Below are 57,671 nucleotides of genomic sequence, written 5' to 3'. Positions count from 1 at the left end.
GCGGAGTGAACTGAAAATCAGTCAACTCTCCCGAATTTTTATCACCCACATGCACGGCGACCACATCTTTGGCTTGATGGGACTTCTTGCTACTTGCGGCTTGGCTGGCAATGTGGAACGAATTGATATCTATGGGCCACCTGGATTAAATGATTACATTCAATCCGCCTCACGCTACTCCTACACACACTTTTCTTACCCGATCAAAGTTCACGCCATCCGTCCAGGGGTAATTTATGAAGACGATGACTTCACCGTTAGCTGTGGTAATTTGCATCACCGCATTACAGCTTTTGGCTACCGCGTAGCCGAAAAAGACCGCACAGGACGCTTTGATGTGGAAAAAGCCAAGGAGTTGCAAATTCCTCCTGGTCGGATTTATGGTCAACTCAAGCGCGGTGAAACTGTTACCCTTGCTGACGGACGGGTAATTGATGGCGCTCAATTGTGCGGCCCTACAGAAATTGGTCGAAAGATTGCCTATTGTACAGATACAATTTATTGTGATGGTGCAGTGGAATTAGCTCATGATGCTGATGTATTAATTCACGAAGCAACCTTTGCTCATCAAGATGCAGACATGGCTTTTCAACGATTGCACTCCACAACCACAATGGCAGCGCAAACAGCTTTAGCTGCTGGGGCACATCGGCTGATTATGAGTCATTTTAGCCCCCGCTATGCTCCCGGAAATACCTTGGAGTTGAAGGATCTCCTCAAGGAAGCCCGTGCTATTTTTCCCCGTACTGAGATGGCTTACGATTTTATGATTCATGAAGTACCCAGACGACGGGAAGTAGAGTTAACTAAGGTAGACGTTTAGATTTTAGATTTTAGATTTTAGATTGAAATTTTCTAATCTAAAATCTAGAATTAACCAGGCCTTGTCTTGGAGTTTAGTAGCCAAACTCATAATGTCTAGCAAATAGACAGCAGTTTAGTTTTACTAAAATAAGTCAACTAGTTAACCAACAATTTAGGTTAACTAAGTGTATCAATCATATACAAGTACTATGGTTGAAATATTTCTCTTAATGTGTTCTTTAGATTACAAGTTATCAAAATAACTTTAATATATAGTAATGTTTTAAATTAGATAATTTTCTACTTAAATTTTTATGAAAAATAATTAATTTTTCGTCAAGATTTTTCTTCCTTAAATAAAATATTTATTAAAAATTTATTCTTCCCACACTGATTAAAAGTTTATATGCGTGAATTGATGAACATGAAAGCCCCAGTTGGCATAAGATTGTGCCAAGTGAGCTTGTCGTCGTTGGAAGAAGAATTTAAGTATACTATCGCGGCTATTAGGTGTAAAAAAATCATTTCACATTTTTCATAAATCTTCCAAATAAATATATTGTTTCGATATTAGAGGAGTTTGATAGTGGCTAAGACTAGTCTGAATCCAGAGCAACAGGTTACTACTTCAGCACAAAGCGCATTTGACATCAGACAACTATCTACTATTTTGCTTCGCCGCCGCTTTCTGATCTTGGGCGTTTCCTGTGTAGTTATGTCAGCTGCTAGTCTTTTGGCTATCATTACCAAACCGACTTACCAGAGCAGTATGCAGATATTGGTGAATTCCAATTTATCTGAAGGGGCACAGGCAAATAATATCCCAGTAGAGGAAAATACTCAGATTACTGATTCTAATTCTCAAGTTGTTGATTCCAGTACTCAGATGAAACTTATGCTGAGTTCTAAGTTACTTCAGAAAGCCGTCGATTTACTTCATTCTGATTATCCTAAGATTACCTTACAAGATATAAATGGTCAAAAAGAACATAACAAAAAACCACCTCTAGAAGTAACTCCAGAAGAGGGAGGTATAGCAGCGAATAAAGTTTTTCATCAAGTATTTAAAGTTTCTTTCAATGATAACGATCCAGTCAAAGCACAAAGAGTACTTCAAGCTCTACAAAAAGTATATCAAGACTATAACAAACAACAACAAAAAGAGCGTCTAAATCAGGGATTAGCTTTTGTAAATGCTCGCCTGCCTGAGGTAAAAAAAGAGGTGGGTAAAGCTGATAAAAATTTAGAACAGTTTCGCAAGAAACATCAATTAGTTGATCCTGAAATCCAAAGTAAAATACTGCTAGAGTCTCTAGCTGATATTCAACAACAGCTACAAACCACTCGTGCCAACCTTCAAGATGTAAATGCTCGCTACGATAATCTAGAGCAACAAATAGCATCTTCATCCCAGCAAAATACACTAATTTCTTCTCGTTTAAATCAGTCAAGCCGTTACCAAACACTATTGAGTGAAATTCAAAAGACTGAGTTAACTTTAGCTAAAGAGAGGCTCCGCTATACAGACGATTATCCATCTGTACAAAAACTAAAGCAGCAACGGCAAAGTCAACTCTTGCTATTACGAGAAGAAGTGAAAGCTATTACTACTAGCAGTAAGGGAGAACCGTTCTTAAAAGGGCAAATTTTAGGGGTTGATCCAAGGCTAGTAGATGAGTTTATGCTGGTACAGACAACTGTTTTAGGGCTAACTGCCAATGAAAAGAATTTAGCCGAGTCAGAACAGCGACTTCGATCTGAGGTAAATAAATATCCAAGCATAATAGCAGAGTATAACCGTCTGCTACCAAAGGTACAAAGTAGTCACAAAACCCTTGAACAACTGCTGCAAGCACAACAGTCTTTGGGACTTAAAATTGCTCAGGAAGGATATAACTGGCAAGTTTTAGCAGAACCTTCTCCGGGTACTTATATGGGGAATGGCAGATTATTTCTTTTGGTTGGGGGAGCAGTAATTGGCCCAATTTTAGGTATCTTAGCAGCCCTAATTTTGGAAAAGTTTAATGACGCTATTTATTGTGCGGGAGATTTAAAGAAACTGACGAATCTACGTGTATTGGGGTCAGTACCAAAGCTACCATCTTATGGTGTCAAAAAGCGGCGGCTGGGACTATCTTGGAATGGGCGGCGAAGTTCAGAGTCTTCTGCAATAGAAGCTACTACTAAATTGCCCGTCCATGAAACTTTGGACATGATCTACCAAAATATTCAAATATTAAAATATCCCTTACCTTTCAAGTCGCTGATGTTTACTTCAGCATTACCAGGGGAAGGGAAGACAACCTTAGTCTTAGGGCTTGTGGCTAGCGCTATACGGATGCATCGACGGGTATTAGTTATTGATGCTAATTTGCAGAATCCTAGCTTGCACAAAATCTTGGAAATATCTAATGACTGGGGATTATCTCTGTTATTAGTTGATGAGACAACTACAGATTTTCAAGATTATATTCAGCCCATTCACCCCTCGATTGATATTTTGACTGCTGGGCCGGAACCAGAAGACACGGTAAAATTGCTCAGTTCTCAACGGATGAAAGAATTAATAGAGTTATTTGAGCAAAATTATGACTTAGTACTGATAGATGCTCCACCTATTTTAGGGACGGTTGATGCCAGAATTGTGGCATCTTTTTGCAATGGGATTGTGATGGTAGAGCGCATGGGTAAAGTGACTCGAACTGAACTGACTCAAGCTACAGAAATTTTGAGTAAGTTGAATTTAATTGGAATTATTGCTAATGAAGTGAGCAATTCTCAAAAGGTATTGGCATCGTAGATTGGTAGGGGCATTGGAAAGAGGTATAGAAGAACTATTCTTTTCTTGCCTTCTTCACCTGATTTCTACCTTATAGCTTCAAGCAAAATGCATAATTAGTAGGAGGTGGCAACTTCCGGCGTTGGAAAAGTGTCCCATCTTAAAGTGGTAGACACCATAATCCAGAGCGTTAATTAGATACTAGTGTGATTAGATGATCGGTATGAAATTCCAACTTTACTTAGGCTCTTTATTTTCCCAGATTAAAGTACGTCATTGGTGGGTAAGTATCCTTTTGTGGATAGCTTTGGTTGCCCCAGCCCAAGCGTCTGTAATCTTGCGCGTGGCAATTGAAAGGGGCGTTAATCAGGTAAAAGTGGGCAGTTCCACTACTGGGATCGTCAAGGATAGTACTGGCCGGACTCTGGGACAGTTGCCAGCGATGAGTGCATATTATGCCCAAGCCGTTCCTGGCGGAGTGGCTTTAGATAAGTGGCAGTCTGGTTTATTTTGGATTGAGCCAACTGGTAAAGGATTTGTTTATATTGGCGATCGCTGGTATCGTGGCAGAACTCTAGTTGTACCCACAGAAAAAGGCTTAACGGCTGTTAATTGGGTTGATGACCAAGAATATCTCTACAGCGTTCTCGGTGGCGAAATGGATGCTAGCTGGCCCCAAGAGGCGCTGAAAGCCCAGGCGATCGCAGCCCGTACCTATGCCCTCTACGAACGAGAAAAACAACGAAATAATCCCGTTTACGATTTAGGCAATACTCCCGATCGCTGGCAAATTTATAAAGGTGTCATCAGTGAATCTCCTGCTACTTACGCCGCAGTAGATTCCACACTAGGGCAGGTACTAACTTACAAAAACCGGATTATTCTCTCAGTTTTCCACGCTTGTTCTGGGGGACACACCGAAAACGTGGAAGATGTTTGGGGAAGTAAGGAGCCTTATCTACGTGCTGTTGAAGACTACGATCAAAATATCCGCGAGTGTAATTGGGTGAAAACCTTCTCACCTAGTGAAATTAGCGCTAAATTTCCTGAGGTAGGTAGTGTGACAGCGATGATTCCAGAGACATTCTCACCTTTTCGCAGTGTTAAAGTTTTAAAAATTGTCGGTAACAAGGGCACAAAGGTGCTACAGGGCGAAGAAGTGCGAACAGCCCTCAAGTTAAAAAGTACCAAATTTAGCGTCACTAAGGGGGCCGACGGTAGTTTTGTACTACAAGGGCTTGGCTACGGTCATGCTTTAGGTATGAGTCAATGGGGCGCATATAATCTGGCTCGGCAAGGAGTGAACCACCTGCAAATTTTGGGACATTATTATCAAGGTGTAGCCCTGACGCCAATTCAGGCGAAGTAATCAGGGATTGGGCATTGGGCATGGGACACAAGGGGCAGAGGGGCAGAGGGGCAGAGGGGAAAGACTTACTGCTACTTCTCCCCTGCTCCCCTGCTCCCCTGCTCCCTATTCCCCACTCCCTATTCCCCACTCCCTCTTTCCAAGCGTTTCTGCCATTCAGCATCAGTTTTTGCAGAACGCTCAACTTCTTGGTCTAGTAAATCAGTTTCGCTAGAATACACTAAATCTTCGTTGCCGATGACTTTTTCTGCTGCAAATTGTTGGGCATAGTTGATTTTTTGTTGCAAAGGTGCATCAGGACTTGTTAATAAGCTTGCTCTAGAAAGGCGATCGCGGTTGCGATCGCCTATTTTGCGATTACGCCACCCAATCCAGAAATAACGCAATAACGGTATGCCTAAAAAACCTGCTCCGTAAGCCAATAGCAGCCAATAAATTCCTTGCACAAAAGCTACCAGTCCACCTAATTGGGCGGCAACAATGCCACCTTTCAACAAATTTCCCAGTACTAAAGCACCAACAAAATTTAGTACACCCAATCCAGCACTTAGCATAATTTGCCCAGAACTTGCGGCACTAAAACGCCAGGGAAATTCCTCTAAGTGATCTGATATTGCATAACGGCGCTTTTTAACTGCACTCACCTGCAACTCTGGAAAGTAATAAACAATTTGCCCTTCTGGACTTACGCCCGGTTGCCCATTAAATCGCGTTAGAACGGGCAGCATAAAATCTTCGTATTCTCTTGTATATCCCTCGCCAATATCATCTAAATATGGGGTAATTTGTTCTGCTACCACTGCACCACGATTAATCCGAATCACCGTAGCAATTTCTTGCCAGCGACGTTCTTCTAAGTTGGCATTAGGATTACCATCGCCAAACAAAAACGAAAATACAGCTTCAAAGAAATTTAGATTGCTTTCTTCTCGGCTTTCACGTCGCCGTTCCTGGTAGTGGGTGTCATAATTTGGGCTAAGATACCAAAATAAATTTGGAAAATAGAAAAATCCCCCACCACCAGAATTACTGCCTCGATTGTCGCCGTTACGGTCTGAATTAGCAGCAGTAATGATAATGAAGATGGTGATAGTTATCAGGGCGATGGAAACAGTTAAGAAAATTCCAAAAGAAATGCGAATCAGGTAAAACAGAACACTCCAGACCTTTTTCCACCATTCTTGCAATCGTAGTCGGAAGTATTTATTACGTAAAATTGCTCGAAAATTTCGTGGAAAAAGGTAAACTATATCGCCTGAATCCGCTACCTGTAAATGTCCGCCAGCATCAGATGCCAGGGCTAACAAGCTTTGATTAGCTTCAGCGACGTTCAATCCTGCCTGAGTTGCCACATCACCAACGGTGACACGGTAGCCCAGTTGTTCCACAGCCTGCATGATGGTGGGACTGGGAGCCATTGCTCTCCTCTCCTATTGAAAATATTCCCTTTTCTTAAGTATAAAGTTTTATTTTGAGGGACTTGGTAAAGGTAAAAATAAAGAAGGAAATCATATTTCCATATATTTGGCAAACCGATACTAAAGTTGATGAGCCAGCAAATAACCTGAGACGCATCATGTTATAATTGTTTGCCTCAGCTTGGTTAACCAGCAAACTTTCTGCTCAAATATGGTTCAATATACTCTCGTGCAAAGCCCAGAAATTATCCTTACTGTTTCTGGAAAAGATTCAGCCAAAGCCCGTGATAAAGCAATGGATCAACTGATGGAACTGATGGATGCAGGTAAGCTACCCACAGAACTGGAAGAAGGATTTGGCCCTCAACAATTGATTGAGGTTAAGGAGTCAACTATTGATACTGCTAGTGGTGAGGATACCATTACACAAGCTGTCCAGGTTTTGAGTAACCTAGCTACGCTCAAGTTGAAAGTTCAGGAGTCACGATCGGAAGCGTTGGAAATTCGCAAAGCTGTTGATATTCTGTTCAGCGATGATTTAGTGACTGAAGAGGAAATTACTCGACTCAAGGAAGGTTTTAAAGTTCTCAAAAATTTTGCTCAAGCTAATGTGCGTTACCAGGAAGCACGGTCTAAAGCGGAAGTAGCTCGGCAGACTCTAGATCAAGCTCTCAAATCTCCTGACAAATAACTTTTACAGAACTAGATGCCTTGAGACTTATCTTAAAAATTCAATTAAATACTCTAAAAGACAAGCTGTAAAGCCTGTCTTTTAGAATTACTGGGGCGCTAGGATTCGAACCTAGGGATGGCGGGACCAAAACCCGCTGCCTTACCACTTGGCTACGCCCCAACAACATTACTCTAGTTAATATAGCAGTAACTCCTGGGTTAATGTCAAGTACTTTAACAATTGATTTCAGATAATGGGTTTTGATGGCAGGATATTGACTGGTCAGAATGCTTACACATCACGCTGTTTCATCAATTTGGTTGAACGATTGAATTTTCTATTGGCTCACCTGCTACGCCCCTTGATTGGATGAGATACCGTCTCTAAATAAATGTCGAGAGAGCAAAGTCAGGCGATCTGAAGATGATTCCAAATATCGTGAAATTGTAGTAACATAGCACGGGCATTAACTATCTTCAGCTACATCTGATTGTTAGCGCCGTTAAATTTACCATTGATGAGAATATACCGTGAGCCTAACTCTTTATTTCCTCCGTCACGGACAGACCGAATGCAGTCGCAATAATTCCTTTTGCGGTTCCATAGACTCAGAACTTACCCCAGAAGGCTTGGAGATGGCAAAGGCTTTTGCATCTGCATATAGTTCTATGGATTGGACGGCAATATTTTGTAGTCCAATGCGGCGAACTGTATTGACAGCAAAACCCTTATCTGAAGCAATCGGGATTGAGCCACAACTTAGGGATGGTTTGAAGGAAATTAACTATGGCAAGTGGGAAGGAAAAACCCCAGAAGTAATTAGCCGTGAATATCACGATGATTATATTCGCTGGTCAGCAGATCCGGCTTGGAATGGGCCAACTGGTGGAGAAATGGGTGTGACAATTGCTTCTCGCGCCATACAGGTAATTGAAGAAATCAAGCGTCTTTACAGCAGTGGCAATGTGTTAGTGGTTTCTCACAAGGCAACTATCAGAATTATTTTGTCTAGTTTACTAGGGATTGATGTGGGACGCTTCCGTTTTCGTTTGGGATGCCCTGTTGCTTCGGTCAGTATTGTAGAATTTACCTCACATGGGCCGCTGTTAAAGGTTTTGGCAGAGCGTAGTCATTTAGATGAGCGTTTGCGAAATTTGCCGGGGACATGAAGGGAGTTAGGAGTTATTATTTTTCCCTTACTCCCTCTCACTTGCTAGCTCAGTATATTTACAGGAAATATTTATTCTAATTTTCAAAATATATAACACGCTAATTATAGCGATCGCTCTGGAAATACTTTAGATAAATCCAGAACTAAATCAGGAAAATATGGCAAATTAACTGACTCATTAGGCAAAAAAATCAACTTACGTCGATAACCAAATTTACCTTGTAAATCTTTATAAGGTTCGCTGTAAGATTCTAGGTAGTTATCTACTAAATTAAATATCCAATAGTCGGAAATACTAGCTTCTGCATAAACAGATAATTTTATATCTTGGTCATATTTCAAAGTGGAATTAGAAATTTCAATTACCAACAATACATCAGATGGGCTTGGATGAGCTTCTAAATAGTCATCAGGACGATTTCGCACAATGACTAGATCGGGTTTTGGTTCGCTATCATCAGGTATAATAATTGGTTCTTGTCCTCGAAGAATCGCCTCTTCTAGAACCAGCTTGAACAACTCCCGATATAAGCGGGTGCTACAAACAGAGTGCGGTGTACCTTTTGCTGCCATCTGGATTATTTCACCCTTAATTAGCTCAACTCGGTCATTCTCCTCAAAGAAGCCGAGTTCAGTTAGACGGTGATATTCAGCTATAGTAAAGCGTTTAGCAGTGGTAAGGCTCATAACAACTACGAGAATGCTGAGTTATTTTTATCTTAATATAGCTGTAGCTGATTAAGGTTATGCGATGGAGGATGGTGAGGTGTCTAGGTCTTCTTTATCAGCTTCTATACTTACACCCTTCCAAGGAAAATCAAAATATTGTTCTTGAACCGTTTTTAATTCTTTTATTGACTCTTGGAAAAATAATTTAATAGCAGATAACTGGTCTTTTTCAGATAAAAACTCTTGTAGGCTTTTTTGATAAAAAATAGCTGACCATGCTGGCAAAATTGTTAAATTAACAGGAGTCCATATATTAGGCTTACCGTTAATGACTTTCTGCATTGATTCAATAATTTTTGGGCGTTGTGCAAACTTATGAGAAACCTGCAAAAATATACCTAAATATGGATAATCAGTTAAATTACTTGGATTTAAACCGAAGTATCCAACACCACAACATAAGTCCCATTTTAAGGGAGAAAGGTGAGTGTAGATAATGTATCTCTCGTCCCATTTCCATTGAGTCCTACTTGCTGCACCGTTGATAACACCTCCAAAAGCTAGCTTGAATTCCTGCTGTACTTCATCATTGAGAGTTGATTCCATGAGATTGAGAGTTTTGTTGTAATTCACCATTGTCAATAAGTCAACTGATGAAAATTGATTAGTGTGAGACATTCCATTTTTCCTCATGAAAATTAATATTTCTTGGGCTAAGATATCAGTCGCGTGTTGTTGTAAGCGAGCATAAAATTGATGCCACCTCAATTGATGAAAACTTACTTTTGGCTCTAAATTAAATGCTGGAGTTTTGATTTCTTCTTTTGGGTCATAATCACGGGTGATGTAAATTAAAATTCGATGTCTGACATTTGGTAAATTACTCAAAATCTCAGCATATTTTTTTAAAGCATTATTTCCATCCTTCGTGCCAATTTTTGATTCAATAAATATTACATCTGTGCTTAAACCATTTGATAATTCAACCACAATATCAAATCTACTATCATCATGATGGCTCGGTAGTGCTTGATGTTTTTGTTGAGTTGAAATCTTGATGCTGGAATAATTATCATCACTAATGATTGAGTGATGTTTTAGCCAATCAAGCAAAATATCATTATTGAGGGATAAAAAATAAGCAACAATCTCGGTAAAAAAATCTTCACGCGGTTTGTTTCCTGAATGTAGATTGAGTAAATTGCTAAACAAAGACATTAATTTTTAGCTATTTCAAATATTTGCGGAAAATTTATACACAATAACTAGGGTGAGCATCTCAACATTTACAAATATACCCGGCGATTAGAAATCACGGCTACACAAACAAAGTCCGCCTACGCGGACTCTAAGAATTTGAAACCTACGGAGGTGGGTTTTGTCTGTATAGCCGTGAATTCCATTCGCCAGGAACCTAGCGTTGCAGTAGTTATAACTTAGCCGATCGCAGTTTGACAAGAGTGCTACACAGATGATACTTACAACAAATAGAGGTAAAATTTTACCTCTACAAAGTTATGTATTATTTTAAGAATAGCTAGATAAGCTTGGTATTCTTAGGTTAAATGACTTTCTAGCAAAGATGCGATCGCTTCAGGATGAATATTCTTGTATTTCTTTTTACCGAGGTGTAAAACACAGTTGGGAGCGCTACCACAGCATTTTTGGCAACTGGTATGTTCTATGGTAACTTTGTCTAACAAACCGCGATCGCACAAAGTTTTTTCTAATTCTGATAATAACCCTTTACCACCACGTTTCAGGCAACCGCCCTTTTGACATACCATAATCCTCGCTTTGGTTTGAGGTGGTAAATCTTGCTTTGGACACGCATCAATTGGTGTCACCCGATAGGCTTTAATTTTTATTTTACTTGTGCGTGAGTCTATCTCACTATGACCACAAATGCGAAGTTGCTGACCAGGAACTAAGGATGAACTTAGTAAACGACGCAACTCTTTAGGCAGTTTAATTTCCACATCTCCAGATGGAACTGCTAATTGCAAGTATTTATATTTTCCTGGTTCACCACCAACAAAACCTAGTAACTGTCCCTCAAGGTTCAATTCTGATAACGTCAAATATTTGTTACCCATGATTGATAAAAAGTTATTGGGAATTGGGGATTGGGAATTGGGGATTGGGTATTGGGTATTGGGTATTGGGTATTGAGAAAATATTCCTAAATATTTATTTCCTAGTCCCTAGTCCCTATTTCCTAGTCCCCAGTCCCCAGTCATTTTAAGCGAGGCGTTTAGCTTCTACTGTTTGAGGTAAATTTGCTGTGTCTGGCAAATCACGAAATTCTAATTCCCAACCATTTGCTAGGGTGAGAATTTTGCCATCACTTCCATCGGTTTGTTTGACGACTTCTTCTTCCAGGTCTTTTTTAGCAACGTAAACTACTAAAGTACCGGCGTCATTCATGCGTAGCATTACTTTCATGAGATTCCTCAACAGATTCTAGTTCTTTTTTCATACAGCCGACGACGAACCCTGTTTCTAAGAAATGCACAGCATAGATATAGGAAGTCTGCAAATATGTGCCTATACTCGCTATGTAACCGATGTCTCCCTTGTTGACTAAAACTTGGCCGACTTCCTTACCAGGAAAGGTACCATCGTTTTTTAGCAGTTTCCGAACTCTGACTTTTTCACCAATTTCAAAAGCAGGTGGCAAGTTTAGTTCTAATTCATCGCGTTGCATGAGAGTACCTCTGTTCTCTGACCAAATTCAACAGTTCTTCTGTCGTCAAACTGCGTTTTTTCTGTACCGATTGATGGCGTACTGCGTCTAAAACAGATTGGGTTTCTTGGGAATTCAAGAAAATTCCATGCTGTTCTAGCAAGTTAGCAACTAAATGCCGTCCAGAATGTTTACCTACTACTAAACGCCGTTCCCAACCGACTTCTTCGGGTGCAAATGGTTCGTAGGTGATGGGATTTTGCAATACCCCGTGAGCATGGATGCCAGATTCGTGAGCAAAGGTGTTTTCGCCAACGATCGCTTTCCAAGGTGGTACATCGGCTCCTGATGCGGCTGCAACTAGCTGAGACAGTTCCAGCAAACTGGGTGTGTCAATGCCCAAATCAACGCCATAGATGCGTTTGATTGCCATGACAACTTCTTCTAATGCTGCATTTCCCGCCCTTTCACCCAATCCGTTGACTGTGGTATTCACTGATGATGCTCCGGCTTTGATACCCGCAAGAGCGTTGGCAGTTGCTAGACCAAAATCATTATGCGTGTGGATTTCTAGGGGAATCGTCAACGCTGAAACCAGCCTTTGGACTTTGGTGTAGGTGCTGAAGGGGTCGAGAACTCCTACGGTATCGCAGAAACGGAAACGGGATGCACCCCATTCTTGAGCATAAAGTGCTACATCTAAGAGGAAGTTTTCATCAGCCCTGGAAGAATCTTCTCCGCCGACTGCTACCCAAAGACCTTGATCGAGGGCGAAGCTAATTGAGTCTTTAAGTTTTTGCAAACTTACTCGCCACTGACCATGAAATTTAGTGGCAATGTGGATACCAGAGACGGGAATAGCAATATGCACCCGATTCAGACCGCAGGCGATGGAAGCCTTGATATCTGAGATGACAGCACGGTTCCAGCCCAAGAGTTTTGCTTGTAAACCTAAGTTAGAAATTGCGGCGATCGCACGTGTTTCTTCGTCACCCATTGCCGGTATCCCGACTTCTAATTCTGGAATACCAATGGCATCGAGAAATTTAGCGATCGCTACTTTTTCTTCTAGGGTAAAAGCAACACCTGCTGCTTGTTCACCATCACGTAGTGTAGTGTCATTAATTATGATTTGATTCATTGCAAATATCCCTCTCTTGGAAGTATTCTTAATATCCTTTCTCTCTACAATCCCTAGTGATGGTAAATGCTAAAAATATCACAATTCATAATGTAGGATACATGATCCTTAATTATTGCCCGATTATTAGCATCACATCTGTATGACAGAGAACTAAATCAATGTATAATTTACTAATCGTTTTTACCGATGTCAGTTGAAATATCTTTGAGTAGCAATGAGCTAATATAGCTATTAGCAAATCCTGAACAAAGTAATACACAGAATCCAGCAATTAAGGATGTAATCATTTTCGTGACCTCGGTTTTTGTAGTGCATTTTGGTGTAATTTAGGCAGGTAATGGTACTCAAAGCTAAAGGGTGCAAATTAGCTAACTGTGGTCTGCTAGCCAATCAAAAATCTTTCCTAGCTGCTCCAAGTCAACTAAACCATACTGCCAGAGGAGCATCGGTAGTGGGCCATTTTCTAATTCACGGTGTCGCAGAGCTACAGCAATATCAGCATTTGAAAGTTCAAGTTCATTGTGCAAAAAATTGAGGAGTTTTATATCTCTGTTGCGAGTCGCCATAATTGAACTTTCAATTTCTTAATTGGGGAAAAACTTAAAAATCAGAAATTCCAATTTTTATTTAGGAATTTCATCTTTTTAATTGTTGCTATATGTCAGGGGAATTTCAGATTTAACAGATTCAATAAAATATCAAACCCATTTGTTCCATTTCAGTCTGCAACAAATTCTGCTAGCGTACAGTAGCTTCAAACTCTAAACCTATTTGAGCTTTGTGCATCTATGAACAAAAAGGATAAAGTGCAGTCTTTACGTCATGAATTCAAGATTAATAGTCTCTGAATTAGGTCTGACGAAAAAACTCAAGATTCATTACTGTAATGCCAGCAACGCTCTAGCCACTCTAATAATTCGTGACGAGAAGCAAGAAATTGCATAACTATACTGCGAATCAAAATGACTTCGAGCAAATTGTTCACTTGCACTCGCAAAGAACCATCGGGGGGACAAGAGCAATTAATTTTTAACTCTTGCAATCGGTGATAGATTCGCCAGCGATCGCTCAAAGGAATCTGCAAAACGTGATTTGTCATTTGTCATGTGTCCTTTGTCCTTTGTCAGTTGTCCTTTGTCATTTGCTAATGACTAATGACCAATGACTAATGACTCTTAACGGTTAAAGTTTGCAGTTGTTTTTCGAGTTCTTCAATGCGCGAGAGCAAAGAACGAATCACGTCTGCTTCCACATCGGGTAGCTTGCCATGTTCTAAAGGAGAAAGGCTGGCGCTTTCGTTGCGAGAAATAATTCGACCGGGAATTCCCACAACAGTGCGATCGCTAGGGACATTCTGCAAGACAACGGAACCTGCACCAATACGGACGCGATCGCCAATTTGGAGATTACCTAAAACTTTCGCACCCGCCCCAATCACGGCATTTTTGCCCACTGTGGGATGACGCTTACCAGTTTCTTTACCAGTTCCGCCAAGAGTGACGCCCTGATAAATCAGTGTATAGTCGCCGACGATCGCAGTTTCGCCAATCACAACCCCCATTCCGTGGTCGATGAACACGCCCTGACCAATCTCTGCACCTGGATGAATTTCAATTCCCGTCAAAAATCGCCCCAAATGAGAAATTAAGCGGGGGATAAAACTCACTCCTCGACCATGTAACCAGTGAGCAAGACGATGCAAACATAGTGCGTGCAATCCAGGATAGCAAAATACCACTTCTAGCCAATTACGTGCTGCTGGGTCGCGCTCAAAAATAATGCGAAAATCACTCAATAATGGCTCAAAGAAAACACCAGAGAGTAAATTTTTCAACATGGATGTATGGGCGGAATCCTGCGTTTTGGTTGTCTGGCGGTCGCTAATACTGTCTAAAGACTGTTGCATCGGTAATGTTTATCTGGTAAAAGAGCCATCTGCTATTTTTATGCTTATATCAGGTGACATCCAACTCGATACAAAACCTAATGCTGATTGGATTTATTGGATTGATTAAGGTTGTACTCAAACGCCAAAACCCCTACCGCAGATAAATCTAAAATTTGTCTGGGGATAGGGGTGCTAGTATTTAACGATGGGGGTACTAGTATTTTTGGGGCAGGGGTTAAGAATTTCTGTACTCGCTACAAGAAACTTTACCTATAAGCTTTTGCAAACATTTCATCAAGATATTTTGCAATATATTAAGCTGTACTCAGATGCACTCAAACATAAGTTAAATGAGGCTATAAATCAATATTCTGTATCTCCTATTACTATTATTATCTTATTATTTGGATAGGCGAAAGACAGTTTTCTTTATTTTCTCTTATGATTTGCTGTCTGTATGTATATATACGTTTCAAAATATAGTTATCGCTCATAGTGACTACTTTATTATATAGACGTGTGGAAGTTGCGATCGTAAAAATTGAGCATTTAAATTTTTGAGACGGATTCATCCAGTTCAAAGACTCATTAACAGACTTCAAAGGTGGATAAACAAAATAGGGGTGTACATTTGTCCATTGGTGTCAACTTAAGCTGGAAATAGCTTATCTGTTGGCTTCCATGCCCGCCCGGAAATGAATTTTCGGGCTAATATGCTTAAGTCTACTGAAGTAGACTGGAGATTTTTGGCAATATTTAGTCATCTTCAGATGACTTTAGCGATGAGGCGGGAATTTCAATTCCCGGCGGACAAGCGGTTTCACGTTAAGTTGACACCAATGTACATTTGTACGCCCCTACAGTCAATTTATTTATAGCGATTCTGTGTTGAGTCTAAATAAAGACTTAACCCCCAACTCATTCTCTGACATCGCTATATTGCAAAGATTTTTCAAAATGACATGGCGTTTCTCATTCAAGTTTCTGTAGCACGGCTTTGATTTCTTGAATATCTTGTGCGGAAAGAGAGCCTGTGATGTTTTGATAGTACATTGTATATTTACTTGAGTAACTCTGATTGTGAAGTAGCAATAGTTGCTAACCATAGACTTCCCATTGCTAAAAGAAATTGCACACTTTTTTGTAATTTTTAGTTTATCGAGGTGTGCGATCGCAGCGTAATACACTGAAAATACTTGGTAGCTAAAAGTGAGATGTACAACAAGCTGCATATAGACGTATTTGTTTGTAATTTTGAGTATAGTAGCTGGGAATACCACTAAACTTAACTTAGATTTAAACCCTCGACTTATTGAATAAGTTGGAGATATGAGGTATTATCTGCTCGGTTACGTAACAGTAGTTACAAGTAACATCAGGAGAAAAATATACTTAAGGAAGTATTCTCACAAACTAATATCCTTAAGTAAGTTTTGTTTTGACTCTCAAAAAAAAATCGGCAATTTGAGAGTTATTGTGTAATTTACATCACTTCACGGCTAGAAGGAAGTTCAAAATGAGTGTGTTTTTCCTAAATCCAACAAAGATGCTCAGACGCATATTATCTGCATCGCTAGTTAGTTTAATCCCTACACTTACTAGTTTGATGTCTTTAGAGGTTTTGTCCACCGCAGCCTTAGGTCTACCGCCTGCTGCGTCTGTTCAAACCAAGGTGAAAGTGCCTAATACAATGAACTATTCGCCTTTCAATATTAATCGTTACTTGAAAGTGCCGCCCAACTTCTCTGCATCTGTTTATGCTCGCATTCCGAGTGCCCGCTTTATAGCAGTTGCTCCCAATGGCGATCTTTTAGTGTCACAGCCGAGTACAGGTAAGGTGTTAATTGTCCGCTCAAATGGCACGAGAGACCCGATTATCTCTAACTTCGTAACGGGTCTACGTAAACCACACGACATTGTGTTTCATAAGATTAACAACACCACATACGTTTATATCTCTGAGACTCATCAAATTAACCGCTTCACCTACAACTATGGAGACATAATCGGCAGAAATCGCCAAGTAGTCGTAACTGGCTTACCAGATAGCAGCACATCAGAACTCAGAGGTGCTTATGGTCACGAACTGAAAAATATCGCCCTTGATTCCAATCACAAATTGTACGTATCGATCGCCTCTACATGCAATGCTTGTACGCAAGATACTGTCAGCAACCCAAAACGTGGTGCGATTTACCAGTACAACGCAGATGGAACCAATCGGCGGCTTTTTGCCCAAGGTTTACGCAATGCCGAAGGATTAGCATTCTTACCTAATACCAATGATCTTTGGGTAGTTGTTAATAATCGAGATAACATCGCCTATCCCTTCAACGATGGCAGTGGCAAATACGGTAGGGTTATCCCATCATACGTAGACAACCACCCACCAGAGGAGTTTACGCGAGTCCGAGATGGTGGTAACTATGGTTGGCCATTCTGCAACCCCAATCCTGACACGTCAAATGGCTTCAACAATATGCCCTTTGACCGCGATTATCAGTTCAATGCCAATGGACGTGTTAATTGCAGTGCTTTGGACAGAATTAGCAAGGGTATCCAAGCCCATTCAGCTCCCTTGGGACTAACATTCTTGCAAAATACCAACTTTCCTAGTCTATACTCAAATGGGGTAGTGGTGGGACTGCATGGTTCATGGAATAGGCAAACAAAAACTGGCTACAAAATAGCTTACTTTCCTTGGAACAGTGCGACAAGAACCCCAGGGCAGGAAATAGAACTAGTCAGCGGTTGGCTAGTTCCAGGAACGCAAGAAATTTGGGGACGACCGGTAGATATAGCAGTAGATCAGCAAGGGAATTTGTTAATTTCTGATGACTACAGCGGCACGATTTACAAGCTTTCCTACAACGTCTCCAACAACGTTCCCAACACGCCCTCATCACAACAGGTTAGAGTCTACAGAGACCGTAATTTTGCTGGAGTTTCTCAGTCTTTTCCGACAACTCCAGGAGTATACAAAGCCAACCAAGGCGGCTTAAATGTTGTCGGCAATGACGCTATTAGCTCATTACGTGTACCAGCAGGTACAGTGGTACGTGTATGCCAAAATGAAACTGGTGGTCTATGCCGTGAGTATAGTGCTGGTGATTATAACTACGTTGGAAATGACTTGGATAACAGAATATCGTTTATACAGGTCAGATAGTGCCCAATTTTCTTTGCAAATTTGGGATACCCTTCTGCTCTAGCTAAACTGTAGAGATGCAAAATTAGAATGGGATTCGCCCTTAACGCGTCTCTAGCAAGAAAATTAGGCTTAACTGAACGGTATTGATCCATATCCAGCAATAGTTTCACCTGATATTCACTAAGTAAAGGCATACATCTGTATGCCCTTACAACTGATTCATTTATTGCAAAAATATTTTAAATTCTTCACTCGCAAATATGCTCGGCGCGATCGCTACTAAACGCCGCAATTCTGCATTAATATATGGACGAGACATTTTAAATACTTACTCCGCACTGATGTACTGACGAGCTTTTTTGCGATTTCTCTAGGGAATAGCTTGTAGTTGAGCGATAATAATTACATTTCCTAATGAAAGCATAGCTATGATCTGCTGCTTAAATCCAGATTGCCACAATCCGCCCAATAGCGATCGCACAATGTTTTGCTCCAACTGCGGTACAGGAATAGTAGTGCTAAGAAACCGCTATCGCCCGATTAAATCATTAGGTGGTGGGGGATTTGGTAAAACTTATTTAGCAGAAGATATAGACAAACTAAATGAGTATTGTGTCATCAAGCAATTTGCACCGCAAGTCCAGGGAACTGCCGCACTCAACAAAGCCACAGAACTATTTGAGCAAGAAGCAAAGCAACTGCAACAATTAGGAAACCATCGTCAAATTCCCACACTATTGGCGTATTTTAACCAAGATAATCGCCTGTATTTGGTGCAAGAGTTTATCGACGGACAGAATTTATTAGATGAATTAAAACAGCAGGGAATTTTCAATCAGCAGAAAGTTAGAGAATTATTGCTCGATTTGTTAGATATTCTCAAAACAGTTCATCAACAGCAAGTCATTCACCGCGATATCAAGCCAGAGAATATCATTCGTCGCAGTGATGGGCAGTTAGTGCTTATTGACTTTGGTGCATCCAAACAATTGACAGCAACAGTGATGACGCAAATAGGAACAACCATTGGTTCTTTTGGTTATGCGTCACTGGAACAAATGCAGGGAGGTAAAGCTTACCCAGCGAGTGATTTATATAGTGTAGGTGCAACTTGCTTTCACCTGTTGAGTGGAATTCACCCTTGGGAACTTTGGCAACGACAAGGTTATGGTTGGGTTGCTAGTTGGAGACAGTATTTGCAGCAACCAGTAAGTGAGAATTTAGGGCGAATACTGGATAGATTGTTGCAAGAAGAATACCAGCAGCGTTATCAGTCAGCAACGGAAGTTTTACAAGCGTTAAATTCAGAACCAATACCAGTAACTCAGCCTGTTACACCTCCAGTTACTCCACCACCTCTGCAAAAAAACTCTATTCCTATATATCTTATTGTTATTCCATTAATTGTATTGACGGGTGGTGCTGTTTATTTACTAAGACCGACAAATTCAGTAACAATAGAACAGAAAAGTAAAAGTGCTGAAACTTACTATAATGAAGGATTAGAAAAATACAACAACAAAGATTTTCGTGGTGCAATTGAAGACTACACCCAAGCCATCCAAATTAATCCTAACTATGCAGCAGCTTACATCAATCGGGGTTTAGCTCGCTATGATTTAGGAGATAATCAAGCAGCAATTCAAGATTACAACCAAGCCATCCAAATTAATCCCAACGATGCAGCAGCTTACATAAACCGGGGTTCAGCTCGCTCTAATTTAGAAGATAATCAAGCAGCAATTCAAGATTACAACCAAGCCATAAAAATTAATCCCAACTATGCAAATGCTTACTACGGACGGGGTTTAGCTCGCTATAATTTAGGAGATAATCAAGCAGCAATTCAAGATTATAACCAAGCCATCCAAATTAATCCCAACTATGCAAATGCTTACTACAATCGGGGTTTAGCTCGTTATAATTTAGGAAATAACCAAGCAGCAATTGAAGATTACAACCAAGCTATAAGAATTAATCCTAACTATGCAAATGCTTACTACAACCGGGGTTTATCCCGCTACAATTTAGGAGATAACCAAGCAGCAATTGAAGATTACAATCAAGCCATCCAAATTAATCCCAACTATGCAAATACTTACTACAATCGGGGTTTAGCTCGCTATAATTTAGGAGATAACCAAGCAGCAATAGAAGATTATAACCAAGCTATAAAAATTAATCCCAACTATGCAAATGCTTACTACAATCGGGGTAATTCTCAGTCTAATTTAGGAAATAAGCAAGCAGCAATTGAAGATTTTCGTAAATCTGCCGATTTGTATAAGCAACAAGGAAAAGAAAGTGACTATCAAGATGCTCTAAAACGCATTAAACAACTTGAGCAAGGTTAGCAACTCTGTGCTAAAGAAAATTCGCACATCATAACCTATTTATTTATCTGTTTTAGCGCCGATGCTGAGGGATACTGACCAGATGTAATCAAAGCTTGTCGTTCTATAATGCGATCGTTGCTGTTAAAATCTAGGATGCATGCGGTGACTTCACCAATATCTGTCTGATGTTGAATTACAGCCTCATCTAGTCGAAAATGATCGCCCCAAAAGTCTCTGCGTGGGTTAAAAAACCGTACAAGTTCGCCAGTTTGCCAATTAATTGAGCCTAAATCCGTCCCTTTTTGGAGGTTACAGAAAATACAGGCATAGCAGAGATTATCTGCTGCCACCGTGTTTAACGCTGATTATATGGTCAACTTGAAAGCCTAAGCCGTCTCCTTCTGGATATAAACAATACTCGCATAGATGGGCGGCGCGATCGCTAACTAAACGCCGCAGTTCTACAATATATGGATGAGACATATTGAATACTTACTTAGGGTTAATGTACTGATGAGCTTTTGCTTTTGCCAACCTCATAATATGCTCTAGCGTGAGGAAACGATCTAACTCTTGCTGGTCACTTCCTGTAAGACCTTCAGTTTTTGCGCGGTAAACGAGATCCTCTAAACGGTCTTTGGCTACATCCGAGAGTTTGAAATCGATAACACTTTGGGGAGTGGTTCCCGCAGCAATAAACTCTATAATTTCATCGTAGACTTTGGTTGTATTTACAGATGTAGTCATGAGATTACCTCTTTTTATTTAATTTTACTAATTTACAACGCCACTTTTAATGACTTTCCTAATGTTTTTGGCTCTGGTAGAGGTTCACCATCAGCTAAAAATGATTCAATCAGCATCTCTAAAACTTCCTGAGCATTTTTCAAAGCTTCTTTATAAGTCTCTCCGTGAGTGTGACAAAATTCTCCCCATTCAGGAAGACTGACAACAAAACACTCATCTTCATCAGACCATTGAATCACGATTGTATATTTCATTCTTCTGAAACAGAATTACGAATTACGAATTTAGCCAATCTTTTATTCTTAACTTTGAGAATCTTGCTTGCTTTTATTTGCTTGCTCAATGCGTTGCCTAATTGCTTCTTCTGCAATGCGAATATTTTCTTCTATTGGCGTACCGTCTTCAGCTACCATCGGCCCGTACCATGTTGCTTCCGAGTCAGGAGGATTACGGCGACTAAACAAGATACGAATAGCCTCATCATCATCTCGATGTGCAAGTATATAAGCTTTTAATTCTTTGTTAGTCATTGCTTCAAAGTTCGGTTTCATTCAAAAACCTCCAGAGTCCACTAGGGGGTACGATAATTTCAATATTCTCGCCTGCCAAAATATACACATCTCTAGTTTGGATTTGAAAACGAAATAGGTGGATATCTTTGTAAGTATTTGATAACATTTGGCAGACTCGCACACAGGCTTGTGCTTGTTCATTGGTTGGGTTTATTGTCTGTTCCTCAATTGTGACATAGGTAATAGTAAGCTTTTTGGCATATACTCAGCTTACATTTACCCTTCCCACTGCTTTAACTTTTTCTGAGCAAATTCCCGCACTTGCTCATCTGGGTCATTCTCTGTGCGATCGCGCAACAGTGGTAAAGTCTGGGGATGCTGAGGAAATTGCTTGATAATTATCTCTAGTGCAATGCGCCGAGGGTTGGGGTTATTGGGGGGATCGTGGCTATCCTTAAAGGGGTCATTGACAGCGCATTGGTAGTAGATGTCAAATAACTCAAGCTGATATTTAAAATGTTTGGCTAATTCTTGGACTGCTGCACCTCGCACATACTCATCATCATCCTGAGTAGCGCGTTATAATCAATCGTCTTGGGGTCTAACCTCTTATCTTCTATCAAAACCCGTTCCACATCCCATTGATGTAGCAACACCCGCGATGCTTGATTATAAAGCTCGGCTCTATCTCTTGGTAGCTCTTGATTACGATTAAGAATTGCCATCATCGTCAACAGCAGAGGATTTCCCGCCAATTCTGTAATAGATTTGGAAGCTTCAATTCCTCTTTGTAGCCGTTCCCGTTTTCTCACCTTATCTACTGCATCGGTAAAAGTTAACTCATGCCAACGGTAGATAAAATCTTGAATTTGTTCTGAGTCTAAATCTTGTAAGATAAAGTGGCGAAACTCAGCATTAAGCAATCGTTGCGGTTTATAGCCAATAATCCTAGAAGTGACAATTACCTGCACATCAGGATAGTCATTAGTAAAGCGATGAATATCAGTAATTACATCCTCTCGCTTACCAGGGTCAAAGACCTCATCCAAACCATCAAACATCACTAAGGCATTACCAGCTTTTAATTGTTTATCTAGTTCAAGCTGATTTAGATGAGCAATTGCACCACTACATTGATGAAAAAATTCTAGAAAATTATTGCACTCTTTATCTTCCCGTCGCCGCATATAAGTGCGTAATTCAATTAGCAACGGAATTGGTAATGAGATAACATTATCCAGTGGAGACTCAGCCCAATTCAAAGCCAGGAATTGCAACAATGTAGACTTACCTGAACCAGGATCGCCCAAAATAACAAGATATTTATAATCTTGCTTTTTATTGACAACATCTAAAACTGAACGGATTGGCTGTTCAAAATAAACCCGTTTGTGGCGTTCTAATTCTTCTAATTCAACTTCTGCTTCTACTTGGTCAGTTTCTCGCAGCCGTCTAAGATGTTCTTTAGGCAGTTCGTGAACTTGTGGTAAAACTTGATGAGCTTCCCGGACATTTTGAGCAGTAAAAATTTGCCATAATTTAAGTTCGTTATAGGCATAGCCGCTAGTATCTAAGCTATCTAACTTCAGATTGCCATATCTTTCGCATATTCCTTCTTGATAGCGTTTCAAATCAAAATCGGGGATAACAAGAAACCCTCTTGTATTATTTTCAATTTGTTCCAGATTTTGGGAATCAAGAATAGCTCTGAGTTCAGGAATTCCTCGAATAATCTCTTTAACTTTTTGCAGATATTTCTTAGCAACTCGTTTCCAATTAAAATCATCTGGTAACGGATTTGAGACATTAATTTTATCCCAAATTTCTTGTAATTTATTAGTATCTATAGCTGGATTGTCATTTTTAAAGGCATTTCCCAAAATTTCTTTAACTTCTTGATTTTTGAGAAATTGCTTTATCGGCTGCATATACTTTTTAATTTCATCTTCAGAAAGTTCTCCATCTTTTAAATCTTCCTGCACCAGTTGTAAAAATTCTTTTAACGCTTTACCGGCAGCAATTTCTATGTCTTCTTTCTTAAGTTTCTCTAAAATATTGCCAGGAATGCCTTTTAATAAATCTTTAGCCCAATCTTTAGCAGCATCCTTGGCTAAATCTTCCAGGATAGGTTTAAAAATCAACCCCGCAGCCTGAGTTACACCCCAAACAACCAACCAGTCCAGCATAATACTCGCTTCTGTTGAGATTTTGATTACGAGTATATCCACTAGCCGGAGTAATGTTTCCAGATTTCAGGGTGATTGCAGAAATATCACAAGTATCTGGAAAACCTCTCCCTGACTCAGAACTCCGTTAGTAAGTTCTGAGCCAAGAATATAACTAACGAAGTATTGCAAAAACTAGTACCCCTGAGTAAGCTGCTTTCAAAGGGACTTCCAAATAAAAAAATATTCAACTACTTCTTGTGGGGTAAGTGTGAGGTCTTGCCTGGCTTCGGCTAAGGGCAGACCAGATCCAGGTATAGTTTATTTGTAAATCCCTAACTCTCAAAAAATCTATCAACCGAGAGTTATGTGTAATATACATCACTACCACAGTAGAAGGAAGTTCAAAAATGGGTGTGTTTTTCCTAAATCCAACACAGATACTCGGACGCATACTATCCGCATCGCTAGTTAGTGTTATCGCCTCACTTACTAGTCTGATAACCTTAGAAGTTTTTCCCACAGCAGCTTTCGGCCAACTCCCAGATGCATCTGTTGAAACCAAGCTGACAGTGCCTAATACAATGAGCTATACGCCCTTCAATATTAATCGTTACTTGAAAGTGCCACCCAACTTTTCTGTATCTGTTTATGCTCGTATTCCAAGTGCCCGCTTTATAGCAGTTGCTCCCAATGGGGATCTTTTGGTGTCGCAGCCCAGTTTGGGTAAAGTTGTAATCGTAAGGCCAAATGGCACTAATGACCCAATTATTTCTGACTTCGTAACAGGTCTACGCAAACCGCACGACATTGTATTTCACACCATTGACAACACCACATACATTTATATCTCTGAGACTCATCAAATTAACCGCTTCACCTATAACTCTGGAGATATAACCGCGCAGAATCGCCAAGTTGTTGTAACTGGTTTACCAGACAGCAGCACATCAGAACTCAGAGGTGCTTATGGTCACGAATTAAAAAATATCGCACTCGATGCCAATCATCAACTGTACGTGTCGATCGCCTCTACATGCAATGCTTGTACGCAAGATACTGTTAGTGACCCCAAGCGCGGCGCTATTTACCAATACAACGCAGATGGAAGTAATCAACGGCTTTTTGCTCAAGGTTTACGCAATGCCGAAGGATTAGCATTCTTACCTAACACAAATGACCTTTGGGTAGTCGTTAATAATCGAGATAACATCGCCTATCCCTTCAACGATGGTAGTGGCAATTACGGAAATATTATCCCGTCCTACGTTGACAACCACCCACCAGAGGAGTTTACGAAAGTCCGAGATGGCGGTAATTACGGTTGGCCATTTTGCAACCCCAATCCTGACACGCCAAATGGCCTCAACAATATGCCCTTTGACCGCGACTATCAGTTTAATGCTGATGGACATGTCAATTGCGATGCCTTGGACAGGATTAGCAAGGGTATCCAAGCTCATTCGGCTCCCTTGGGACTAACATTCTTACAAAATACCAATTTTCCTAGTCTGTACTCAAATGGGGTAGTGACGGGGTTACATGGTTCATGGAATCGGCAGACAAAAACGGGCTACAAAATTGCTTACTTTCCCTGGAACACTACAACACAGACCCCAGGGGAAGAGATAGATTTAGTCAGTGGTTGGGTAGTTCCAGCAACACAAGAAACTTGGGGACGACCGGTAGATATAGCAGTAGATCAGCAAGGGAATTTGTTAATTTCTGATGACTACAGCGGTACTATTTACAAACTCTCCTACAATCCGCCGTCCACGCCTTCACCACAAGTTGAGGTCTATAGAGATCAGAATTTTGCTGGAGTTTCCCAGTCTTTTCCGACAACTCCAGGAGTATACAAAGCTAACGAAGGTGGCTTAAATATTGTTGGTAATGACACTATTAGTTCATTACGTGTACCACCAAATACAGTGGTACGTGTTTGCCAACATGAAACTGGTGGACTATGCCGTGAGTTTAGTGCTGGTGATTATAGTTACGTTGGAAATGACTTGGATAACATAATATCATTTATTGAGGTCAAACCACCTTCCTCCACGCAGTCACCACAGGTTAAGGTCTACAGAGATCCGAATTTTGCTGGAGTTTCCCAGTCTTTTCCAACAACTCCAGGAGTATATAAAGCTAACGAAGGTGGCTTAAATATTGTTGGTAATGACACTATTAGCTCATTAAGTGTACCAGCAGGTACAGTGGTACGTGTGTGCCAAAATGAAACTGGTGGTCTATGTCGTGAGTTTAGTGCTGGTGATTATAGTTATGTTGGAAATGACTTGGATAACATAATATCGTTTATCGAAGTCAAGTAGTATCAAATTTGCAAAGACAATTTGGGATGTTCTCCTGTTTTAGCTAACCAACTACTAACTGTTGAGGCTCGATCACCAGTATATACAAGTCTGCCTTTTGAACTAAACCATAACTCTAGAGGTAGCAAAACTTTGAATAACAGCATCTCGGCTGTTTATTTGTAATCAGCTGGAAACTGCGCTGTCTACGATGGGCTGTGAAGCTTTCTGCGATCGCGCAGCGTGTCGCAGACAGACGCTAAAAGCGTAGCTTGCTTCCCTGTAAGGCTACGCAGACTTGCTATCGGCGTAGTATGGGATTTAACAAGGATGCTAGGCGCAGTCAGAAATTTCCTAAAATGGAAATATCAGTCTAAAACTACACTTGTATGCCAGCTAGAGACCTATATCACAACAATGTCAAAAATGCTTTGATTAAAGACAAATGGATAATTACTCATGATCCACTGACTCTTAAATTTGGTAAAAAGGATTTGTATGTTGATTTAGGTGCTAGACAACTGTTGGCGGCACAAAAAGCAGAATCTAAAATTGCAGTTGAGATTAAAAGTTTTACTGGCAGATTGGATGTTGATGATTTAGAAAAAGTCTTGGGTCAGTATATTTTATATCAGGATATATTGATTGAATTGGAGCCAGATCGAATGCTATATCTTGCAGTACCTAACAGTGTTTTTGATGATTTGTTTGAAGAACCTATCGGCAAACTGTTACTGAGAAATCATCGTTTAAAGCTGATTACTTTTGATCCAAAACAGGAGGTTATTCAACAATGGATTACGCCAAGCTAGACGACTATCGCCAGGTAATTGAAACTATCCTCAGTGAATATGCTTCGCTACCCTATTCCTATGCCAAGATTCAATCGGAAGTGGTGTTTGATCGAATACGCGTTGGCGCAGCCTCTCTGAAAGAGACTCGCTATTTGTGGATGGATCTAGGTTGGGATGGCGAATGCCTACGGCACGCTACGCGAACGCCGCATTCATGGCTGTCTGGTTCATATTGACCTAATTGATGGCAAAATCTGGATTCAACGGGATGGCACAGAAGAAGGCATTGCCGCCGATTTAGAACGGGCTGGAATTCCTAAAGAACACATTGTTCTGGGGTTTCGTCCACCGGAATTAAGACCTTACACAGGCTATGCAGTTGCTTAAGGTGCGTAGGCGCAACCCGTTGTAGACATCGCTCTTGAAAAGTTAACACGGAACATTCTCTTTATTCTTCAGTGTTAAATACAACACTTTCATACAGCAATTCAATCGGGCATTCAAATTCAATGCTCGATAAAGTGACGATATCTCCAGTCGTGTAGGGATAGTAAAGCCACATCCTACCCTCACCGCGACTGTAACGCTCAACGGAGATTTGTTCCGAGTCAATCAAGATATATTCTTGCAAACTGGGGATTGTCAGATAATAAGTGAATTTTTCACCCCGATCTTTCGCGCTTGTACCTGGCGAAAGAACTTCGGCAATCAGCTTGGGATGTTGAATAAATTTGCGGGCGTTGAGGTCTTCAGGGTCGCAACTGACAATAACATCAGGATAATAGTAGCGACTCTGGGGAGTGAGTTGCATTTTTACGTCTGACACATTCACTCGACAACCTCTGGAACGCAAATGAGGGTACAAAGGTCTGTAGAGATTTAGTGCAATGTCGTTATGGGGAATTGTACCGCCTGTCATCGCAAATACTTCGCCATTGGCATATTCGTAGCGAAGGTCTTGCTGAGGTTCCCATTCTAGATATTCCTCAACGGTCATTTTTGGCGGCTGTTGGGGGATGGCAATCATAACTTAAGATTTTTTCACGCTTGGTTTGATTGTAGCTAAATAGTATCAGCAACAAAGAGCGGTATCTGGACAACCTCTCTCCTAAAAGAAGAAATATTTTAATTTTTGCCCCTTCCCAACACGGGAAGGGGATTTTTTGCTAAGGTTTGTAGTGAGCAATTCAGAAAATTCATTGCGATCGCACAATCATGTTAGATTAGAGTCTGTTGTTTCTCTTAAACACAAAATCTGATAGCTTCCTACCCATCTCCTCATTGTGGGAATGAAAAAAAGAGTTAAAAGTTAAGTTTTTTGAAAATGATATGCAGCAACACACCTATTTTCATTACCTCGCATCGCTGATCAGACAAGACTTAGAAGCACAACTGAATATGATTGTCAAAGCAAAAATTAAAAAAATATGAATTGCATTTTTACCCTCAAAAAAATGATATGTTAGATACAGAATTGAATTTCGCTTTTTTTCGGGAGTAGAACGATATAGACTGCTCCAATTTTTCACCCTCAAACCCTTGTCATTGATTGCTTTTGACGGAACTTGAGGGCAATCTGAGTACACATTTAAATAACCCAAACCCAGTTTCAATTTAGTTAAAGTTATTGCTGGGATTGGGTTTTGAGTGAGTACAAAGAAATCCTGAACCCCTATCTATAAACACTAGAACCCTAACCAAAAAACACTAGAACCCCTATCTGAAAAAAACTTTTTTAATTCTTGTAACGCTTGAAGAATTAGGGTTTTTAGTGTTTGAGTACAAAAGTAATAAATCCAATAAATTCTATCCTAGAGAGACGCAACATCTGGCTGGGAGACGGCTGCTATAAATCTTATATCGCCAATCACCTAACGCTCTGAAAACAAAACAAAGCCAAGGGTGAGTGGAGGGATGACATAGCACCATGCCTGAAGTGAAGAGAAGTCGCGGCTGTAAGCACAAATTCTACCCAAGAACCGAACGTTGACACACACCAGCCGAACATCAGATATCTATCGCCTGCCTGACTTGAAAACAAGTCGCCCCAACCCAAGGGTTTGCAGGCAGTGTGGAAGACGCGACTTCAATTCTGGGCATAAAAGAGTAGCAATAGCATCTCCCACAGTGGCAGCCGAGTCCACCGACCTTTTTGCGAAACTCAATGACATCACCGTCTACACGACTCCTCAACTCTAACGCTACGGAATCGCCAACCCAAGCAAAATCCGGTGATTGCGGCTGCGACAGCAACAGCAGCGCCACCGTGGAAAGAGACGAAAAGCTCCAAGAACGCATTGCTAAACATCCCTGCTACAGCGAAGACGCTCATCACCACTACGCCCGGATGCACGTTGCAGTTGCACCAGCTTGCAACATCCAATGCAACTATTGCAACCGCAAATATGATTGCGCTAACGAAAGCCGTCCTGGAGTAGTTAGCGAATTGCTAACACCAGAAGAAGCAGCACACAAAGCTTTGGTCATTGGTGGTAAGATTCCTCAGATGACAGTTGTGGGAATTGCCGGCCCTGGCGACCCATTGGCGAACCCAGAAAAAACCTTCCGCACATTTGAGTTGATTGCAGCACAAGCGCCAGACATCAAGCTTTGCTTATCAACCAATGGTTTAATGCTGCCTGACTACATCGATCGCATTAAACAATTAAATATAGATCACGTGACGATCACCATTAACATGGTAGATCCAGAGATCGGTGCTAAAATTTATCCTTGGGTTCACTACAAACGCAAGCGTTATAGAGGTCTTGAAGGTGCAAAAATTCTCCACGAAAGACAGATGGAAGGATTGCAAGCCCTGAAAGACGCTGACATCTTGTGCAAAGTCAACTCCGTGATGATTCCCGGAATTAATGACCATCACTTAGTCGAAGTGAATCGAGTCATCCGTGAGAAAGGTGCATTCTTGCACAACATCATGCCATTGATTTCTGCACCAGAACATGGCACACACTTCGGTTTAACCGGTCAACGCGGACCTACACCCAAAGAACTCAAAGAAGTTCAAGACAACTGCTCTGGTAACATGAAAATGATGCGTCACTGTCGCCAGTGTCGTGCCGATGCAGTCGGATTGTTGGGAGAAGACCGCAGCCAAGAATTTTCTAAAGAGAAATTCTTGGAAATGGCTCCCGAATATGACATGGAACAACGCGCTACTGTTCACGAAGGAATTGAGAAGTTTAAAGAAGAACTTAAAGTAGCCAAAGATAAAGCGCTAGCTGGCAAGAAAGTTGCCAATAGTCCGAAAGTTTTAGTTGCAGTAGCAACCAAAGGCGGCGGATTAGTTAACCAACACTTCGGTCATGCGAAAGAATTCCAAATTTACGAAGTGGGTGGAAACGAAGTTCGCTTTATCGGTCATCGCAAAATTGACCAATACTGCCAAGGTGGATACGGCGAAGAAGCTTCTTTTGAGCATATTATGAAAGCGATCGCAGATTGCAAAGCAGTTCTAGTTTCCAAGATTGGCAACTGTCCTCAAGAAAAATTGCAAGAAGCTGGAATCAAGACAATTGAAGCTTACGACGTAATTGAAAAGGTTGCTTTGGAGTTCTACGAGCAATACGTTAAGGAATTAGGGAATTAGGAATAGGGACAGGGGATTAGGGACTGGGGACTAGGGACTGGGAATTAAGGAAGAATTTTCCCAGTATCCATTACCCATTACCCAGTACCCAGTACCCAATCCCCAGTACCCAATCCCTAGTAACCAATCCCCAAAAGGAGAATAAATCATGGCTTACCAAATTCTTACTAGCCAGTGTATTTCCTGCAATCTCTGTCTAACGGTATGTCCCACAAATGCAATTAAAGTGGTTGACGGACAGCACTGGATTGACCCTGAACTTTGTACAAACTGTATTGGTAGCATTCATACCGTGCCTCAGTGTAAAGCTGGTTGTCCCACTTGCGACGGTTGCGTTAAGCAGCCTAGCGATTATTGGGAAGGCTGGTTTGCCAATTACAACCGCGTAGTCGCTAAATTAACAAATAAACAAGATTACTGGGAACGTTGGTTTCAAAGCTATTCCCAGAAATACTCGGAACAGTTGCAAAAGCGCCAACCCCAAATAATTCGTAATTCGTAATTCGTAATTCGTAATTGAAGACAACAATGCAAAATAACTGCATCTATCTTGATAATAATGCTACCACTAAGGTAGATCCAGAAGTTATAGAGGTAATGTTACCTTACCTCACAGATTATTACGGCAATCCTTCCAGTATGCATACCTTTGGTGGGCAAGTCGGTAAAGCAGTGAGAACAGCAAGAGAACAACTTGCAGCCATGCTGGGAGCCGATGAGTCTGAAATTGTCTACACAAGTTGTGGTACTGAGGGAGATAACGCCGCGATTCGAGCCGCACTGTTGGCGCAACCAGAAAAGCGACATATCGTCACCACCCAAGTTGAACATCCCGCAGTACTCAATGTCTGCAAACAATTAGAAACCCAAGGTTATAGTGTTACCTATTTATCAGTCAATAATCAAGGGCAGCTGGATCTAGATGAACTAGAAGCTTCCTTGACGGGTAACACCGCCTTGGTGACAATTATGTATGCTAATAACGAAACCGGCACGATTTTCCCGATTGAGCAAATTGGGTTGCGCGTCAAAGAATCTGGCGCTATCTTCCATGTAGATGCGGTGCAAGCAGTGGGAAAAATCCCGTTGAATATGAAGACTAGCACCATCGATATGTTAACTCTGTCTGGTCACAAGCTGCACGGCCCCAAAGGAATTGGTGCTTTATATATTCGGCGCGGGGTTCGGTTTCGTCCCTTCATGATTGGGGGACACCAAGAACGCGGACGTAGGGCGGGAACTGAGAATGTTCCAGCAATTATCGCCTTGGGCAAAGCTGCGGAACTAGAACTGTTACACTTAGAAGAAGCGATCACAAAAGAAAGAAAGCTGCGCGATCGCCTGGAACAAACTTTACTCGCTACAATTCCCAATTGTGTCGTTAACGGTGACGTTACGCAGAGATTGCCAAACACCACAAATATCGGCTTCAAGTACATCGAAGGTGAAGCAATTCTACTGTTATTGAACAAATACGGTATCTGTGCATCATCCGGTTCTGCTTGCACCTCCGGTTCTCTCGAACCTTCCCACGTCCTGCGGGCTATGGGCTTACCCTACACAACTTTGCACGGTTCTATCCGCTTCAGTCTTTGTCGCTACACCACCGAAGCCGAAATCGATCAAGTAATAGAGGTAATGCCCAGTATTGTAGAACGTTTACGCGCCCTCTCACCCTTCAAAAATGATGAAGCAGGTTGGTTGCAAGGACAAGAACAAGCACTAGCGCATCGTTAATTAATTAGGGAATAGGGAGTAGGGAATAGGGAATAAAGAATTTACTACTCCCCATTCATTACTCATTACTCATTACTCATTACTCATTACTCAGCACTAAATATGTGGGACTACACCGATAAAGTATTAGAACTGTTTTACGATCCCAAGAATCAGGGAGAAATTGAAGAAACGGGCGAAGCTGGAGTTAAGGTTGCAACGGGCGAAATCGGCAGCATTGCTTGTGGCGATGCTCTGAGATTGCACCTGAAAGTGGAAGTAGAATCTGATAAGATTCTAGATGCTCGCTTTCAAACCTTTGGTTGTACTAGTGCGATCGCATCTTCTAGTGCATTAACCGAAATGGTCAAAGGTTTAACCTTAGATGAAGCTTTGAAAGTGTCCAATAAAGACATTGCAGATTACCTGGGTGGTTTACCAGAAGCAAAGATGCATTGCTCTGTCATGGGACAAGAAGCCCTAGAAGCCGCTATCTATAATTATCGTGGCATACCTCTAGCTACCCACGATGATGATGATGAAGGTGCATTAGTTTGCAGTTGCTTTGGCATCAGCGAATCTAAAATTCGTCGCGTGATTTTAGAAAATCATCTCACGGATGCCGAGCAAGTAACAAATTATGTGAAAGCTGGTGGCGGATGCGGTTCCTGTCTGGCGAACATCGATGATATAATAAGATCAGTTCAACAGGAATACGCCTCACCTGCTCTCAACAATTACGGCGTACAAGTTGCCACAGAAATTGTTACATCTAAGGAACGAGCGCTAACCAACGTCCAAAAGATTGCTCTAATTCAAAAGGTTCTTGATGAAGAAGTCAGACCCGTACTCATTGCAGACGGGGGAGATGTAGAACTCTATGATGTAGAAGGCGATCGCGTTAAAGTTGTACTGCAAGGTGCTTGCGGTTCCTGTTCTAGTAGTACAGCAACTCTGAAAATTGCGATCGAAGCCAGATTACAAGATCGTGTCAGCAAGAGCCTTGTAGTCGAAGCAGTTTAGGAATTGCTGTAGGACTTAACGTATTCTACAAATACGCTCTAATATGCATTCAGCCAGGAACAGAAAGTAGGATTTGAACCGAATCATTGTCTCCACATCAATGCTTCATACCAATTCTCTCTTAATTACGAATTACGAATTACGAATTGGTATTCCTACCACTATGACGGCTAACAGCATATAGGCAGAAAAATTAAGCGCCTACTTGCAAATTTCATCATCCAACTCGCTTCAAAGGAACAGGATATGAGTACATTGTACGACAACATTGGTGGACAACCAGCTATTGAACAAGTAGTAGATGAACTCCACAAACGCATTGCCGCAGACAGCCTCCTCAGTCCCATTTTTGCTGGTACAGACATGGCCAAGCAACGCAATCATCTAGTTGCTTTCTTAGGTCAAATATTTGAAGGGCCAAAGCAATACGGCGGTCGTCCATTGGACAAAACCCACGCTGGAATGAATCTACAGCAACCACACTTCGATGCGATCGCCAAGCATCTCGGCGAAGCAATGGCTGTGCGTGGAGTGTCAGCAGAAAACACCAAAGCTGCACTAGATCGCGTCACAAATATGAAGGGCGCTATTTTGAACAAGTAATAGGACTTATGCATTGATTGTTGACAAATAACAACATCAAGTCCTATGGAATCTTGTAAGCTGAAACACATTATGACGTATTTGTAAATTGCGTATTTTTCTTTGTTCTTTGTCAAAAGAAATGACAAAGAACAAAGAGAGAAGTCTGAGCGTCGGCTTCCGGCGATCAGAACTTCTCCTAAGGGAGACGCTCCGCGAACGGAGACAAAAAACCAAAAGAAAAAAATTTTAACGAGGAAGATCGATGAACTTACTGTCAATAATTTTGGCTGTGGAGCGATCGCCCCCAGCAGGCATTTATGCCAACGCTACCAACGATGCTCTACACGCGCTCACTACTGTCGCTCAACTGGCGTGAACGCAACTGACAAACGCACAGACCCACCAACCAACCAATTGCAGGGAAACACGAACAATGACAGACGAAAATATTAGACAGATAGCTTTCTACGGTAAGGGCGGTATCGGTAAATCTACCACCTCCCAAAATACCTTGGCAGCTATGGCAGAAATGGGTCAACGCATCCTCATCGTCGGTTGCGACCCTAAAGCTGACTCCACCCGTTTGATGCTGCACAGCAAAGCTCAAACAACCGTTCTTCACCTCGCCGCAGAACGTGGTGCAGTAGAAGATATCGAACTTGAAGAAGTAATGTTAACCGGTTTCCGTAACGTTCGTTGCGTAGAATCTGGTGGGCCAGAACCCGGTGTAGGTTGCGCCGGTCGTGGTATTATCACCGCCATCAACTTCTTAGAAGAAAATGGTGCTTACCAAGACCTAGACTTCGTATCTTACGACGTATTAGGTGACGTTGTGTGCGGTGGTTTCGCAATGCCTATCCGCGAAGGTAAGGCACAAGAAATCTACATCGTGACATCAGGTGAAATGATGGCGATGTACGCTGCTAACAACATCGCTCGTGGTGTTCTTAAGTATGCTCACACTGGTGGCGTGCGCTTGGGTGGTTTGATTTGTAACAGCCGTAACACAGACCGGGAAATCGAATTAATCGAAACCTTGGCAAAACGGTTGAACACCCAAATGATTCACTTCGTACCCCGTGACAACATTGTTCAACACGCAGAATTGCGCCGCATGACTGTTAACGAATACGCGCCAGAAAGCAACCAAGCTAACGAATATCGGACATTGGCTACCAAGATCATCAACAACAAAAACCTAGCTATTCCTACACCTATCGAAATGGAAGAACTAGAAGAATTGTTGATTGAATTCGGTATTCTCGAAAGCGAAGAAAATACTGCTAAATTGGTTGCTCAGACTGCTACTCAAGCTTAGTCTAAGTAGCCGCTAAGAAATAACGCTTTAGCACAAGGAAAAAGGAAGAGTTTCATATCTTACCTTTTCCTCTCTCTTCCATCTCCCCCCTAATCTTAGAGGGGACTCCTAGTCCCCCTATGCCCCGATCCTTACGAATCACAGAGGCTAAATATGACACCTCCAGAAAACAAAAACATCATCGAAGAAAGAAAAGAACTAATTAAAGAAGTTCTAGAAGCTTACCCCGACAAAGCTAAGAAAAAACGGGAAAAGCACTTAGGCGTATACGAAGAAGGTAAGTCCGATTGCGGCGTTAAATCTAACATCAAATCCCTGCCTGGGGTAATGACCGCTCGTGGTTGTGCTTACGCCGGTTCTAAAGGTGTGGTTTGGGGCCCTATCAAGGACATGATCCACATCAGCCACGGGCCTGTAGGTTGCGGTTACTGGTCTTGGTCTGGTCGTCGTAACTACTACATCGGCACCACAGGTATTGATACCTTTGGTACCATGCACTTCACCTCTGACTTCCAAGAACGAGATATCGTTTTTGGTGGTGACAAGAAACTTACCAAGCTCATCCAAGAACTTGATGTACTTTTCCCCCTCAACCGTGGTGTTTCCATTCAATCTGAATGCCCCATCGGTCTAATTGGGGATGACATCGAAGCAGTAGCTCGGAAGACATCGAAAGAAATTGGCAAGCCAGTTGTACCCGTTCGTTGCGAAGGCTTCCGGGGTGTTTCTCAATCTTTGGGACACCACATTGCTAACGACATGGTTCGTGACTGGGTTTTCACCAGAGCAGACCAAGCGAAAAAAGACGGTACACTTCAGTTTGAAGGTACTCCTTATGATGTAGCCATCATTGGTGACTACAACATCGGTGGAGATGCTTGGGCTAGCCGCATCCTGTTAGAAGAAATCGGCTTGCGCGTAGTCGCTCAGTGGTCTGGTGATGGCACCATCAACGAAATGTTGATGACCCCCAATGTGAAGATGAACCTCATCCACTGTTACCGGTCGATGAACTACATCAGCCGTCACATGGAAGAAGCTTATGGTATACCCTGGTTGGAATACAACTTCTTCGGCCCCACCAAGATTGCTGAATCTTTACGGGAAATCGCTTCCAAGTTTGACGAAACAATCCAAGCAAATGCTGAGAAAGTTATCGCCAAGTATCAGCCCACAATGGATGCGGTAATTGCTAAGTACCGCCCCCGTTTGGATGGTAAGACTGTTGCCATCATGGTTGGTGGTCTACGTCCTCGCCACGTTGTCCCAGCTTTCCTAGACTTGGGCATGAAGATGATTGGTACAGGTTATGAGTTCGCTCATAATGACGATTACAAACGTACCACTCACTACATCGAAAACGGCACCATCGTTTATGACGACGTTACCGCTTACGAATTCGAGGAATTTATCAAAGCGCTGAAGCCTGACCTAGTAGCTTCTGGTGTGAAAGAGAAGTACGTCTTCCAAAAGATGGGTCTTCCTTTCCGTCAAATGCACTCTTGGGATTACTCCGAACCTAGCGATCGCTCTTACAATTGATATAATGCAAGGTTTTTTGGCGGTGGGAGAAAAAAGAGCCTATTTCTAGCCTAAATGAAAGTTGCAGGGTTATTTAGGAAAAATCCGTTTTTATGCTTTAGACAATATAACTCTTATAAAGTGGGGTTTTTAGCATTTTCTTGCATTTTGCTTAAAGAAAAACTGTAAAATGAAAGACTATTTATAATGACGATTTTTTTAGATTAAATAGCCGTTGCTTGCAGCAGAATTGTTAACTTGCTTGAGATACAACCAATAAATCTGTTAAAAGCGCATAAGGTTAAAGAATTCTATATTGCCATATTTCTGGCTTTGTGATAAAAATAACAATATTACACGCAAAGAGTAAGGCATAACCAAAACCAATGCTCTTGTCCACCTATGATCTGAGACATCTACCCAAACTATGCTTTTAGAGACTTTAGCAACCAAGGCTGTGGAGTATTTTGCACTGCAAGTTACAGGTGGTGCTTTGCAAAAGTTGGGAGCGGATGCAAAAGACTACCTTCAAAAGTTAGTGGGTGTAATATACTCTCACTTTGCTGGTAGACAAGAAATTCAGGAAGCTACACAAAATCCAGCAGCTTTGAAAGCAGCAATCATTAAAGAGGCTCCGAACAATGTCGCTTTTCGTGAAGAACTGGAAAGTGTAGTTAGCAAGCTGATCGAGATTGAGGGAAATCAAAATAGTGGAACTGTTAATCAGGTTTCTACTGGTTCTGGATCAAATATTAATGCTCCACAAAATACAGGGAATATAGCAGGAGGAAATCAGTACTTTCGGGGCTGAAGAACTTCACTTACATTTACCTTCAAATTCTGAATCATTAGCAACAGAGCTTCCTAAACAGTTAAGATTAAAGTCATTTTGGAGGAGGCTCTGGAACTACATAACAACTTTATTACTCTTTTTTGTAGTATTTTTCGCATGGTTTTTTCTTGGACTCACTGCAAGCCATGCTTTTCCTATAAACCTTGTTCAATCTCTGACCAACTACCTATTTAGTGGGTTTAAGACATATAAATGGCAGTTGAATAAGGCAGTAGATCAGTCTCTTAACTCAATATGGCAGGAAGTTAGAGCAAAACTTCATCATATTGCTACCTCTGAGTCAGTAATTGCTACAGCAGATAAGAGAGAAGCTAATAAACTAAACAGACTTGACTCAGAATATTGGTTGCTCCTGAGAGCTATTGAGTTACTTACAATAGGCATTAATAGCTCTGACAGGGATTTAATTGATTGGAAATTAAGTGAATTAGATGAACAAAAAGATTTTATTCTTGATAGGTTAGATCCTCTTAAGAAAAAACATTATAGCTTGTTAAGTAAAATTCAAGACACTTGGCATTCATGTTATGCAATTTTTACTTTTGAAGCACTTAGACGAGAAAAGAGTTTCAGAAAAATTGAGAAAATTTTAACAAATTTGATCGTTTCTTATATAAATCAAGAATCTTCCAAGGAAAATATACAGGAAATGCTGGAAGTCTTGGACGAAAAAATTGCAAAAAATCCAAGGCTCAAAACTTTATACCAAACATCACGTCTACTCAATTGGGTTTACTCATATATTGGAAACTTGAGTACGAATATTAACGAAGACCCCATTTACAGAGATTATCCAGTTAGAGCTAAACGGGGAAGATATTGTTATCATCTACCTAATGGTTGTAGTCATTACCCTCGTGTAGAAAAACCTGAACATCGAAAAACAATTTTATTTTTTAAAACTATTGAAGAAGCCAAAGCGGAAAATTTAGATTTATGTGGAAGTTGCAAGAGAATTATTAGGAGTGAATAAGCTGGCGCTAACTTTAAAAGCCGCATATCTCCAAAGCCCCAACTCAAAAACACGCACACCACTGCATATTTAGAGATTTTGTATGAGATCCGTAAGAAGTAGACCGTTCGTGCGATCGCCCTCACTCGGCAATAAACTAGGCGATGTCTGCGACGGGCTGCGCCTACGCATTAAACCGTCCAATCCTCAATTAGCAATCCGGGTATCTTGTTGAAATCTCGATGATTGCGTGTTAATAAAACTAATTTACGGGATAGTGCGATCGCCGAATAGCCCGTTGTAGACATCACAGTAAAAGAAGTAGACTGTTGTTGCGATCGCTTTGAAACCCTAAACTCCACCTTCTAGCTCGTCTAGATCATCTATTGTCAGTAGTGCTTGAGCAGTATGACGCACATACAATACATAAACTGTGGTATCTCGAATTGTAAAAAGCACTCGATATACATTTTTGGCTTTCCCATAAAAGAATTGGCGTACTTCTTCTGGGAAAATCTCATGTTCGACTGCTAAGGTACAGCGTTGAGGCTTCTCTTGTAGCGTAGCAATAGCATTCATCAATCCTCGAAACCAACGATCAGCAAATTCAGGATTTTGCTCTCGATACCAGCGATATGCTTGCTCAATCTGAGCTTCTGCAATTGGGGTAATCTCAACTTGAAATGCCATACTTTTGCTGCATTTCTTGAACGAAATCCCCAATAGGGCGAGTTTGACCAGCGTTGAGTTCCTCGAAGCCTTGGCCAATACCTGCAATTGTCTCCAACTGATCGATCAGTTGGCGTAGTTTAGTTGGATCAATTTTGCTAAGATCGAGAAAGGTGACGAGAACTTGAGAGCGATCGCTAATATCTTGCGGTAGCTCAGTTAGCTGAATTTGCCCATCCTGATAAATGCCTTCGATGGTTCTGATCATAAGTTGCATCTAGGTTGGTATTTCCTTAATTCTACCAACTAGCGTTAGAGAACTGTCACAACTGAAATTGTAAATTAGAGTCGGGGGTGGCAACTCCCTCAAACCTAATTAAAAATGATTTAATTGATTTTATGAGCGATGTCTACGACGGGCTATTCGGTGTCGCCTTTAAAGATTATCTGTGAAATGCACAAGAAGTAGAGATCGCAGTAAAAGAAGTAGACTGTTGTTGCGATGTCTGCGACGGGCTATGACGCTCCTGCGTCGCTAACGCTACGCTATCGGTGTCGCATTAAACCGTCCAATCCTCTATTAACAATCCGGGTATCTTGCTGAAATCTCGATGATTGCGTGTTAATAAAACTAATTTACGGGATAGTGCGATCGCCGCAATCCGCGAATCCATTCTTGCAAGTTGAATGCGTTTAGCTTGTAATTGATTCTAATGCAGTAGCAGCATCAGCATCAAAGGATGCAAGCGGTAGAACCTTGAAATCATTTACAAGACGTACCATCATCTCATAACCCTTAACAACTTCACTATCGTTACGAGCGTGACTAATATACGTATGGCTACCAAGAAGTTGTTCGTGAAATGTGACAATTGAAATTGCAAAATCTGATAGTGGATATTGAGCCATGCGGGCCGAAAGATTGATGTAATCTTGCCCCATCTGTCGCTGGATGATACTTAAATGATCTGTATCCAACAAATATCTCATGGCTCATCCTGAATTTCGATTATTGGCTCGTCGCCTTGACGAATCGCACGTCCATAAGCGAGTACCTCTTCAAAAGCAGGTTCGTCTTTAAAGGAAGCTGTAATTTGTTGAAGCCAATTTGTTGGTTGAGAAGCCGCTACTTGTTTTTGCAACTCCCTCACTGCCGCTTCGACAGATGCGAGACGTTCTTCTAGAGAAATATTAGTTGACATTTGAGGTTTTCCCTTACTACATCATGCCTATCTGAAGAATAACGAGTTAGAGTAAGCGGTGGCAACTCTCTCGAAGGTAATAAAGATATTTAGCTTTTATGAGCGATGTCTACGACGGGCTATGACGCTCCTGCGTCGCTAACGCTACGCTATCGGTATCGCATTAAACTGTCCAATCCTCTATAGAAATAACAATCTGGATACTTTGCCAAAATCCCTTTACTCAACAATGACAATCAATCGCAACCACTATATTGTCTTGATATTGGCGTAAAATACTTCGGAACTTTTTTAGCCATTCTTCATTGGACTTTCCTTCACGATCATGCCACTTTCCATCAGGCGTAACAATAGCGTATGAAACTAAGTCAGACATTAGGGCAGAGATCGGACGAATATTGTCTTCTGATTGCACAATATCTAGCCCGTATCGATGTTGAAATTCTTCTGGGTTGAGATTGTAATGCTGTTCCTTACCCCAAATTATGCCATCATACTGACCACCAATAGTAAATCCGTCACATTTTGCTTGCAAAGATGGATTATCTTCATCCGTTTCAAAATATGGCAGCATCAATTCTTTAGCCTTTTTGCTTGGGTTTGGTTCTGTGCGATCAACAATCACAAGTGTTAAAAAATGGCTCATATTTAAATTCTTTCCAAGGATTACACAATTTAACTACTGAATTGCTGAACAATTGTCTGCACAATTGCCAAAATAGCTCCGATGTTATCCAAGTAAGGGACTTGCTTATCAGGCAAAGCCACTTTTTGCGAAAGTTGAAGAAACTGCCAAACTTCTCCTGTTGTCACACATCCATACACAGGTATTTCTGTTTGTCCAGATGAACTATTGCGCCACCATTTGCGCGATACACTGTCCTAACCCGGCTTCAACATCATCTAACCACGAAGGAATAGAAAGAGGTACAAGCTTGGGAAATAGATCGGCTTCTTGGGTAGTGATTCCCAAAACAGCCGAAACTTTTTCTAGAGTAAAGTCGCTGTACGCCATAGTTTTGATTCAGGAATGTTGCCTAATACACTTGAGGCACAAAAAACTGCTCATTGCGGGGGGCGCGAACATAATCCTCAGCCACAGGTCTAGACGGAAGTTCTAAGGGAGGAGGTGTCATATCTTCGTAAGGAACTTTGCTCAACAAATGATGAATGCAGTTGAGCCGCGCCCGTCTTTTATCATCTGCTTCAATGGTAAACCAGGGAGCTTCGGGAATATTTGTGTAAGCAAACATGGTATCTTTTGCTTTGGAATATTCTACCCAGCGATCGCGTGATTCTAAATCCATTGGGCTGAGTTTCCAGCGCCTTGCCGGATCGTGACTGCGAGAAAGAAAGCGTTTTTCTTGTTCTTCATCACTGACGGAGAACCAATACTTGATTAAAACAATGCCCGATCGCACCAGCATTCGTTCAAATTCTGGGCAAGATTGCATGAATTCTTGATATTCTGCTTCGGTACAAAAACCCATCACCTTTTCAACTCCGGCTCGGTTGTACCAACTGCGATCAAACAGGACTATCTCGCCTGCTGTCGGCAGATGTTGTACGTAACGCTGAAAATACCACTGAGTTTTCTCGCGATCGGAGGGAGTTCCCAAAGCAACTACACGACAGCCACGAGGATTGAGTGGATCGGCAATGCGTTTAATTACTCCTCCTTTACCGGCTGCATCGCGCCCTTCAAAGATGACGACAACCCGATAGCCGACGTGCTTAATCCAGTATTGCATTTTGACTAGCTCAATCTGGAGTTGCTCTAGTTCAGTCTCAAAAGTCTTTTTGGGGATTTTATTGCCAAAAACTTCAGTGCTACCATCAAAAATTCGTTTGGATTTCTTAGATTTTTTCTTGTCTTTTGTCTTTACTAGGCTTTCTATTAAGCCTGTAGCGGGTTGAGCTAGATCGTTATTTTGTTGGTTTTTACCTTCATCAATTGACATTACAGCTATTCCATGCTAATAAGTTGCATAATTAGAGTTTATCTATAAAATGTATACCTTACAGCAGTTTTCATGTATTTGAACCACATCTGTCGTAAGGGCACAGCATTGCTCATTGGTGTCAACTTAACTCAAAACCGCTTGTCCAGCGGGAATTGAAATTCCCGTCTCACAGCTAAAGTCATCTGAAGATGACTAAATGTCGCCAAAAATCTCCAGTCTACTTCAGTAGACTTAAGCTAAAAGCCAAAAAAATTTATTTCCGGGCGGGCATGGAAGCCAACAGATAAGCTATTTCCAGCTGAAGTTGACATCAATGAGCATTGCTGTGACCCTACCGCGTGGTCTATTTACCTGAAAATAACTGTAAGATATGCGATCGCACTCACTTAACTAGAGTGCGATCCTGTTGTTTTTAACTTTTCGAGTTTTTCAGCAGTAGTTGACAACCACACGAGAACGGGTTTGGACTTTCTATGCGATCGTCTGCAAGTACTTCAATGGTCAGTTGACTGTTGTAAATCAATTCGTCATAATCCATCAAGGCGTCCCACTTGATCTTGCCAGATGGGAAGCCTTGCTGTGAGGCAGCATCAGATATTAACTCTTGCCATTTCTGAATTTCTGGATCTTGCGATTTGCTGTAATCGAGAATGGCAATCAATGCACCAGGCTTAGTAACTCGTAAAATCTCTGCAAGAGCGCGGACTGGATCGCTAACGACACAGAAGGTAAATCCCGATGCTGCGGCATCAAAGCTATTATCAGGAAAATCCAGATTGCAGAGATCCGATACTTTGAAAGTGATGTCTGCGGATACGCGCTTTTTACGTGCTTCATCCATCATCTTATGAGAAAGATCGACACCAACGACATGCACACCTTCAGAATAGGCTGGAAGATTAAGACCAGTTCCTACGGCCGCATCCAGTACGGTTTGTCCGGGCTTCAGCTGCAAGGAAGCAATTAGGGGTTCGCGTTCGATGTGCCAGTAACGCTTTAAAATTGCATCATAATCCACTGCTGCCCGATCGTAGGTTTCAATTACCTGATGTATCTGCATAAATTTTTTAGACTACTTCTTTTAAGTATCTGTTCAACTGCTGGTGTGTTAACGCCCAAGCCTCGTGTATTCTACTACTACTTAGATGACTTGACCAGAAGAGGCAGGGGAGCAGAGAGCAAGGGGGAAAGATTCTAAGTTCCCCAGCAAGCGAGGGATGCCCCTGAATTTATTTAGGGAACCTAAAAAATAAATTATCCAATGGATAGAAACATTTATTTCAGGCGCATTAAACCATTTGATGAACTTTCAAGCAGAGAGGAATTTGGATGATAAACTCGGTTCCTTTTCCAGCAGTTGAGAAGCACTCTAGTTTACCACGATGTTTTTCTGTGATGATTTGGTAGCTGATGGACATGCCCATGCCGGTTCCTTTGCCCACGGGTTTGGTGGTAAAAAAGGGATCGAATATTCGTTGCTGAAATTCTTGAGAAATACCAACTCCATTATCAGCGATCGCTATTTCTACCCATGTGGAATTAATTACCGATGTACGAATCTTAATTCGACTGGGATGATCATTGATTTCCTGATAGGTATACTTAGTATTATTTTCTTCTAAGGCATCAATCGCATTCACTAAAATATTCATAAATACCTGATTGAGTTGCCCAGCATAGCATTCTACAAAAGGTACAGTACCGTAGTCTTTGATCACCTCAATTTCAGGTTGTTCTGGTTTAGCTTTGAGGCGATGTTGCAAAATCATCAAGGTACTGTCGATGCCCTCATGAATATCAACACTTTTAAATTCTGCTTCATCGATACGTGAGAAGTTACGCAGAGATAGTACAATTTGGCGAATGCGCTCGGTTCCCACTTTCATAGAAGACAACATTTTCGGCAAGTCTTCTTGTAAAAATTCCAAATCGATGTCTTCAGCAAAAGTTTGAATTTCAGCCGCCGGATTAGGATTATACTGCTGATACAATTGCACAAATGCTAATAAATCTTGGGTATATTCCTGTACATGGGCGAGGTTGCCATGAATAAAGTTGACTGGATTATTAATTTCGTGTGCAACTCCAGCAACTAGTTGTCCCAGACTAGACATTTTTTCACTTTGAATAACTTGAGATTGAGTACGCTGCAATTCTCCTAAGGTATTTTTGAGTTCAGTAGTGCGTTCTTCTACTCGATCTTCTAGTTCTTCTTTACTTTTCTCTAAAGCAGTAAACGATTCGTGCAATTGTCCTGCCATATAGTTGAAAGAGTTAGACAGGGTATTAAGTTCTTGAATGCTGCTAGTTTCTACTGTCTGAGCTAAATTACCAGATGCCATTGCCTCACTTGCCCGATTCAGGCGCAGAATCGGAGATACAATCCACCGGGAAGTAAACACACCCAGTATTGAGGCAATGCCTAATGCACCCAAACAAAGCGCGATCGTGGTACGTGTGTTAGCGTTAATTTGCCCGATGAATGCGTTTTCTGGCACACTCACAACCATCAGCCAATTCAAACCATACTTGTCACGCCAAGGTAAAACATCGACAAAATACTGTTTTCCTTGTACCTGAAGTTGAAAATCTGTATCTTTGTTGATAGACCCAAACCCAGAGGTTTGAAAGTGTCTGGCAATGTTCTGGATGATTGGATCGGAACTGTCAATCGCCTGCAATCGCCGGATTTCTTGATTGACGAGGAGAAAAGGCTTTTCCGTACCAGAACTGGCGATTAATGTGCCATCCCGCTCCAAAAGGAATACCCGCCCAGACTTACTAATATTCAAACTGCGTAAAAAATCGCTGAGTTTCAGCAGGTGAATATCTGCTGCAATCATTCCTAATAAGCGATTTTGCGAATCATAAATCGGACGACTAGCAGAAGCACTGATGTAGGGGCCAGCTGGCAGATTTACAGTCACAATCTTTCCCCAAATAGGTTTACCAGCGGCGATGGGTTGGGTATACCAAGATTCACTAAAATTGTTCCAAGTCCATCGAGTATTCACCTGAGTTCGATTACCTTGATTATCTGTGGCATAAGTGACAGTATTATTGGCAAGTTTGGCAGTCCAATCATCAATGGTAATCGTTTTGCCATCATAACGAGCGGCTCCCAGCCCCTCACCCGTTGTTAGTCCGATACCAATATAAGTCAGGTTATAAGCCTGCATCTGATCCCAGAAATACTTGCCAAGGGTTTGGCGATCGCGTACATTCAAGATTCCCCTATGAATAGCGTCTGCATTGATCTGATTCAGGGTTTGCGGAATGGAAAGATAAGACTTTAAGTGTTCATCCACTACCTCAGTGGTGCGATCTATCAACTGTTCTGCTAGATCGTTAACTGCTCTTTGCCCATTTTTAAAGGACAAATAACCCACTAAACTAACCGCTCCAAAAATTTGGATCAGGAAGGGAACAACAAGAACAATCTGTAACGGGAATGCTTTACCTTTGCGGAGATAGTGGATCTTCATTGCTGGAAGCTGGAAGTTATGCTAGTTTTATTCACTTCTATAGTTCCCAAGATGTCCACATATTCACCTTTGTTTAAGTTTTTTCAAGTCAATGACACTATGGTAGTGCTTTGTAGCAAAGTGCAACGCACTACCATATAGCGGTTCTCCTTTCGATGCAATATATTAACCTTTCTCCTAAAAAGCTGTGTATACACTAAGTCGAATTACCTCCTTAATCCCCCCTTGGAAAGGTGGGAAAAAAGAAATCTAGTTCCCTCCCTTTTGCAAGGGGAGGGTTAGAGGATGTTTGAAAAGTTTTGGGCGAATATAATTCGCTACCACACTGGTATTGTCCACCTTTGCGTACTCAGACAAAATCAATGTCTTCAACCCACGGAGGTGGGTTTCGTCTGTGTAGCCGCGAATTATATTCGCCAGGGCTTGGTATTAAATTAAACTTTTCAAACAGCCTCTTAGGCTCACAGCGATACCGATTAATTCTCCAATAAAGTCAGGGATTTTTTGTGTTACGCCCTGCTTATTCTTAAGTCAGTAATCTGCTGTCAGGTTGGCTTAGTTATGTACGGACTGATTACCGTGATTCACTAAGCAACGAATCGCACTCTTCAAAAGAAGTGTGTGCCGATAACCACTTAAAAGGAAATGTCGTTACTCTTGTCATAACATGGTTTCCCCCACCAAAAATGATGATATTCCTGGCTAGGGAACAAAACTTTCCGATCTCAATCCGGTCTGTGGGGGTAAATATTCCCAAACTGATGCGCCGATTAAAATAGGTGTAATCTCCAACTTTGATACGCGGGTCTTGAATGTGAGCATTTAGCCAAATAAGAGGAGAAGCGTATTCAAGCATAGGCATAAAAAATATCTACACTTCAAAAGTCTAATCAATTTGCTTCATTCATAATGGCATAAGGCTGAGATCCTTACAAGAGTGGAAATAGAGGCTCTTACTTGAGTTCGACGTAAAAAAAGACTGAAAACTAGACAGAATAAATTTTATAGCAATACACAGCTTTCCATCTTAATATCAATAAGATGAGATAAATGAGAATAAGAGCGAATGGTACTGTTTGGAGTATGATGAATCCGTGATGAATTCATTACGGAAATGACTATTAAAAAATTGTTGAAACGGGACACAAGAGGGGGAAGACGTGAAAATGCTGGCGTCCAACGCGTGCGCACCGGAATAAAATGGAAATCTTCTCAACACCAAGTGGGTGTGTTTGTACTCTAACGATCAAGTAATAAAGGTTTCCATTTTATTCTTTTTTCATGCGTCGGCAGAAAGTCAAATTGGAAAAATAAAGACACAATTTAGCAAAGAGAGCGATCGCTTACGACTTAAATATAAGCGATCGCAAAAGCAACTTAGACTTTTTCTGTTAACTAATTGTTCTCGTTTTCCTCAGTTCTCTATTCAAAGAGAATATGATGTTTCCAAGAGTTCCCAAGGAGCAGGTTTTCTGACTTGCTCCCATACAGGACTATACACGGCTTCATGCAATTCCCGTGCCATTTCCACTAACCCTGCATAACCAGCGTAAGCATGATGACGTTCATGATTAATATCCAAAAAAGGAATTTGTGCTTTCAGTGCTGTATATTGATTGCCAGCCCCAGCAATCAACACATCAGCTTTTGTATTCTTGAGTACCTTTAGTAATGTCGGGGGAGTTCCATCAGCTAAAACCACGCCATCTTCACCAAGCAATTGCTTAATTTTGGCTTTTTCTTCTTCTGTACTCTTTTTGTCAGTAGTAGCAATAACTTCCATTCCCAAGTCTTTGGCTGCTAAAATAAGTGACCAACTTTTGACACCACCACTAGCAAGAATAACCCGCTTGCCTTTTAATTGAGAACGGTAGGGAGCTAAGGCAATATCTAAAGCTGCTGTTTCTTCTGCAATTAACCATTCTGTGCGTTCTTGCAGAGATTTATCGCCTAATATTGCTGCAACATTTCGCAAGCAATGATTGAGGTTTTCCACGCCATAGAAAGATTCTTCAATATAAGGAATGCCATAATCTTCTTGCATTGAGAGTGCCATTTGCACTGCTACATTCGAGCAAATTACTACATTCAATTTGGCACGATGAGCATAGCAAACTTCCTCATAGCGTGCATCACCTGTAATTTTGGAGAGAACGCGTATACCCAATTTCTTGAACAGTGGTAAAACATTCCACAATTCACCAGCAACGTTGTATTCACCAACGATATTGATATCGAATGGTGTGGCAAATTCTGGTTCAGCCATTCCAATTACATATCTCAATAAAGTTTCATTACCGATGCGGTTTCCGAAATTTTTACTACCTAAAAATCCTGGTGCATCTACATATATAACCGGAATACCAATTTTCTTTGCAGCTGTTTTACAGACGCTATCTATATCGTCACCAATCAAAGCAGTAACACAAGTAGAGTAGACAAATACAGCCGCAGGATTGTAGCGTTCAACAACTTCAAGAATAGCTTTGTATAGCTTCTTTTCACCACCAAAAACAACATTATTTTCACTAAAGTTAGTAGTAAAACCAATTTGGTGTAGTTGAGAACCTGATGAAAGGCTACCATGAGTTGCCCAAGGGTTATGAGTGCAAGCAACAGGGCCATGCACTAAATGAGCCGCATCAGTAATTGCTCCCACAGAAACCATTGCCCCATCAAAAGGACAATTTCCTTGAGTTGCACCTGGTTGTGCTGCTTTATTACATGACAGTTTTTTGTTCTCGTGCAATTTTTTTTGGTTATGTACACAAGCTGTATCGTTGAGTAGTTCCTTGATTGTTCCTTGGGTATTTTTCATGTCTTTGCCTCGCGCTGAAGATTAATACAAAAGGGATGAAGAGTGATGAATTCTGTTAGCATAGCCAGGTGTAACCCGTGCTAATTGCTGAGTTAACTGAGTTTAAAAACCCTACTAAATAAGGGCAAATACAACATATTCTGTGAGAAAGCTGAGTTGTAAACAACACACCACATAAACTTTAACAGCTAGTAAATTCCCTATCTGGAGACTTTTTACGTTCTCCAAAGAGTTACAAAAAATCGTAACTGATGCACTAACACTTTCAGGTAAAACAGCCAACTCCTCTCACATATCTTCCGTAGGAAATAAGACCTGTTAATGCTTTTCCTATTCTTAGCTTCTCTAAATGTTAGCCTAGCATAATTTTCAAAAAGGATTAACTTTTTGATTTTTTGCTGTAAAAATACTCATGTAATGCTGAATTATTTGCAATCAATCGGGGATCTGCGGTTTTTAATTGTCACAAATTAATTGTTCAAGTCTAAGAGGTTATTTGAAAAGTCTAATTTATTACTAGCCCTGGCGATTAGAAATCGCGGCTACACAAACAAAACCCACTGATGTGGGTTAACAACTCTTGATTTTTCATTAGTCCACGGAGTTGTACTTGGTTTGTTTAGTAGCGAATTCTATTCGCCTAAGACTTTTCAAACATTCTCTAAAGTATACTCCACAGTTTACAATAGCTTGCATATAACAATATTTGAATTTCTGGAAGTTAATGATGAACAAAATAGTTCTGATTACAGGTGCTTCTAGCGGAATTGGCAAGGCTACAGCTGAAAAACTTCTTGATGATGGTTATTTAGTCTACGTATCTGCACGACGCATTGACAAATTGCAAACTTTAGCTGCTAAAGGTGCAAAAGTTCTGGAATTGGATGTTACTCAAGACGAGTCGATGAAGTCAGCAGTAGATTTTATTATTCGTGAATCAGGCAGAATCGACATTTTAGTTAATAATGCCGGCTATGGCTCTTATGGAGCATTAGAAGATGTTTCTATTGAAGAAGCTAAATATCAATTTGAAGTAAATGTTTTTGGACTGGCAAGACTAACTCAGTTAGTGCTTCCATATATGCGAAAAAACTCCTTTGGGAAGATTGTAAATATTACATCAATAGGAGGTAAGATTTACGAACCTTTGGGTAGTTGGTATCACTCAACTAAATTTGCTGTTGAAGGATTGAGTGATTGTCTGCGTCTGGAACTTAAGCCCTTTGGGATTGATGTGATTATTGTGGAACCAGGAGCAACTCTGACAGAGTGGGGAGCGATCGCAGTTGAAAAATTATTGCAGACATCAGGTAACACTGCCTATGCAACAGCGGCTCAAACTGGAGCAAAATTATTAGCTTTCACCAGTGACGAGAAACTTGCATCTAAACCCGAAGTTATTGCAGACACAATCTCAAAAGCTCTCAAAGCGAAAAAACCCAAGGCCCGGTATGCAACAGGAAGTGGGGCAACATTTTTGGTGACATTTCGTAAATTTGCCAGTGATGGGCTAATGGATTCCCTGATGCAATTTATGATTAAGCAAGCATCACAACGGTAGTAGAGACTGCAATTTATCGTATCTCTCTAACTGGAATTTGATAACATTAACAAAGTAAGCGATCGCCTGTTACCAACTTCGGCGATATCTACGATGGGCCACGCCCTCTTCAGCAGAGAGAACAAAAATACTATGGTAAAGCGTAAGAAAAGCAATCTCCAGTGGATTAAAGAAACGCTTGAACTCAAACCCGATCATCGTTGGGAATCGCCATCAGGCTACAAAATTTTTGTAGCAGATAGAGGCGCTGTTCGCTTCAATGTTCCCCAGGATTGGGTTTTTGAGCCACAAGAAAAATCTTTCAAGTTCATGGATAAAAAACCGCCCAACGATGATTGCTGCCTAGAAGTATCTTTCAATCGCCTGCCACCCAACGACTGGAGCCAATTTCCGCTAAAACCCACCTTGAAAAAAATCATGGAAGACGACAGTCGTAACGTCATTGCCAAAGGAGAAATTGTTACCATCAAGCGTCAAACTGCCAGAATTGTCTGGACAGAGATCAAGTTTATTGACACTCAAGAAGAACCACGGGAAGCTTTTTCGCGGACTTGTATTGGTTTGGGGTCAAATGTTCAGTGCTTGATTACATTTGATTATTGGGCAGATCAAGCAGAACAATTAATACACGTTTGGGATGAAGCGATGCGTAGTCTCACGTTAGGGTTATATATCCGTGACCCCATGACTGGTCTGGCTTTCCCAGACTGAGCCTAAGGATGAATCGTGAGGAGGGTAGAATTAATAATACTCCTGCTCTCAATATTGGGAATGCATCTAAATCCACTCACACAGATAATTTTAGAACGAGGTTTTGACCGATTTCAACCAGGATTAAGATCGCGTTTCGCTGCTTATCGGCTGAAATATACACTGACCTACTGTGAATCCAGTGATAATTCAGCTATGCGTCTTGATTTTGAAAGTTCATTACATCTTGGTAGAGTAACAGTTTGGGAGTCAGGAGCTTGTGAGATGGATATTTTAGAAATATCTACTGGTAACAATGTCTTTTATGAAAGTCACCAGTTCAATAACGAAAAAGAATTTCATCGAACTTATCCAAGACTGGTAATTTTTATGCGTGATATGTTGCGACTTAATTCAGAGGATGTTTAGTTAAAAACCATTATAAATAAGTGCTAGCGTTTTCGTTTTTCTTAGTGCAGTAATCCTATTTGATTTGCTCTCCACAGACAGGCTCAGATCCCCAAGGGAAACGCATCTAATTTGTTTTGACAAAATGTAACTCACTTGAAGTTGACAGCGACAACATCTACATTCTTTGTGAGAGTAATTATGCTAACAACAACAACTCGACAGCAGCAGTTTGATGCAATTGTGATTGGCTCTGGAATTGGTGGGTTGACGGTTGCCGCGCTCCTATCTAAGCTTTATCACAAAAACGTTTTAGTGTTAGAACAGCATTTCACTGCTGGGGGATTCACCCATACCTTTGAGCGCAAGGGAAAATTTCTTTGGGATGTGGGGCTGCACTATGTTGGAAATATGGGAGATGGAGGCACTGGCAAAGCTGTGTTTGACTATCTCACCAATGGCAATTTGAGTTGGCATAAGATGCCCGATCCGTTTGAAAAATTTGTCTACCCGAACTTCACCTTTGAGGTTTATTCTGACCCCGATCGCTTTCAGTCCGATCTAATCCAGCGCTTTCCTCGCGAGCAGAAAGCCATTCGGCGGTACTTTAAGGATGTCCAGAAAGCAGCATTTTGGTTTGGGGCGCATTCAATGTTGGAGCTATTTCCGGTATTGCTGCATCCTCTACTTAGGCGGTTTGTTCGTCATTTTGGGGCCATTGCTAGACAAACCACCCAGCATTATTTGAACAGACATTTTCAAGATGCCCAACTCAAAGCATTACTGGCTTCCCAGTGGGGAAACTATGGCTTACCGCCATCCCAAAGTTGCTTTGGCATTCATGGTGCGATTGTTACCCATTATTTTAAGGGCGGCTGGTATCCTGTGGGTGGGGCAAAGGCGATCGCGCAAGCCATTATTCCCGTGATTGAACAGGGGGGTGGTGTCGTCATCACCCAACGCCGAGTCACGGAAATCTTGTTGGAATCCGGGGTAGCAGTGGGAGTGAAAGCCCAAGATACAGCACATCCCAAGGCAGACGTGGAAACGTACTTTGCACCTATTGTGGTGTCTGATGCCGGAGCCTTCAATACTTATGTGAAGCTAATTCCACCCAACTACGCGCTGGCAGAGCGCCAGAAAATTCAAGCGTTTCCAAAAAGTAACAGTATGGTGACGGTATATTTAGGGTTAAAAGAGAGTCCACAGCAACTAGGGTTTCAGGGTGAGAACCATTGGATTTACACGACCTATAACCACGACGCAATTATCCAAGATCCACCCATCTCTGCTGATAATTTACCTAAATTCTGCTATCTCTCATTTCCATCGCTGAAAGATCCATTAGCTGAGGGGCATACGGCAGAGATCATTGCCTACGTTGACTATGATTTCTTTTCGCAGTGGCAGGAACAATCTTGGCGACGGCGAGGCACGGATTACACTAAACTGAAAGCCCAAATTACCCAATCCCTGATTCAGTTAGTGGAGCGCCACTATCCTGGCTTTCAGGATTTGATTGAGTATGCCGAACTCTCGACTCCACTGACGGTGGAACACTTTGATGCTAGCGATCGCGGTGCTATCTTCGGCATTCCCTGTATTCCTGAACGCCTGGATCAATCCTGGATCGGGGCTAGAACACCAATTAAAAATCTATACCTGACCGGAGTCGATACACTTTCACTCGGCATTATGGGAGCGATGATGGGTGGAGTTAAAACAGCAGGTGTTTTAAATGGAGCATTCGGCTTTTTTAAGATTATGACAACCATCATGAGAAGGTGACAGAGAAAGCTTTACGAGTATATGACATTGATAAACTCAGACGTGAGATATTACTTAAGTCATAATTTAACTAGTTACTTTTATCACTAGTGGATAGCTGTTTGAAATCATATCCTTATAAACATGAGACATCAACCAGATTAAGGTTTCCAGAACTTTAATCATACAATTTACCAAACGAGATTTACTTATGAATATCAAACAAATTCTTGCTGGTGCAGTGCTTCTTTTACCATTTGCTGTTACTTCCATTCCTTCGCAAGCGTCAGCATCACAGGTTATTGTTAATCCTCATAGTCCTAATAGACCTGCTCAAATAATCGCAAAAAAACCACCACAAGTTAAACGTTATACACCACCAGTGAAAAAGAAAGTGCTAGCTCCTGCACATTGGGAAAAAACAAATCATGGTCGCAAGTGGGTTGCGGCTCATTATATATACAAGTAAAAACGCCTGAAACCTTAAGCAAATTGAAGAAGAATTCAGAATTCAGAATGGGCTAAACGCCCCGCTACCGCTAACAGGAGTCAGAATCAAGACGCTCGTTCGGCTTTGGCATCTCTCCTTCTCCCAAAGAGAGAGGCTAAGGCCAAGGGAGAAGACTCGCTACCGCTGCGCTATCCGCCAGTCGTACAAAATTCATTCTGAATTCTGAATTCTGACTCCTGAATTCTGATTGATAAAAACTTTTTACTTAATATTTGAGAGATACTCATGAAATTGGCATCATTGACAAATGTTTTGGTTGCAGGTATCGTCGCTCTCGGTGCGACTGCAACCATGAATCAGCCAAGTCAAGCCGAAAGTAGGCGAGGATTTTATTGTGACACATCAGGAAACAAACCCGTAACGGTGTACACAAATCCTAGAGGTGTTTCTGAGCCTTGGATTCGCTGGACTTCCAATTACTTCAAAGACGCTGGTTACAATAAACTGACGCGTTGTCAAGACGTAAGCCACCGCTTGGAAACTTACCGTCGCAACAGAGAACTGAAGTTTATTACTGTCGGCAAAATGAATGGACAAAATGTGGTTTGCACCGCAAATCAAGTTAGTGGACGCTGTGAAAACTTGATATTGACCCTCAAACCTAATGAAGATGGCGTGCAAGCGCTAAATAATCTCCTGGCTTGGCACCAACCCCTCAGTAAAAGCAATAGAACACCTTACGTTGATTTGAGAGAACATCTAGGGATTCCCAAAGAATAGATTACAGCGTTTTTCCTGTGCTAAATTTAAACTGGGATAGTCAAAAAGTTACAAAGCTATAGTTTAGGTTCTGTATGCCTAACTGGTGCGCTAAACTTTTGCATAAGCGTATACCGCCGAGTACTTTAAACTATATTGCTTGATTAGCTCAGTTGGTAGAGCAATCGACTCATAATCGATGCGTCACAGGTTCGAGTCCTGTATCAAACCCCAGGAAGTTAGCTCAGTTGGTAGAGCAATCGACTCATAATCGATGTGTTGTAGGTTCGATTCCTATACTTTCACCCAACCCTGTCCGGGTTAAAAGACAATACCCTCCCAAGGTAGCAAATATGGTACGGATCTTAACAGATTCGAGACCCCTCCTTTTCTTAACTCTGCGGTGCAAGTGTTCTGCTGTCGGTCATCACTCGTAAGGGTAATGTTCGATAGCCACAGTCAAGGAGCAAGCGCAACTGCATTTTTCCCTAACTTGAGTATGTCCCTTCGTTGCCTACATCTAGTTTTCCTTCGGGATTTTGGATTGGCAAGCGAACGGTATATTTGAGCGCGGTTCTCTTTTTCTAGATTGCCATTGAGCAGTTTGGGAAAATTAACAGCAATCTTAATCCAGTTTTGGAGAAGCTTTTGCCCACACCTAAACTGTAAACACTTGCATGAGCAGAGTAAAAAAATCTTTTGTATTATGTCCAGCCAAAATCTCAGCACTACTCCATTAGCGACTGAAAGTAATCTAGAAAAGTTGCGATCGCATGGTTTAGCTGAATATAATACTGCTGAAGAAATAGCCTTCGCAATGGGAATCAGCTTAGAAGAACTACGTTTGTTAACAACAACTACAACTAGACATTACCTGCCTTTCAAAATTTCAAAAAAGACAAGTGGAGAAAGAATCATTTCTGCACCAAAGCCTGAACTTAAAGCTGCTCAAAGGTGGATTCTAGAGAATATTTTAGAGAAATTAAAAATTCATAATGCAGCGCACGGCTTTTGTAAAAATCGTTCCATAGTCACCAATGCTAAACCCCATATTGGTGCAAACGTAATAGTCAATCTTGATTTACAGAATTTTTTTCAGTCAATTTCTTACAACCGCGTCAAAGAATTATTTTGCGGTTTTGGTTATTCAGAACCTACGGCGACAATTTTCGGGTTGATTTGTACGACTGCTGAAATAGCCATAAATGGACAAATTAACTATACAGCTTCAGAAAACCGCCATTTACCTCAAGGTTCGCCTGCAAGTCCCGCTATTTCTAATCTAATTTGCCGTAATCTCGATAGTCGTCTTGCTGCGATCGCTTACTTTCTTTCGCCCAAAGTAAATAAATCTTTTGTAGTATATAGTAGTACAAGAAGCGAAAACCAATCCTTTAGCCTTTGTCTACTCCAGGACTTGATCTGTGAGACATAGGTGGTATTTGAGTTCGAGCAAGGTTATAAATGTTGTTATCAAATCTTCTTAGCTGATTGCGTTGGCGTAGCCCGTCGTAGACATCGCTACGCCCAAACCAGGCATTGCATAGCTTACCTAAAATATCAAGTAAATTCTTTATGCAAATTACTATGTGGCAAACATTTTATATCAAACTTAACGAAATCGGCATCTTATATCACCGCAGTGATTTTAAGAAAATCTTGCAGCCGGGTACACATATATATTTTGGTCGGCATTGGCAAGTCAAAATTTATGACCTCAATCAGCCACAAGCACAGATTGAAAACCTAGAATTGTTGTTGCGAAGTCACGAAGCCGAACTGCAACAACATTTATTGATTATCAGAACTGCATTCAACCAAGCTGCTTTAGTCCGTTGCGGTCAGAATTGGGTAAGCGTTCCACCAAATCAATTACGAGCTTTTTGGCGTGGTTTTATTGAGGTAGAATCTCACCTATTCAACTTAGAAGAAAGCTTAGAATTGCCTAGTTTTTTTGTGCAGCAATTGCGCTCAGTTACCTTGAATGGACTGAAAAAGTTCCAAATCTCCGAGTCTGAGATCGGTTTGCTATATCTGCAAAATAATTTTGTGCGACCTCTAGAATCAGGAGAGTATGCTTTTTGGTCAGTAGATAGAGATGTTACAGTCCGAACTCTCAACCGAATTATCCCTAACCCAGATTTTCCCTTGGAAGATGTACTCATTGAAAAACATCCTGATTTTATTGCCGCTTACTGTCAAACCGTGCAATTACTGACTTCACAAGTTGCAATTGTGCGATATCGAGGTAAAGTGATTTCTATTTTGCCGCCTACAAGCCGCAAGTTATTTTGGCAGGGTGTTGCAGTGGAAATTCTCGATATCAGCGCTGATGCTCAGTTACAGCCTGCTTTAGTGGCTGAGTTGATTGAGGGTTCAGCAGAAGTGAAATTGCTCAGTCGCAACTGTTTGCATATTTGCCAAGTTCCCGCCCAGCACGTGGGACTAGTATACATTAATCAAGAGTTTCAAGGACAGCGATCGCCAGGAGTACATGCTTGGTGGTTATTTGGCCGCTCTTTTCAAACCGAAGTCATTGACCTGCGACTACAAAATATGGAAGTATCTGGTCAAGACATCCTCTCTAAAGATAAAGTACCTCTGCGGTTAAATTTGACCGCAGGTTTCCGCATCCAAGACCCATTAAGGGCAAAAAACGGGTTGTCAGATATTTCCGGCTTCTTGTACAAAGAATTACAGTTTGCTTTGCGTGGTGCAGTCGGCGAACGCAACTTAGATGGTTTATTAGAAGATAAAGGTGCAATTGATAGAAGCATCTCTGAATACATTCGCCAAAAAGCCGCAGACTATGGAATTGAAGTAGATTCTGTAGGTGTGAAAGATATTATTTTACCTGGTGAAATTAAAAATATCTTGAGCAAGGTAGTTGAGGCAGAAAAAGCCGCTCAAGCAAACGTAGTCAGACGTAGAGAAGAAACGGCTGCTACCCGCAGTATGCTAAACACTGCCAGAGTAATGGAGGACAACCCCGTGGCATTGCGTTTGAAGGAACTGGAAGTATTAGAGCGGATTGCAGAGAAGATCGATCGAATTCAAGTTAACGGCAGCTTGGATAATATTTTAACAGACTTGATTCGGATGAATCCACAGTGATGGCATTAATAAAGTTAGTATGATTTATCAATCACAAATCTAACTCCTACCTTAGAAGCAAATATGTGACAAAATAATATTGTTGTCTTAATAGCCAATGCGATTCGCCTACGACCTATGATTTCTACCATCTCGCGCCGCTACAGCTTGGATGAATATCGCGCGATCGAAGAAAAAGCCGAAGGACGCAGCGAATATCGAGATGGAGAAATTGTACCCTTTTGCGACAACGCACGCTAAGTAAGGGATGCGTACTAAACAGAGATTTATCCTGTAATTACTTTTTAGAGAAATTCACGCTACACCATATTGGGTATATTGACGCAGGTAAGATGGCTGTAATCCTAAAATAATATCCTCTCTAGGTACTCCCATCTCAGTCAAATCTTCAGCAATTTGGATATCCGTCATATTATGCTGAATCCATATCTTTTCATCTTTGATATCGAGATGTATCACACAATTATAAATTCGGTCATATCCATCCCAACCAATCTCTATAGCGGTTCTCAGTTGGGTGCAATATAGTAACAGCAGTGAGTGAACCAGCCAATAATGTCTTTTTTAGTTACTGCATTGAGAGCATTTGT

58 protein-coding genes, 3 tRNA genes and 3 pseudogenes (1 of these 64 running past the window's edge) are annotated in these 57,671 nt (G+C 41.3%); 31 read left to right on the top strand and 33 right to left on the bottom strand.

The window, feature by feature from the left end:
- The 3 genes from V7L31_RS15310 to V7L31_RS15300 all read left to right on the top strand — a co-directional run.
- Positions 1-823: the 3' portion of a ribonuclease Z gene (locus V7L31_RS15310; RefSeq protein ID WP_334697009.1), read on the top strand. Its footprint begins 137 nt before the window's first position; only the last 823 of its 960 coding nucleotides appear in the window; its start codon lies beyond the left edge, outside the window; its stop codon occupies positions 821-823.
- Between the two features lie 567 nt (positions 824-1,390).
- Positions 1,391-3,604: a GumC family protein gene (locus V7L31_RS15305; RefSeq protein WP_334697008.1), complete on the top strand. Its 2,214-nt coding sequence runs from the start codon at positions 1,391-1,393 to the stop codon at positions 3,602-3,604.
- A gap of 202 nt (positions 3,605-3,806) precedes the next feature.
- Positions 3,807-4,952, top strand: coding sequence for a SpoIID/LytB domain-containing protein (locus tag V7L31_RS15300; protein WP_334697007.1), 1,146 nt, complete (start codon positions 3,807-3,809; stop codon positions 4,950-4,952).
- Positions 4,953-5,071: 119 nt separating this feature from the next.
- Here the strand turns inward: V7L31_RS15300 and V7L31_RS15295 are convergent, their stop codons facing one another.
- Positions 5,072-6,370, bottom strand: coding sequence for a hypothetical protein (locus V7L31_RS15295; RefSeq protein ID WP_334697006.1), 1,299 nt, complete (start codon positions 6,368-6,370; stop codon positions 5,072-5,074).
- Positions 6,371-6,581: 211 nt separating this feature from the next.
- Between V7L31_RS15295 and V7L31_RS15290 the strand changes: the two genes are divergently transcribed.
- The gene (locus tag V7L31_RS15290) at positions 6,582-7,061 is read left to right on the top strand and encodes a hypothetical protein (protein ID WP_334697005.1); all 480 of its coding nucleotides are present in this window, start codon (positions 6,582-6,584) and stop codon (positions 7,059-7,061) included.
- Positions 7,062-7,151: 90 nt separating this feature from the next.
- On the opposite strand, the gene V7L31_RS15285 is transcribed toward V7L31_RS15290, so the two are convergent.
- Positions 7,152-7,223, bottom strand: a tRNA-Gln gene (locus V7L31_RS15285).
- Positions 7,224-7,573: 350 nt separating this feature from the next.
- On the opposite strand from V7L31_RS15285, the gene V7L31_RS15280 reads away from it, so the two are divergent.
- On the top strand, positions 7,574-8,212 hold the full coding sequence (locus tag V7L31_RS15280) for a histidine phosphatase family protein (RefSeq protein ID WP_334697004.1): 639 nt from the start codon (positions 7,574-7,576) through the stop codon (positions 8,210-8,212).
- 104 nt (positions 8,213-8,316) lie between these two features.
- Here the strand turns inward: V7L31_RS15280 and V7L31_RS15275 are convergent, their stop codons facing one another.
- The 9 genes from V7L31_RS15275 to cysE form a co-directional block, all read right to left on the bottom strand.
- Complete coding sequence (locus V7L31_RS15275) at positions 8,317-8,901, bottom strand: Uma2 family endonuclease (RefSeq protein WP_334697003.1); 585 nt, start codon at positions 8,899-8,901, stop codon at positions 8,317-8,319.
- Positions 8,902-8,958: 57 nt separating this feature from the next.
- Entirely contained in the window at positions 8,959-10,101 is a 1,143-nt protein-coding gene (locus V7L31_RS15270) for a PD-(D/E)XK nuclease family protein (protein WP_334697002.1), read from the bottom strand.
- Between the two features lie 338 nt (positions 10,102-10,439).
- Positions 10,440-10,979, bottom strand: coding sequence for a (2Fe-2S) ferredoxin domain-containing protein (locus V7L31_RS15265; RefSeq protein WP_334697001.1), 540 nt, complete (start codon positions 10,977-10,979; stop codon positions 10,440-10,442).
- Between the two features lie 145 nt (positions 10,980-11,124).
- Positions 11,125-11,328, bottom strand: a complete 204-nt coding sequence (gene nifT, locus V7L31_RS15260; protein ID WP_181928102.1) for a putative nitrogen fixation protein NifT — start codon at positions 11,326-11,328, stop codon at positions 11,125-11,127.
- Positions 11,303-11,590, bottom strand: coding sequence for a nitrogen fixation protein NifZ (locus tag V7L31_RS15255; RefSeq protein ID WP_094327372.1), 288 nt, complete (start codon positions 11,588-11,590; stop codon positions 11,303-11,305). The genes nifT and V7L31_RS15255 overlap by 26 nt, the downstream gene beginning before the upstream one ends.
- Positions 11,577-12,710 (bottom strand): homocitrate synthase, encoded by a 1,134-nt coding sequence (gene nifV / locus V7L31_RS15250; protein WP_334697000.1) that lies wholly within the window; start codon positions 12,708-12,710, stop codon positions 11,577-11,579. The genes V7L31_RS15255 and nifV overlap by 14 nt, the downstream gene beginning before the upstream one ends.
- Positions 12,711-13,081: 371 nt before the next feature.
- Entirely contained in the window at positions 13,082-13,279 is a 198-nt protein-coding gene (locus V7L31_RS15245) for a DUF2949 domain-containing protein (RefSeq protein WP_179064190.1), read from the bottom strand.
- A gap of 302 nt (positions 13,280-13,581) precedes the next feature.
- Positions 13,582-13,812, bottom strand: a complete 231-nt coding sequence (locus V7L31_RS15240) for an Asr1405/Asl0597 family protein (RefSeq protein WP_179064191.1) — start codon at positions 13,810-13,812, stop codon at positions 13,582-13,584.
- Positions 13,813-13,878: 66 nt separating this feature from the next.
- Positions 13,879-14,619, bottom strand: coding sequence for a serine O-acetyltransferase (gene cysE, locus V7L31_RS15235; RefSeq protein WP_334696999.1), 741 nt, complete (start codon positions 14,617-14,619; stop codon positions 13,879-13,881).
- Between the two features lie 1,528 nt (positions 14,620-16,147).
- On the opposite strand from cysE, the gene V7L31_RS15230 reads away from it, so the two are divergent.
- Entirely contained in the window at positions 16,148-17,770 is a 1,623-nt protein-coding gene (locus V7L31_RS15230; RefSeq protein ID WP_334696998.1) for a PQQ-dependent sugar dehydrogenase, read from the top strand.
- Positions 17,771-18,180: 410 nt separating this feature from the next.
- A complete protein-coding gene (locus tag V7L31_RS15225) occupies positions 18,181-20,106 on the top strand; it encodes a tetratricopeptide repeat protein (RefSeq protein ID WP_334696997.1) in 1,926 nt (641 codons plus the stop codon).
- Positions 20,107-20,141: 35 nt separating this feature from the next.
- On the opposite strand, the pseudogene V7L31_RS15220 reads toward V7L31_RS15225, so the two are convergent.
- From V7L31_RS15220 to V7L31_RS15195, 7 genes and pseudogenes are all read right to left on the bottom strand, one after another.
- Positions 20,142-20,571, bottom strand: a pseudogene (locus V7L31_RS15220) (HNH endonuclease).
- 9 nt (positions 20,572-20,580) lie between these two features.
- Positions 20,581-20,835, bottom strand: a complete 255-nt coding sequence (locus tag V7L31_RS15215; protein ID WP_334696996.1) for a hypothetical protein — start codon at positions 20,833-20,835, stop codon at positions 20,581-20,583.
- Positions 20,836-20,867: 32 nt separating this feature from the next.
- Entirely contained in the window at positions 20,868-21,089 is a 222-nt protein-coding gene (locus tag V7L31_RS15210; protein WP_334696995.1) for a type II toxin-antitoxin system HicB family antitoxin, read from the bottom strand.
- A 48-nt stretch (positions 21,090-21,137) separates the two neighbouring features.
- Positions 21,138-21,386, bottom strand: a complete 249-nt coding sequence (locus V7L31_RS15205) for a DUF6887 family protein (RefSeq protein ID WP_334696994.1) — start codon at positions 21,384-21,386, stop codon at positions 21,138-21,140.
- Positions 21,370-21,561 (bottom strand): DUF6888 family protein, encoded by a 192-nt coding sequence (locus V7L31_RS32645; protein WP_409880840.1) that lies wholly within the window; start codon positions 21,559-21,561, stop codon positions 21,370-21,372. The genes V7L31_RS15205 and V7L31_RS32645 overlap by 17 nt, the downstream gene beginning before the upstream one ends.
- A gap of 62 nt (positions 21,562-21,623) precedes the next feature.
- Complete coding sequence (locus V7L31_RS15200) at positions 21,624-21,899, bottom strand: hypothetical protein (protein WP_334696993.1); 276 nt, start codon at positions 21,897-21,899, stop codon at positions 21,624-21,626.
- Positions 21,872-23,533 (bottom strand): NACHT domain-containing protein, encoded by a 1,662-nt coding sequence (locus V7L31_RS15195; protein WP_442944428.1) that lies wholly within the window; start codon positions 23,531-23,533, stop codon positions 21,872-21,874. The genes V7L31_RS15200 and V7L31_RS15195 overlap by 28 nt, the downstream gene beginning before the upstream one ends.
- A 389-nt stretch (positions 23,534-23,922) precedes the next feature.
- Between V7L31_RS15195 and V7L31_RS15190 the strand changes: the two genes are divergently transcribed.
- From V7L31_RS15190 to V7L31_RS32635, 4 genes are all read left to right on the top strand, one after another.
- Complete coding sequence (locus tag V7L31_RS15190; protein WP_334696992.1) at positions 23,923-25,842, top strand: PQQ-dependent sugar dehydrogenase; 1,920 nt, start codon at positions 23,923-23,925, stop codon at positions 25,840-25,842.
- Positions 25,843-26,210: 368 nt separating this feature from the next.
- Complete coding sequence (locus V7L31_RS15185) at positions 26,211-26,633, top strand: XisH family protein (RefSeq protein ID WP_334696991.1); 423 nt, start codon at positions 26,211-26,213, stop codon at positions 26,631-26,633.
- Entirely contained in the window at positions 26,615-26,851 is a 237-nt protein-coding gene (locus V7L31_RS32640) for an element excision factor XisI family protein (RefSeq protein ID WP_442944427.1), read from the top strand. The genes V7L31_RS15185 and V7L31_RS32640 overlap by 19 nt, the downstream gene beginning before the upstream one ends.
- Complete coding sequence (locus V7L31_RS32635) at positions 26,790-27,002, top strand: XisI protein (RefSeq protein WP_442936752.1); 213 nt, start codon at positions 26,790-26,792, stop codon at positions 27,000-27,002. Before V7L31_RS32640 ends, V7L31_RS32635 begins: the two co-directional genes overlap by 62 nt.
- 61 nt (positions 27,003-27,063) lie before the next feature.
- Here V7L31_RS32635 and V7L31_RS15175 read toward each other — a convergent pair whose 3' ends face one another.
- Positions 27,064-27,642, bottom strand: a complete 579-nt coding sequence (locus V7L31_RS15175) for a Uma2 family endonuclease (protein ID WP_334696990.1) — start codon at positions 27,640-27,642, stop codon at positions 27,064-27,066.
- A gap of 1,137 nt (positions 27,643-28,779) precedes the next feature.
- On the opposite strand from V7L31_RS15175, the gene nifB reads away from it, so the two are divergent.
- The 9 genes from nifB to V7L31_RS15130 all read left to right on the top strand — a co-directional run bounded on the left by nifB (position 28,780) and on the right by V7L31_RS15130 (position 38,214).
- Positions 28,780-30,225, top strand: a complete 1,446-nt coding sequence (nifB, locus tag V7L31_RS15170; RefSeq protein WP_334696989.1) for a nitrogenase cofactor biosynthesis protein NifB — start codon at positions 28,780-28,782, stop codon at positions 30,223-30,225.
- Positions 30,226-30,373: 148 nt separating this feature from the next.
- On the top strand, positions 30,374-30,727 hold the full coding sequence (locus V7L31_RS15165; RefSeq protein ID WP_334696988.1) for a 4Fe-4S binding protein: 354 nt from the start codon (positions 30,374-30,376) through the stop codon (positions 30,725-30,727).
- 26 nt (positions 30,728-30,753) lie between these two features.
- Entirely contained in the window at positions 30,754-31,962 is a 1,209-nt protein-coding gene (nifS, locus tag V7L31_RS15160) for a cysteine desulfurase NifS (protein WP_334696987.1), read from the top strand.
- A 102-nt stretch (positions 31,963-32,064) separates the two neighbouring features.
- Positions 32,065-32,964 carry a Fe-S cluster assembly protein NifU gene (gene nifU, locus V7L31_RS15155; RefSeq protein ID WP_069073113.1) on the top strand — a complete coding sequence of 300 codons (900 nt, stop codon included), beginning with the start codon at positions 32,065-32,067 and terminating at the stop codon, positions 32,962-32,964.
- 246 nt (positions 32,965-33,210) lie between these two features.
- Positions 33,211-33,567, top strand: coding sequence for a globin domain-containing protein (locus tag V7L31_RS15150; RefSeq protein ID WP_334696986.1), 357 nt, complete (start codon positions 33,211-33,213; stop codon positions 33,565-33,567).
- A gap of 415 nt (positions 33,568-33,982) precedes the next feature.
- Complete coding sequence (gene nifH / locus V7L31_RS15145; protein WP_334696985.1) at positions 33,983-34,867, top strand: nitrogenase iron protein; 885 nt, start codon at positions 33,983-33,985, stop codon at positions 34,865-34,867.
- 153 nt (positions 34,868-35,020) lie between these two features.
- Positions 35,021-36,409, top strand: a complete 1,389-nt coding sequence (nifD, locus tag V7L31_RS15140; protein ID WP_334696984.1) for a nitrogenase molybdenum-iron protein alpha chain — start codon at positions 35,021-35,023, stop codon at positions 36,407-36,409.
- 406 nt (positions 36,410-36,815) lie between these two features.
- Complete coding sequence (locus V7L31_RS15135) at positions 36,816-37,199, top strand: hypothetical protein (protein ID WP_334696983.1); 384 nt, start codon at positions 36,816-36,818, stop codon at positions 37,197-37,199.
- A 241-nt stretch (positions 37,200-37,440) separates the two neighbouring features.
- On the top strand, positions 37,441-38,214 hold the full coding sequence (locus V7L31_RS15130; protein ID WP_334696982.1) for a hypothetical protein: 774 nt from the start codon (positions 37,441-37,443) through the stop codon (positions 38,212-38,214).
- Between the two features lie 170 nt (positions 38,215-38,384).
- On the opposite strand, the gene V7L31_RS15125 is transcribed toward V7L31_RS15130, so the two are convergent.
- The 13 genes from V7L31_RS15125 to nifE form a co-directional block, all read right to left on the bottom strand.
- A complete protein-coding gene (locus tag V7L31_RS15125; protein WP_334696981.1) occupies positions 38,385-38,555 on the bottom strand; it encodes a hypothetical protein in 171 nt (56 codons plus the stop codon).
- On the bottom strand, positions 38,545-38,883 hold the full coding sequence (locus tag V7L31_RS15120; protein ID WP_334696980.1) for a type II toxin-antitoxin system RelE/ParE family toxin: 339 nt from the start codon (positions 38,881-38,883) through the stop codon (positions 38,545-38,547). The genes V7L31_RS15125 and V7L31_RS15120 overlap by 11 nt, the downstream gene beginning before the upstream one ends.
- Positions 38,867-39,130, bottom strand: coding sequence for a hypothetical protein (locus V7L31_RS15115; protein WP_229470896.1), 264 nt, complete (start codon positions 39,128-39,130; stop codon positions 38,867-38,869). The genes V7L31_RS15120 and V7L31_RS15115 overlap by 17 nt, the downstream gene beginning before the upstream one ends.
- Positions 39,131-39,555: 425 nt before the next feature.
- Positions 39,556-39,852 carry a type II toxin-antitoxin system VapC family toxin gene (locus tag V7L31_RS15110; protein WP_334696979.1) on the bottom strand — a complete coding sequence of 99 codons (297 nt, stop codon included), beginning with the start codon at positions 39,850-39,852 and terminating at the stop codon, positions 39,556-39,558.
- Entirely contained in the window at positions 39,849-40,064 is a 216-nt protein-coding gene (locus tag V7L31_RS15105; protein WP_334696978.1) for a hypothetical protein, read from the bottom strand. Before V7L31_RS15105 ends, V7L31_RS15110 begins: the two co-directional genes overlap by 4 nt.
- Before the next feature lie 223 nt (positions 40,065-40,287).
- Positions 40,288-40,710 (bottom strand): hypothetical protein, encoded by a 423-nt coding sequence (locus V7L31_RS15100; RefSeq protein ID WP_334696977.1) that lies wholly within the window; start codon positions 40,708-40,710, stop codon positions 40,288-40,290.
- Between the two features lie 29 nt (positions 40,711-40,739).
- Positions 40,740-40,877 carry a hypothetical protein gene (locus V7L31_RS15095; RefSeq protein WP_334696976.1) on the bottom strand — a complete coding sequence of 46 codons (138 nt, stop codon included), beginning with the start codon at positions 40,875-40,877 and terminating at the stop codon, positions 40,740-40,742.
- A 37-nt stretch (positions 40,878-40,914) separates the two neighbouring features.
- The gene (locus V7L31_RS15090) at positions 40,915-41,079 is read right to left on the bottom strand and encodes a hypothetical protein (RefSeq protein WP_334696975.1); all 165 of its coding nucleotides are present in this window, start codon (positions 41,077-41,079) and stop codon (positions 40,915-40,917) included.
- Between the two features lie 22 nt (positions 41,080-41,101).
- Positions 41,102-42,025: a polyphosphate kinase 2 gene (ppk2, locus tag V7L31_RS15085; protein ID WP_334696974.1), complete on the bottom strand. Its 924-nt coding sequence runs from the start codon at positions 42,023-42,025 to the stop codon at positions 41,102-41,104.
- Between the two features lie 415 nt (positions 42,026-42,440).
- Positions 42,441-43,088, bottom strand: a complete 648-nt coding sequence (locus V7L31_RS15080) for a class I SAM-dependent methyltransferase (protein ID WP_334696973.1) — start codon at positions 43,086-43,088, stop codon at positions 42,441-42,443.
- Between the two features lie 229 nt (positions 43,089-43,317).
- On the bottom strand, positions 43,318-45,513 hold the full coding sequence (locus tag V7L31_RS15075) for a sensor histidine kinase (RefSeq protein ID WP_334696972.1): 2,196 nt from the start codon (positions 45,511-45,513) through the stop codon (positions 43,318-43,320).
- A 574-nt stretch (positions 45,514-46,087) separates the two neighbouring features.
- A complete protein-coding gene (locus V7L31_RS15070; protein ID WP_334696971.1) occupies positions 46,088-46,375 on the bottom strand; it encodes a hypothetical protein in 288 nt (95 codons plus the stop codon).
- Between the two features lie 564 nt (positions 46,376-46,939).
- The gene (gene nifE, locus V7L31_RS15065; RefSeq protein WP_334696970.1) at positions 46,940-48,331 is read right to left on the bottom strand and encodes a nitrogenase iron-molybdenum cofactor biosynthesis protein NifE; all 1,392 of its coding nucleotides are present in this window, start codon (positions 48,329-48,331) and stop codon (positions 46,940-46,942) included.
- Between the two features lie 724 nt (positions 48,332-49,055).
- Here nifE and V7L31_RS15060 point away from each other — a divergent pair.
- The 11 genes and pseudogenes from V7L31_RS15060 to V7L31_RS15010 all read left to right on the top strand — a co-directional run.
- Positions 49,056-49,892, top strand: coding sequence for an oxidoreductase (locus V7L31_RS15060; RefSeq protein WP_334696969.1), 837 nt, complete (start codon positions 49,056-49,058; stop codon positions 49,890-49,892).
- Positions 49,893-50,024: 132 nt separating this feature from the next.
- A complete protein-coding gene (locus V7L31_RS15055; RefSeq protein ID WP_292840915.1) occupies positions 50,025-50,603 on the top strand; it encodes a hypothetical protein in 579 nt (192 codons plus the stop codon).
- Between the two features lie 60 nt (positions 50,604-50,663).
- Positions 50,664-51,011: an immunity protein TriTu family protein gene (locus tag V7L31_RS15050; RefSeq protein ID WP_334696968.1), complete on the top strand. Its 348-nt coding sequence runs from the start codon at positions 50,664-50,666 to the stop codon at positions 51,009-51,011.
- Between the two features lie 180 nt (positions 51,012-51,191).
- On the top strand, positions 51,192-52,778 hold the full coding sequence (locus tag V7L31_RS15045; protein WP_334696967.1) for a phytoene desaturase family protein: 1,587 nt from the start codon (positions 51,192-51,194) through the stop codon (positions 52,776-52,778).
- 190 nt (positions 52,779-52,968) lie between these two features.
- On the top strand, positions 52,969-53,226 hold the full coding sequence (locus tag V7L31_RS15040; protein ID WP_334696966.1) for a hypothetical protein: 258 nt from the start codon (positions 52,969-52,971) through the stop codon (positions 53,224-53,226).
- A gap of 267 nt (positions 53,227-53,493) precedes the next feature.
- Positions 53,494-53,988, top strand: coding sequence for a COP23 domain-containing protein (locus tag V7L31_RS15035; RefSeq protein WP_334696965.1), 495 nt, complete (start codon positions 53,494-53,496; stop codon positions 53,986-53,988).
- 137 nt (positions 53,989-54,125) lie between these two features.
- Positions 54,126-54,201, top strand: a tRNA-Met gene (locus V7L31_RS15030).
- A tRNA-Met gene (locus tag V7L31_RS15025) sits at positions 54,201-54,276 on the top strand. Before V7L31_RS15030 ends, V7L31_RS15025 begins: the two co-directional genes overlap by 1 nt.
- Before the next feature lie 397 nt (positions 54,277-54,673).
- A complete protein-coding gene (locus tag V7L31_RS15020) occupies positions 54,674-55,402 on the top strand; it encodes a reverse transcriptase family protein (protein WP_334696964.1) in 729 nt (242 codons plus the stop codon).
- A gap of 152 nt (positions 55,403-55,554) precedes the next feature.
- Positions 55,555-57,081: a slipin family protein gene (locus V7L31_RS15015; RefSeq protein ID WP_334697035.1), complete on the top strand. Its 1,527-nt coding sequence runs from the start codon at positions 55,555-55,557 to the stop codon at positions 57,079-57,081.
- A 117-nt stretch (positions 57,082-57,198) separates the two neighbouring features.
- Positions 57,199-57,300: pseudogene (locus V7L31_RS15010) on the top strand (Uma2 family endonuclease); the annotation flags it as partial.
- Positions 57,301-57,375: 75 nt separating this feature from the next.
- Here V7L31_RS15010 and V7L31_RS15005 read toward each other — a convergent pair.
- Positions 57,376-57,582 (bottom strand): annotated as a pseudogene (locus V7L31_RS15005) (element excision factor XisI family protein); the annotation flags it as partial.
- Positions 57,583-57,671 lie beyond the last annotated feature (89 nt).

It is taken from the genome of Nostoc sp. (assembly GCF_036916655.1).
Lineage (GTDB): Bacteria > Cyanobacteriota > Cyanobacteriia > Cyanobacteriales > Nostocaceae > Nostoc.
This window is presented reverse-complemented; position numbering and strand designations above follow the sequence as displayed.

Excerpts from the sequence above, each read along its gene's own strand:
- V7L31_RS15300 (WP_334697007.1), top strand. The coding sequence starts at position 3,807 with ATGAAATTCCAACTTTACTTAGGCTCTTTATTTTCCCAGATTAAAGTA.
- V7L31_RS15295 (WP_334697006.1), bottom strand. The coding sequence starts at position 6,370 with ATGGCTCCCAGTCCCACCATCATGCAGGCTGTGGAACAACTGGGCTAC.
- V7L31_RS15290 (WP_334697005.1), top strand. The coding sequence starts at position 6,582 with ATGGTTCAATATACTCTCGTGCAAAGCCCAGAAATTATCCTTACTGTT.
- V7L31_RS15275 (WP_334697003.1), bottom strand. The coding sequence starts at position 8,901 with ATGAGCCTTACCACTGCTAAACGCTTTACTATAGCTGAATATCACCGT.
- V7L31_RS15270 (WP_334697002.1), bottom strand. The coding sequence starts at position 10,101 with ATGTCTTTGTTTAGCAATTTACTCAATCTACATTCAGGAAACAAACCG.
- V7L31_RS15265 (WP_334697001.1), bottom strand. The coding sequence starts at position 10,979 with ATGGGTAACAAATATTTGACGTTATCAGAATTGAACCTTGAGGGACAG.
- nifT (WP_181928102.1), bottom strand. The coding sequence starts at position 11,328 with ATGAAAGTAATGCTACGCATGAATGACGCCGGTACTTTAGTAGTTTAC.
- V7L31_RS15255 (WP_094327372.1), bottom strand. The coding sequence starts at position 11,590 with ATGCAACGCGATGAATTAGAACTAAACTTGCCACCTGCTTTTGAAATT.
- nifV (WP_334697000.1), bottom strand. The coding sequence starts at position 12,710 with ATGAATCAAATCATAATTAATGACACTACACTACGTGATGGTGAACAA.
- V7L31_RS15245 (WP_179064190.1), bottom strand. The coding sequence starts at position 13,279 with ATGGCGACTCGCAACAGAGATATAAAACTCCTCAATTTTTTGCACAAT.
- V7L31_RS15240 (WP_179064191.1), bottom strand. The coding sequence starts at position 13,812 with ATGACAAATCACGTTTTGCAGATTCCTTTGAGCGATCGCTGGCGAATC.
- cysE (WP_334696999.1), bottom strand. The coding sequence starts at position 14,619 with ATGCAACAGTCTTTAGACAGTATTAGCGACCGCCAGACAACCAAAACG.
- V7L31_RS15230 (WP_334696998.1), top strand. The coding sequence starts at position 16,148 with ATGCTCAGACGCATATTATCTGCATCGCTAGTTAGTTTAATCCCTACA.
- V7L31_RS15225 (WP_334696997.1), top strand. The coding sequence starts at position 18,181 with ATGATCTGCTGCTTAAATCCAGATTGCCACAATCCGCCCAATAGCGAT.
- V7L31_RS15215 (WP_334696996.1), bottom strand. The coding sequence starts at position 20,835 with ATGACTACATCTGTAAATACAACCAAAGTCTACGATGAAATTATAGAG.
- V7L31_RS15210 (WP_334696995.1), bottom strand. The coding sequence starts at position 21,089 with ATGAAATATACAATCGTGATTCAATGGTCTGATGAAGATGAGTGTTTT.
- V7L31_RS15205 (WP_334696994.1), bottom strand. The coding sequence starts at position 21,386 with ATGAAACCGAACTTTGAAGCAATGACTAACAAAGAATTAAAAGCTTAT.
- V7L31_RS15195 (WP_442944428.1), bottom strand. The coding sequence starts at position 23,533 with ATGCTGGACTGGTTGGTTGTTTGGGGTGTAACTCAGGCTGCGGGGTTG.
- V7L31_RS15190 (WP_334696992.1), top strand. The coding sequence starts at position 23,923 with ATGGGTGTGTTTTTCCTAAATCCAACACAGATACTCGGACGCATACTA.
- V7L31_RS15185 (WP_334696991.1), top strand. The coding sequence starts at position 26,211 with ATGCCAGCTAGAGACCTATATCACAACAATGTCAAAAATGCTTTGATT.
- V7L31_RS32640 (WP_442944427.1), top strand. The coding sequence starts at position 26,615 with ATGGATTACGCCAAGCTAGACGACTATCGCCAGGTAATTGAAACTATC.
- V7L31_RS32635 (WP_442936752.1), top strand. The coding sequence starts at position 26,790 with ATGGCGAATGCCTACGGCACGCTACGCGAACGCCGCATTCATGGCTGT.
- V7L31_RS15175 (WP_334696990.1), bottom strand. The coding sequence starts at position 27,642 with ATGATTGCCATCCCCCAACAGCCGCCAAAAATGACCGTTGAGGAATAT.
- nifB (WP_334696989.1), top strand. The coding sequence starts at position 28,780 with ATGACATCACCGTCTACACGACTCCTCAACTCTAACGCTACGGAATCG.
- V7L31_RS15165 (WP_334696988.1), top strand. The coding sequence starts at position 30,374 with ATGGCTTACCAAATTCTTACTAGCCAGTGTATTTCCTGCAATCTCTGT.
- nifS (WP_334696987.1), top strand. The coding sequence starts at position 30,754 with ATGCAAAATAACTGCATCTATCTTGATAATAATGCTACCACTAAGGTA.
- nifU (WP_069073113.1), top strand. The coding sequence starts at position 32,065 with ATGTGGGACTACACCGATAAAGTATTAGAACTGTTTTACGATCCCAAG.
- V7L31_RS15150 (WP_334696986.1), top strand. The coding sequence starts at position 33,211 with ATGAGTACATTGTACGACAACATTGGTGGACAACCAGCTATTGAACAA.
- nifH (WP_334696985.1), top strand. The coding sequence starts at position 33,983 with ATGACAGACGAAAATATTAGACAGATAGCTTTCTACGGTAAGGGCGGT.
- nifD (WP_334696984.1), top strand. The coding sequence starts at position 35,021 with ATGACACCTCCAGAAAACAAAAACATCATCGAAGAAAGAAAAGAACTA.
- V7L31_RS15135 (WP_334696983.1), top strand. The coding sequence starts at position 36,816 with ATGCTTTTAGAGACTTTAGCAACCAAGGCTGTGGAGTATTTTGCACTG.
- V7L31_RS15120 (WP_334696980.1), bottom strand. The coding sequence starts at position 38,883 with ATGGCATTTCAAGTTGAGATTACCCCAATTGCAGAAGCTCAGATTGAG.
- V7L31_RS15115 (WP_229470896.1), bottom strand. The coding sequence starts at position 39,130 with ATGATCAGAACCATCGAAGGCATTTATCAGGATGGGCAAATTCAGCTA.
- V7L31_RS15110 (WP_334696979.1), bottom strand. The coding sequence starts at position 39,852 with ATGAGATATTTGTTGGATACAGATCATTTAAGTATCATCCAGCGACAG.
- V7L31_RS15105 (WP_334696978.1), bottom strand. The coding sequence starts at position 40,064 with ATGTCAACTAATATTTCTCTAGAAGAACGTCTCGCATCTGTCGAAGCG.
- V7L31_RS15100 (WP_334696977.1), bottom strand. The coding sequence starts at position 40,710 with ATGAGCCATTTTTTAACACTTGTGATTGTTGATCGCACAGAACCAAAC.
- V7L31_RS15090 (WP_334696975.1), bottom strand. The coding sequence starts at position 41,079 with ATGGCGTACAGCGACTTTACTCTAGAAAAAGTTTCGGCTGTTTTGGGA.
- ppk2 (WP_334696974.1), bottom strand. The coding sequence starts at position 42,025 with ATGTCAATTGATGAAGGTAAAAACCAACAAAATAACGATCTAGCTCAA.
- V7L31_RS15080 (WP_334696973.1), bottom strand. The coding sequence starts at position 43,088 with ATGCAGATACATCAGGTAATTGAAACCTACGATCGGGCAGCAGTGGAT.
- V7L31_RS15075 (WP_334696972.1), bottom strand. The coding sequence starts at position 45,513 with ATGAAGATCCACTATCTCCGCAAAGGTAAAGCATTCCCGTTACAGATT.
- V7L31_RS15070 (WP_334696971.1), bottom strand. The coding sequence starts at position 46,375 with ATGCCTATGCTTGAATACGCTTCTCCTCTTATTTGGCTAAATGCTCAC.
- nifE (WP_334696970.1), bottom strand. The coding sequence starts at position 48,331 with ATGAAAAATACCCAAGGAACAATCAAGGAACTACTCAACGATACAGCT.
- V7L31_RS15060 (WP_334696969.1), top strand. The coding sequence starts at position 49,056 with ATGATGAACAAAATAGTTCTGATTACAGGTGCTTCTAGCGGAATTGGC.
- V7L31_RS15055 (WP_292840915.1), top strand. The coding sequence starts at position 50,025 with ATGGTAAAGCGTAAGAAAAGCAATCTCCAGTGGATTAAAGAAACGCTT.
- V7L31_RS15050 (WP_334696968.1), top strand. The coding sequence starts at position 50,664 with ATGCATCTAAATCCACTCACACAGATAATTTTAGAACGAGGTTTTGAC.
- V7L31_RS15045 (WP_334696967.1), top strand. The coding sequence starts at position 51,192 with ATGCTAACAACAACAACTCGACAGCAGCAGTTTGATGCAATTGTGATT.
- V7L31_RS15040 (WP_334696966.1), top strand. The coding sequence starts at position 52,969 with ATGAATATCAAACAAATTCTTGCTGGTGCAGTGCTTCTTTTACCATTT.
- V7L31_RS15035 (WP_334696965.1), top strand. The coding sequence starts at position 53,494 with ATGAAATTGGCATCATTGACAAATGTTTTGGTTGCAGGTATCGTCGCT.
- V7L31_RS15020 (WP_334696964.1), top strand. The coding sequence starts at position 54,674 with ATGTCCAGCCAAAATCTCAGCACTACTCCATTAGCGACTGAAAGTAAT.
- V7L31_RS15015 (WP_334697035.1), top strand. The coding sequence starts at position 55,555 with ATGTGGCAAACATTTTATATCAAACTTAACGAAATCGGCATCTTATAT.